Source organism: Parabacteroides sp. AM17-47, from assembly GCF_003434625.1.
GTDB lineage: Bacteria > Bacteroidota > Bacteroidia > Bacteroidales > Tannerellaceae > Parabacteroides > Parabacteroides distasonis.
Map to the genome: position 1 here is coordinate 229,687 of NZ_QTLI01000001.1, position 57,671 is coordinate 287,357.

48 protein-coding genes and 1 tRNA gene (2 of these 49 only partly in view) are annotated in these 57,671 nt (G+C 45.0%); 18 read left to right on the forward strand and 31 right to left on the reverse strand.

Annotation, left to right across the window (positions count from 1 at the left end):
* The 5 genes from DW205_RS01120 to DW205_RS01140 all read left to right on the forward strand — a co-directional run.
* A protein-coding gene (locus DW205_RS01120; RefSeq protein WP_005868120.1) for a sialidase family protein crosses the window boundary here: on the forward strand, positions 1–594 show its 3' portion. It extends 462 nt beyond the left edge of the window; 594 of the gene's 1,056 nt are visible here — the last part of the coding sequence; its start codon lies off the left edge, out of view; it ends in the stop codon at positions 592–594.
* A gap of 1 nt (position 595) precedes the next feature.
* Complete coding sequence (locus DW205_RS01125) at positions 596–1,381, forward strand: acyltransferase family protein (protein WP_233523135.1); 786 nt, start codon at positions 596–598, stop codon at positions 1,379–1,381.
* 200 nt (positions 1,382–1,581) lie between these two features.
* The gene (locus tag DW205_RS01130) at positions 1,582–2,745 is read left to right on the forward strand and encodes an SGNH/GDSL hydrolase family protein (RefSeq protein ID WP_227793757.1); all 1,164 of its coding nucleotides are present in this window, start codon (positions 1,582–1,584) and stop codon (positions 2,743–2,745) included.
* Between the two features lie 243 nt (positions 2,746–2,988).
* Positions 2,989–3,396 (forward strand): transposase, encoded by a 408-nt coding sequence (locus DW205_RS01135; protein WP_005868123.1) that lies wholly within the window; start codon positions 2,989–2,991, stop codon positions 3,394–3,396.
* 32 nt (positions 3,397–3,428) lie between these two features.
* Positions 3,429–4,256, forward strand: a complete 828-nt coding sequence (locus tag DW205_RS01140) for an IS3 family transposase (protein WP_232299935.1) — start codon at positions 3,429–3,431, stop codon at positions 4,254–4,256.
* 696 nt (positions 4,257–4,952) lie between these two features.
* Here the strand turns inward: DW205_RS01140 and DW205_RS01145 are convergent.
* The 6 genes from DW205_RS01145 to DW205_RS01170 all read right to left on the reverse strand — a co-directional run bounded on the left by DW205_RS01145 (position 4,953) and on the right by DW205_RS01170 (position 10,825).
* Complete coding sequence (locus tag DW205_RS01145) at positions 4,953–5,858, reverse strand: glycosyltransferase family 8 protein (protein ID WP_005868129.1); 906 nt, start codon at positions 5,856–5,858, stop codon at positions 4,953–4,955.
* Positions 5,859–5,893: 35 nt separating this feature from the next.
* Positions 5,894–7,327 (reverse strand): lipopolysaccharide biosynthesis protein, encoded by a 1,434-nt coding sequence (locus DW205_RS01150; RefSeq protein WP_005868131.1) that lies wholly within the window; start codon positions 7,325–7,327, stop codon positions 5,894–5,896.
* Between the two features lie 3 nt (positions 7,328–7,330).
* A complete protein-coding gene (locus DW205_RS01155; RefSeq protein ID WP_224202488.1) occupies positions 7,331–8,185 on the reverse strand; it encodes an O-antigen ligase in 855 nt (284 codons plus the stop codon).
* Between the two features lie 389 nt (positions 8,186–8,574).
* Positions 8,575–9,438: a glycosyltransferase family 2 protein gene (locus tag DW205_RS01160; protein ID WP_008778269.1), complete on the reverse strand. Its 864-nt coding sequence runs from the start codon at positions 9,436–9,438 to the stop codon at positions 8,575–8,577.
* Between the two features lie 83 nt (positions 9,439–9,521).
* On the reverse strand, positions 9,522–9,731 hold the full coding sequence (locus DW205_RS01165) for a glycosyltransferase family 2 protein (RefSeq protein WP_005856144.1): 210 nt from the start codon (positions 9,729–9,731) through the stop codon (positions 9,522–9,524).
* Positions 9,728–10,825 (reverse strand): glycosyltransferase, encoded by a 1,098-nt coding sequence (locus DW205_RS01170; RefSeq protein WP_005856146.1) that lies wholly within the window; start codon positions 10,823–10,825, stop codon positions 9,728–9,730. The genes DW205_RS01165 and DW205_RS01170 overlap by 4 nt, the downstream gene beginning before the upstream one ends.
* A gap of 266 nt (positions 10,826–11,091) precedes the next feature.
* Between DW205_RS01170 and DW205_RS01175 the strand changes: the two genes are divergently transcribed.
* Complete coding sequence (locus DW205_RS01175) at positions 11,092–12,408, forward strand: UDP-glucose/GDP-mannose dehydrogenase family protein (RefSeq protein ID WP_005868133.1); 1,317 nt, start codon at positions 11,092–11,094, stop codon at positions 12,406–12,408.
* A gap of 67 nt (positions 12,409–12,475) precedes the next feature.
* Here the strand turns inward: DW205_RS01175 and DW205_RS22720 are convergent, their stop codons facing one another.
* Together DW205_RS22720 and feoB are read right to left on the reverse strand one after the other, a co-directional pair.
* The gene (locus DW205_RS22720; protein ID WP_085931208.1) at positions 12,476–12,625 is read right to left on the reverse strand and encodes a FeoB-associated Cys-rich membrane protein; all 150 of its coding nucleotides are present in this window, start codon (positions 12,623–12,625) and stop codon (positions 12,476–12,478) included.
* 50 nt (positions 12,626–12,675) lie between these two features.
* Positions 12,676–15,165 carry a ferrous iron transport protein B gene (gene feoB, locus DW205_RS01185; RefSeq protein ID WP_005868134.1) on the reverse strand — a complete coding sequence of 830 codons (2,490 nt, stop codon included), beginning with the start codon at positions 15,163–15,165 and terminating at the stop codon, positions 12,676–12,678.
* Between the two features lie 137 nt (positions 15,166–15,302).
* Here feoB and DW205_RS01190 point away from each other — a divergent pair, with 137 nt between their 5' ends.
* Both DW205_RS01190 and DW205_RS01195 read left to right on the forward strand, forming a co-directional pair.
* On the forward strand, positions 15,303–15,788 hold the full coding sequence (locus DW205_RS01190) for a hypothetical protein (RefSeq protein WP_005868135.1): 486 nt from the start codon (positions 15,303–15,305) through the stop codon (positions 15,786–15,788).
* A gap of 16 nt (positions 15,789–15,804) precedes the next feature.
* Complete coding sequence (locus tag DW205_RS01195; protein ID WP_005856158.1) at positions 15,805–16,215, forward strand: 2-amino-4-hydroxy-6-hydroxymethyldihydropteridine diphosphokinase; 411 nt, start codon at positions 15,805–15,807, stop codon at positions 16,213–16,215.
* Here the strand turns inward: DW205_RS01195 and DW205_RS01200 are convergent.
* Genes DW205_RS01200 through DW205_RS01240 form a run of 9 tightly spaced genes read right to left on the reverse strand, consistent with a single transcriptional unit; the run spans position 16,159 to position 25,226 of the window.
* Positions 16,159–17,172: a class I SAM-dependent methyltransferase gene (locus DW205_RS01200; protein ID WP_005868136.1), complete on the reverse strand. Its 1,014-nt coding sequence runs from the start codon at positions 17,170–17,172 to the stop codon at positions 16,159–16,161. The two genes, DW205_RS01195 and DW205_RS01200, sit on opposite strands and share 57 nt — an antisense overlap.
* Positions 17,156–18,289, reverse strand: coding sequence for a hypothetical protein (locus DW205_RS01205; protein WP_005868137.1), 1,134 nt, complete (start codon positions 18,287–18,289; stop codon positions 17,156–17,158). Before DW205_RS01205 ends, DW205_RS01200 begins: the two co-directional genes overlap by 17 nt.
* 4 nt (positions 18,290–18,293) lie before the next feature.
* A complete protein-coding gene (locus DW205_RS01210) occupies positions 18,294–19,529 on the reverse strand; it encodes a glycosyltransferase (RefSeq protein WP_005868138.1) in 1,236 nt (411 codons plus the stop codon).
* A 14-nt stretch (positions 19,530–19,543) separates the two neighbouring features.
* Positions 19,544–20,179: a PIG-L deacetylase family protein gene (locus DW205_RS01215; RefSeq protein WP_005868139.1), complete on the reverse strand. Its 636-nt coding sequence runs from the start codon at positions 20,177–20,179 to the stop codon at positions 19,544–19,546.
* Positions 20,180–20,217: 38 nt separating this feature from the next.
* Positions 20,218–21,525, reverse strand: coding sequence for a polysaccharide deacetylase family protein (locus DW205_RS01220; protein ID WP_008771839.1), 1,308 nt, complete (start codon positions 21,523–21,525; stop codon positions 20,218–20,220).
* On the reverse strand, positions 21,516–22,469 hold the full coding sequence (locus DW205_RS01225; RefSeq protein WP_005868142.1) for a GNAT family N-acetyltransferase: 954 nt from the start codon (positions 22,467–22,469) through the stop codon (positions 21,516–21,518). The genes DW205_RS01220 and DW205_RS01225 overlap by 10 nt, the downstream gene beginning before the upstream one ends.
* A 41-nt stretch (positions 22,470–22,510) precedes the next feature.
* A complete protein-coding gene (recA, locus tag DW205_RS01230) occupies positions 22,511–23,563 on the reverse strand; it encodes a recombinase RecA (protein ID WP_005868144.1) in 1,053 nt (350 codons plus the stop codon).
* A gap of 9 nt (positions 23,564–23,572) precedes the next feature.
* Positions 23,573–24,031, reverse strand: coding sequence for a thioredoxin-dependent thiol peroxidase (gene bcp / locus DW205_RS01235; protein ID WP_005868146.1), 459 nt, complete (start codon positions 24,029–24,031; stop codon positions 23,573–23,575).
* Between the two features lies 1 nt (position 24,032).
* Positions 24,033–25,226, reverse strand: a complete 1,194-nt coding sequence (locus DW205_RS01240; protein WP_005856184.1) for a saccharopine dehydrogenase family protein — start codon at positions 25,224–25,226, stop codon at positions 24,033–24,035.
* A 195-nt stretch (positions 25,227–25,421) separates the two neighbouring features.
* Between DW205_RS01240 and DW205_RS01245 the strand changes: the two genes are divergently transcribed.
* Positions 25,422–27,707: a HAMP domain-containing sensor histidine kinase gene (locus tag DW205_RS01245; protein ID WP_005868149.1), complete on the forward strand. Its 2,286-nt coding sequence runs from the start codon at positions 25,422–25,424 to the stop codon at positions 27,705–27,707.
* A 6-nt stretch (positions 27,708–27,713) separates the two neighbouring features.
* Entirely contained in the window at positions 27,714–28,901 is a 1,188-nt protein-coding gene (locus DW205_RS01250; protein ID WP_005868151.1) for a class I SAM-dependent methyltransferase, read from the forward strand.
* A gap of 159 nt (positions 28,902–29,060) precedes the next feature.
* Here the strand turns inward: DW205_RS01250 and DW205_RS01255 are convergent, their stop codons facing one another.
* The 3 genes from DW205_RS01255 to DW205_RS01265 form a co-directional block, all read right to left on the reverse strand.
* Positions 29,061–29,891, reverse strand: coding sequence for a hypothetical protein (locus DW205_RS01255; protein ID WP_005868153.1), 831 nt, complete (start codon positions 29,889–29,891; stop codon positions 29,061–29,063).
* 34 nt (positions 29,892–29,925) lie between these two features.
* Complete coding sequence (locus DW205_RS01260) at positions 29,926–32,847, reverse strand: ATP-binding cassette domain-containing protein (RefSeq protein WP_005868155.1); 2,922 nt, start codon at positions 32,845–32,847, stop codon at positions 29,926–29,928.
* 83 nt (positions 32,848–32,930) lie between these two features.
* On the reverse strand, positions 32,931–34,598 hold the full coding sequence (locus tag DW205_RS01265) for a putative transporter (RefSeq protein ID WP_005868157.1): 1,668 nt from the start codon (positions 34,596–34,598) through the stop codon (positions 32,931–32,933).
* A 97-nt stretch (positions 34,599–34,695) separates the two neighbouring features.
* Here DW205_RS01265 and DW205_RS01270 point away from each other — a divergent pair, with 97 nt between their 5' ends.
* Positions 34,696–35,049: a hypothetical protein gene (locus DW205_RS01270; protein ID WP_005868159.1), complete on the forward strand. Its 354-nt coding sequence runs from the start codon at positions 34,696–34,698 to the stop codon at positions 35,047–35,049.
* Between the two features lie 100 nt (positions 35,050–35,149).
* Positions 35,150–37,456 carry a TonB-dependent receptor gene (locus DW205_RS01275; protein WP_005868161.1) on the forward strand — a complete coding sequence of 769 codons (2,307 nt, stop codon included), beginning with the start codon at positions 35,150–35,152 and terminating at the stop codon, positions 37,454–37,456.
* Positions 37,457–37,479: 23 nt separating this feature from the next.
* Here DW205_RS01275 and DW205_RS01280 read toward each other — a convergent pair whose 3' ends face one another.
* From DW205_RS01280 to DW205_RS01310, 7 genes are all read right to left on the reverse strand, one after another.
* A complete protein-coding gene (locus DW205_RS01280; protein ID WP_005868163.1) occupies positions 37,480–39,360 on the reverse strand; it encodes a radical SAM protein in 1,881 nt (626 codons plus the stop codon).
* A 17-nt stretch (positions 39,361–39,377) separates the two neighbouring features.
* On the reverse strand, positions 39,378–39,980 hold the full coding sequence (gene yihA / locus DW205_RS01285) for a ribosome biogenesis GTP-binding protein YihA/YsxC (protein ID WP_005868165.1): 603 nt from the start codon (positions 39,978–39,980) through the stop codon (positions 39,378–39,380).
* Positions 39,981–40,038: 58 nt separating this feature from the next.
* Positions 40,039–41,502: a sodium:solute symporter gene (locus tag DW205_RS01290; RefSeq protein ID WP_005868167.1), complete on the reverse strand. Its 1,464-nt coding sequence runs from the start codon at positions 41,500–41,502 to the stop codon at positions 40,039–40,041.
* Positions 41,503–41,543: 41 nt separating this feature from the next.
* Positions 41,544–43,127, reverse strand: a complete 1,584-nt coding sequence (locus DW205_RS01295) for a bifunctional UDP-sugar hydrolase/5'-nucleotidase (protein ID WP_005868170.1) — start codon at positions 43,125–43,127, stop codon at positions 41,544–41,546.
* Positions 43,128–43,352: 225 nt separating this feature from the next.
* The gene (locus DW205_RS01300) at positions 43,353–45,731 is read right to left on the reverse strand and encodes an FtsX-like permease family protein (RefSeq protein WP_005868172.1); all 2,379 of its coding nucleotides are present in this window, start codon (positions 45,729–45,731) and stop codon (positions 43,353–43,355) included.
* Positions 45,732–45,879: 148 nt separating this feature from the next.
* Positions 45,880–47,193, reverse strand: coding sequence for a SpoIID/LytB domain-containing protein (locus tag DW205_RS01305; protein WP_005868173.1), 1,314 nt, complete (start codon positions 47,191–47,193; stop codon positions 45,880–45,882).
* Between the two features lie 17 nt (positions 47,194–47,210).
* Positions 47,211–49,208: an OPT family oligopeptide transporter gene (locus DW205_RS01310; RefSeq protein WP_005868174.1), complete on the reverse strand. Its 1,998-nt coding sequence runs from the start codon at positions 49,206–49,208 to the stop codon at positions 47,211–47,213.
* Between the two features lie 484 nt (positions 49,209–49,692).
* Between DW205_RS01310 and recR the strand changes: the two genes are divergently transcribed.
* The 3 genes from recR to DW205_RS01325 are packed head-to-tail and all read left to right on the forward strand — an operon-like array spanning position 49,693 to position 52,045.
* Positions 49,693–50,319 carry a recombination mediator RecR gene (gene recR / locus DW205_RS01315; RefSeq protein WP_005868175.1) on the forward strand — a complete coding sequence of 209 codons (627 nt, stop codon included), beginning with the start codon at positions 49,693–49,695 and terminating at the stop codon, positions 50,317–50,319.
* A 26-nt stretch (positions 50,320–50,345) separates the two neighbouring features.
* The gene (locus DW205_RS01320) at positions 50,346–51,512 is read left to right on the forward strand and encodes a glycosyltransferase family 2 protein (RefSeq protein ID WP_005868176.1); all 1,167 of its coding nucleotides are present in this window, start codon (positions 50,346–50,348) and stop codon (positions 51,510–51,512) included.
* A gap of 17 nt (positions 51,513–51,529) precedes the next feature.
* Positions 51,530–52,045 carry a GNAT family N-acetyltransferase gene (locus DW205_RS01325; RefSeq protein ID WP_005868177.1) on the forward strand — a complete coding sequence of 172 codons (516 nt, stop codon included), beginning with the start codon at positions 51,530–51,532 and terminating at the stop codon, positions 52,043–52,045.
* Here DW205_RS01325 and DW205_RS01330 read toward each other — a convergent pair.
* Both DW205_RS01330 and DW205_RS01335 read right to left on the reverse strand, forming a co-directional pair.
* Entirely contained in the window at positions 52,037–52,633 is a 597-nt protein-coding gene (locus DW205_RS01330) for a YqgE/AlgH family protein (RefSeq protein WP_005856219.1), read from the reverse strand. The genes DW205_RS01325 and DW205_RS01330 overlap by 9 nt on opposite strands.
* A 120-nt stretch (positions 52,634–52,753) precedes the next feature.
* Complete coding sequence (locus DW205_RS01335; protein WP_005868178.1) at positions 52,754–54,067, reverse strand: pyridoxal phosphate-dependent aminotransferase; 1,314 nt, start codon at positions 54,065–54,067, stop codon at positions 52,754–52,756.
* A 144-nt stretch (positions 54,068–54,211) separates the two neighbouring features.
* Here DW205_RS01335 and DW205_RS01340 point away from each other — a divergent pair.
* Positions 54,212–54,285, forward strand: a tRNA-Asp gene (locus DW205_RS01340).
* 145 nt (positions 54,286–54,430) lie between these two features.
* On the forward strand, positions 54,431–55,333 hold the full coding sequence (locus DW205_RS01345; protein WP_005868179.1) for an AraC family transcriptional regulator: 903 nt from the start codon (positions 54,431–54,433) through the stop codon (positions 55,331–55,333).
* 13 nt (positions 55,334–55,346) lie between these two features.
* Here the strand turns inward: DW205_RS01345 and DW205_RS01350 are convergent, their stop codons facing one another.
* Positions 55,347–55,910, reverse strand: a complete 564-nt coding sequence (locus DW205_RS01350; RefSeq protein ID WP_005868180.1) for a sugar O-acetyltransferase — start codon at positions 55,908–55,910, stop codon at positions 55,347–55,349.
* Positions 55,911–56,035: 125 nt separating this feature from the next.
* Positions 56,036–57,280 carry a family 20 glycosylhydrolase gene (locus tag DW205_RS01355; protein WP_008778274.1) on the reverse strand — a complete coding sequence of 415 codons (1,245 nt, stop codon included), beginning with the start codon at positions 57,278–57,280 and terminating at the stop codon, positions 56,036–56,038.
* 100 nt (positions 57,281–57,380) lie between these two features.
* Between DW205_RS01355 and DW205_RS01360 the strand changes: the two genes are divergently transcribed.
* On the forward strand, positions 57,381–57,671 hold the 5' portion of the coding sequence (locus DW205_RS01360) for a hypothetical protein (protein ID WP_121963039.1). It continues 207 nt past the right edge of the window; 291 of the gene's 498 nt are visible here — the first part of the coding sequence; its start codon is at positions 57,381–57,383; its stop codon lies beyond the right edge, outside the window.

The following is a 57,671-nucleotide window of genomic DNA, read 5'->3' on the forward strand; positions in this document are numbered from 1 at the left end:
GAGACATTTGCGGCAGCCCGTGGGAATATGGTTATAATAGATGATGTAATTTATGCGGTATGTTATAATCGTTGGGCTGTTACATGGTTGGAAAAATCGGAAGACTTTGGGAGGAGTTGGGAGGTTGTATCTTGGTTAGATGAGCGTCTGTGGACAAATCAAATAGAATGTGGACGTATTAATGAGGCCTCGCTGGGGTATTATGATGGGAAAATGTACGTTGTGGGTCGTCAACAGTCAGAGAATGGAGACAATCGTCTTGAGATTGGAGTTAGTGAGGATTTGGGGGTGACTTGGACATGGAGTTTTTTACCGATAGAAGGGCATGCTCCTTCTTTAACTCCTTATAAGGATGCTTTTATACTAACTTACCGGAATGTTAAGGACTCCAATCGTGGTAAATATAGTTTTGATACGGTACTTCTTAAAGATGGGAAGTTGGCTAGTAATCCTGCTAGTCTTTTTGAAAGCGATAATTTTGATGTCGGCTACGGAGATGTTCTTACTTTACCAAATAGTTTCTTGGTTTGCTGTTATCAACCGGGCTCTATCCGTTGTTATGAACTGAAATATGATGTTTTCAATTATAGATGATATGGATAAGAGAGAAAGGGATTATTCGATTGATTTTGTGAAGGGAGTTGCCATTCTCTTTGTGATATTGTTGCACAATATGCCAAATGAATCTATTTACTCAATTGCTTACATTGGGCAGGCTGTTCCTTTATTTTTATTGGTGTCATCTTATTTGACTTATGGTGGTTTTCAGCGAAAAGGTTTCAACGGTTATTTCTCTGCTAGGAATGTGAAGAAGATGTTAGATCGTGTTTTTCTCCCATTCTTTCTCTTAATTTTTTCTCAATGTGCAATCTTTTATCTTCTTAAAGGTGGAGTAGATTGGCAGCGGCTTTATATGCAAGGTGGCTTTGGTCCAGGATCCTATTATCCATGGATCTATTTACAGTGTTGGCTGATATTACCTTTTGTTATTTTTCTGGTTAATTGTCTTTCTTTTAGGAGGTCTTTTGTGTTATTTGTTGGGATTTGTGCTTTGGGTGAATGGTTTACCTGTGTATTTCATGTGCCGGATAATGTTTATAGACTTCTTTTTTATCGATATTTATTTCTTTTGTATTTAGGCTGTGTTATTTTGAAGTTTAAAATAAAGTTGAACGTTTGGGTTTGTCGATTAGCTCTTATAGCCTTGTTCTTGGCTATTTTAGAGATATATACTTCTGTGGATTTGATGCCATATCTTACGAACCAATGGAAAGGATATCATTGGGTTGATTATTTTTATACTTTATTTGTGTTTTTCTTGCTGGTGAAACTATATAATTATATAATGAAGTCACGACTATCTGTTTTCTTTGTAAAATAGGGTAATTACTCATATGAAGTGTTTCTTTTCCAGATGTTGGTGTTTAGTTTGATTAGTGAGAAAAGATTTTTCTTTATCGAGAATGAGGTATTTAGAAACATAGTATATGTGTTGACAACTATTGTATTTTCTATTGTTCCTGTACTTGTTTATAAGGAGTACATAAAGAAATTGTATGTTAGATGACCAAATTGCAGAAAATGAAAATAATTATTAAAATGATGTGCTTATTCTTCTTGTTGGCATGTACTAAAGATGAAATAAATACATTTGAAGGAGCGATTCCTTTTTATAAGGAAGGTATATCCAATTTAAGATCGGATATATTAGATAAAAAGGATGGTGTTCAAAATAGTCTGTTTACTTTTAGCTCAAACGTCTATGCGGATGAACTATCCCAAGAAGTAATTATTCGTATATTATCAGATGATATAGATTTATCGGTAGGAAAAGATTTAGGATTTATGAATATTTATAAGGAACGAGTGGATATTTATAAATCCAATAAGGATTATCAAGCTGCCTTAAATGAGTCTCTTCCTTTGTCCTTTACACTTAATAAGGATATGTTATATTCGATAGGTTTTGATAAAAGGGAAGATAGTGTTTCTTTTTTTATAAGGGAGATAGAGGCTGACAAAAACGTACTAAAGGAATTTAAGCGGACTTATTCTGCGCAAAAGGATCCTTATCAACTTTTGATGTGGGGGAAACCTTTCTTTGCGGTGAGGCGTGGTGAAGTAAAGCTCTTAGATTCATGGATAACAGCTCCTTTTCATAACCCTGTATTGAGTATTTTTGGAGACTCTTTTGTAGAGGGGACAATGTTACTTATTAATGGTATAGATCGAAAATATCGTTGGAGTTCAATGCTTACTTCTGTATTGGGAAAAGAACGATGTTTGGTAGATGGTAAAGGAGGTGAGATGATGTCTGATGAATTTATTAATCGATTTAAGATAGAAAATTCTTGGTATAAAACTAAGTACGTTATTTTAGCCTTAGGTACAAATAATTACCTTGATGTTGAGAAATATAAGAAATATATGTTACAAGCTATATCTATTTTAAGAAATAATGGACAAATCCCGGTTTTACTCACAGTCACTCCTCGTAAGGATCGTGACTATGAGCCTGTTAAACTAATAAATGACTGGATTAAAAGTATGAATATTAAATATATAGATATGCATGAGGCTGTGACAAAAGAAAATGATCCAACCCAATGGAGAGATGGTTATTTATTTTATGACGGTATACATCCAACTCCGAATGGATATAAAGCAATGTATGAGCAAGTCTTGAAGGATTTACCAGAAATCTTTAAAGAAGATCATTTAAGTATGTCATACCAAAATTCATAACTCCTTATTATATTGGGGATATAACAACTTACTAAAAAAGAGCCATTCATGGTTAGTACATCTGCATATCCTATGTCCATGTCCATATTACTATATAAAGTAACAGGGGTAGAAGCTATTTGGCCATTTTTCCAAAAAGCGAGATCTAAAGAATAGCCAGAAGCTGTAACATTTGCTTTATTCTTTTTGACATGATACAGATTTACTTCACACGCAATTAACAATTAAAAGAACGTGTGTAAGATGTCAAACAAAGCAAGAGAACGTAAAAGTTACAGCCAGGATTTCAAGCTCCGTATGCTGAAGGAGTATTATGAGAGTGGCTCAACCAAGTACAGCCTATGTAAGAAATATTCGGTTGATTACGTGACATTCAGTCGCTGGGAACGTTATTTTGAGTCAAAAACGCTATCTTTACCGTCCGATCTGACAGAGTTAGAGCATCAGGTATATATGGCACGAAAGAAATCCGAATCATCCAAGGCGACCGGTCCCCAAACGGAGAGCGAGAGGCTCCGGGAGGAGAACTTGCGCCTACGCAAGGCGTTGGCCTACTCAGAGTTGCGCAATGAGGCTCTGCATGAGCTTCTTAAGATCGGTCGGGAACAATATGGCATCGACCTGCTAAAAAAAGCTGGCGCCAAGCGGTAGACAACCTTCGGCTCAGGCATCCCAAGGAATCGATCGGTAGCCTGAGCGGGCTGTTTGGCAAGACGAGAGAAGGTTATTACTCCGTGAGCAAGGAGAAACGCATGCGCAGGGAATTGTCAGAGAAAGAGATACTTGACACCGTGAGGGATATCCGGCATGAGGCTCCGGGCATCGGGGCGTACAAGCTGTACCTGATGCTCAAGGAACTCTATCCGGACGGGATGCGTGGCCGGGATTGGTTCTACGGGCTGATGCATGAGTCACACCTGATGCTGAAGCTCGGGAAGCGCCGTCACACGACAAGCTCCAACCATCCTTACAGGAAGTACAAGAACATGATCAAGGGATTGACCGTCAACAGGATCAACCAATTGTGGGTGGCCGACATCACCTATATCGACACCGATGAGGGCGTGGCCTACCTGCATCTCCTGACGGACGCGTTCACGCATGAGATCATAGGCTGGGTCCTTTCCGACAGCCTAGTCGCCTCCAACACGGTGACGGCTCTGGAGATGGGTATCTCGCACGTGTCACCCCTAGGGTTCGATGGACTGATCCACCACTCCGACCGCGGCGTTCAATATTGTTGTAATCAATATATTGATCGTCTACAGGCCATTAAAGCCACGATCAGCATGACGGAGGACTACAAGCCTACCGACAACGCGATCGCCGAGCGGGTCAACGGCATCATCAAGCAGGAATGGCTCTACAGGATGAAACGCCCCCCGGACGTGGTGGTCGCAAGGGATTTGTTGGGGAGGATCATAGGCTTCTACAACAATAGGAGACCGCAAAGGAGCAACAGGGACATGCTCCCACCTGTCAGGTTCCGAGAAGCTCTGACTTGTATGTGATCGCTCAATGGAGGCTTTGCGCCTCCAGCCGCGAGGCTTCCTCCGCAGTGGTTTTTTCATGGTTGTTTTGCATGGAAAAAGAAAAACGGTATTTTTGCCGCTGTGAACCGGTTCAGGAAACAACTTTCAACCCTGTGAAGTTTTTCAGGAGAAGGTTCTCTAAGATGTGAAGTACCTTAGAAAATAACAGTAAAATCTGTGAAGTAAATTTAGGCATAGTCATTTGGATATCCGTAGTTATAAAGTAAGTTGGCTTCATCGGCAAAGTAAGTTAACTTACTTAGGCATTCCAGCTAGTTAACTTTGTTGATGAAGCTAGCTTCACTAATTTAATCTCACCTTCGTCGTATGAAGGGGGATGTTCCCTGTATTGAGGTAAAATGTGCTTGTTGATCCTACCAATTTTATATGTTGGTGGAGCTCGGTGCTGCTCAGATGAGAGCTTTAGCAATTCGTTACCCATTATTTAGGCCGTAAGTCTAGCACTAGGTATAGCCATAAGTTTACGGCTCGACAAACCGTAAGTTATTCACTTTAATGGGGCTTGATGGATAACAATCGGGCCGATATTTTTTTAATACCGGGTGAACGAAAATAATAGTTTATTCATATATTCTCACTTCATAATAATCCACGTTTCACGGGAATCTGTTTATTTTAGGATTATCACAAACGTGAAACGTGGATAAAAGTAAGTTAGAATAGGCTATCCTTGGGAGCGATAAGCCCCAATTTTTCTAGTAACGAACGGAATCTTGCCTTAATGCGTGCCTTCATGGGGATATGCCTAATAAAGCTTTTATCTAAGCCGGATATGTTTAAATAGAAAGCGAAATCTTTTTTGAAAGGAGGCTCAAACTCAATAAACCAAGGTTTGCTTCCGCTATAATGCAAGATAACAGGGTCATTGATGGCTTGCTCTTTTTCATCCCAATAGGCTCGGCTAATCAACGGGTCCTTGAAAAAATATCCGTGTTGTACATTGTATTTCAAGGGGAGGGTTAGCTTGATCTCTTTTAATACTATATTCAATACATCTTGATCATGGTATCTAAGTCTCTCTGGGTATTTGTTGATTATCTCGAAAAAGCTTTCTGAAAGATTATTTTCTCGCCAATATCTTAGGTTGACCAACAATACCCCAGCGTTGAAATAGCCAAGAGATGGGGAATATTGGAGCCGGTTGTAAATACGTATGTCATCTATTGACATGTCGGGGATTACTCCGGCGGCATAGCTTTTTATATCCGTATCCCATAATGAGCGTAGTGAGTGGCGGACGACAACATCACAGTCGAGATAAAGGACCTTCTCAACGCTTTTGGGAAGTATATCCGTCATGATAAGTCTAAAATAGGTCGCTAACGTGATATGTCTACTTATCGGGCAGTTGGCGAAAACCTTTTTATCTACAGTATAGAACTGGATTTGCTGGCCATATTTGGCTACGACCTTTTTCAATACCTCTTGGTTTTCAGGGGATATTCCCTCTGTCAAGATATGTACCGTAATCTCCTCTTTCGGGTTATTCACACAAATAGAGGTTACTAATACACCACAGGGTATGACATAATTATTGTCTGTGCAACATACAATATCCATAGGATGTGTTTTTTATTCAAGTTAATACTGTGTTTCTACTGTCTATGTTTTTTTAGGATCAACGAGAGAATGAAATCTATCTCTTCCCATTTAAGCAAATAGGATAGAGTTAGATAATAGCAGATACCTATAATTATACCGACAATGAGTTTAAATAATAAGATAGGGATAAAACTTACGCAAATGTATATGATTAGTCCCATCGATATGGATAACAAGAGTATAGGACATAAAGCCTTAAGCTCTTTTCGCAGGTAAACATCGGGTAAAAGTCTTTTAGTGAATCTTGTCAATACATAGATGTCACATAAGGCATAAGCAGCGATACCGGCGCACATGATGGTGATCCCAAATGGAATGGTAATGACTAAGATAGTAACCGCAATGAGCTTTTTTATGATCTCGGATCGCAGGGAATAATCACTTCTCCGTTTTACGTTGAGCAGATCCCAGTTCAGGCGTGAGATCGGGTCCCACATATAAGCGATACTTAATATTTGTAAATATGGTACGGTATGTACCCACTTATCTGTCAAGATAACACGAATTAATGGATCAGCCAATACGCATAAGCCGATCATCAATGGGAATATGATGAAGGCTGTCATACGGATGAACATGAAGAACTTTCGTTGCAGTTCCTCGTTATCATGCTGTATTTGGCATTCTATCGGATAAGTGACCCGTGTGATGATGCTTGTTATATTAACGGAAACGTATTGGGCAAGAGAAGTAGCCCTGTTGAAGTTTCCCAGATCAGCGGATGAAAAATATTTACCAATTACCAATGAGTATAGATTCAGATATATCGTATGAAGCAATCCTCCGGCAAGTAATTTAGATCCGAATCCGAACAATTCCTTGAAAGACTCTTTGGAGAAACATAGGCGAGGAATCCACCGGGTACTTCCCCAAAGTAATATCAAAGCTAATAAATTCGTGAGTAAACTTTGGATGACCAGTGTCCATACACCATAACCATGATAAGCCAGCCATATACCTATTCCTCCACTTATAGCTACTGTGCTGAATGAGATGATAGCTTGCTTTTTGAAATCGAGGGAAATGGTCAGTTGTGCTCGTTGTACGGCGCAGAATGAGGTCAAGATTAAGTTTAATCCTACGAATTTTATGATGGTTTCTAGTTGAGGCTGGCTGTAGAATGAGGCTATGAATGGAGCGGTGGAGAAAAGGAGAAGGTACATGGCTATCCCGATAAATATATTGAAAAAGAAAACCGTCGAATAGTCTACATCTGTTCTTCCCTGTTTCTGGATAAGAGCGTTCGAGAAGCCACTATCAACGAACGTTTGAGCTACCGCCATGAAAATACCAAGCATGGCGACAAGCCCATAGTCGGAAGGCGACAAGATACGAGCGATGAAAAGACTTAACACGAATTGAGCTCCCTGTACCGAAATCCTTTCCATGCTACTCCAAAAAAGACCGTTTACTGTTTTGCTTGCCATGTATTATTCGGGTTGTTTTTGAGAGGTTGATTTATTAGCCAACAATTGGTGCTTTTGCTCAGACATTACAAGCCCTAACAACATCATTATAAAGAAACCCCGATGTCCGGTAAACGTGGCATCTGCGATATTCTCAATCAATAGATACCCGATGATAAGAAAAGGTATAATAAAATATTTCTCCTTTTGCGTAGAGAGAAATAGTTTGTAGGCTTTCCGTATGATATAGGCGAAAAATAGTATATATAAGAATACGCCTATTATCCCAAATTGAGCTAAACAGGGATAATAGGTGTCCGCTATATAACTATAATTGTTTTTACTGATCCCTTTTACATTCTCGATACCGTATTTTGCGTATAGAGGCGAATAATAAACGCCAGAGGAGTGGGAGGCAAAACTAGCGAAGCCCGACCCAAATGGGAAAAAGTCCTTGAAAATCTCGAAAGATGTGACGTATAGCATGGCACGGGCCATGAATTCCTCGGGAACACTGTCCAAGGATTTACCCACACCAAAGTACATGACCATTTTTTTCCAGCTAGCTAAAACCATTGCGGCAAGACTTAATACGGCTATCGCTATTGTCTTGAAATTGAGCTTCAGACGACTTATGTTCCCGAAGAATATCACGGTGACCAGAGATATGATAAAAAATCCATAGAACTTTGAACGAGCCGAGAATAATCCAATCGCTAAAATAAGGATAAAGATCATCTTATCAATTTTAGCACCTTCGCTACAATAATAATAAAGCAGGGAGGATGCGGTTATGATAGCGGCGAAATAAGCGACATGCCCAACAGTTACTCTGAAGGCGAGTGGATAGACTAGAGACGCACATCCTATAAGAAACATGAAAAAGGATATAATAAGAATGATTTTCTTTATCAAATCTTTCTGTTTCGAACTAAATACAGGACAGAGATAATAAACTGCGAAAAAAGCTAAATAGGGTTTAAATTGGATAATCATGTCTGAGATGATTCCTTTCGCAGAGTTACTATGTATATAAAACGAATAAATCGTATAAAATATGAAAACAGAGCTTACCGCTAGAAATGACTTATTTATAGCCCAATCCGGCGTCTTGAATGTTGCGAAAATAAATAAGATAAGCAAGATGCAAGCACATATCTCATCTATACTATCAAATCCGATCGTTCCATAAAGGACCAATCCAAATATGAACGTGAAAATAAATAAGTTATAAAATTGCTTGTTTATGAATTCTTGTATCATCTTTTTTATTTGCTAGGAACGACCTTTGGTTGTAACTGAAATGTTTCTTTTTCTCTTTGAGGTGCACTTGTGAGGTGCTGAGCCTCAGATTTGATCTTAAATCTGTTTTTCCTAAAGAAATAAAAGAAACTTTTCAAATGAATTAACGTTTTCTTATTAAGACGCTGACTACTTCTTTGGTGAACATGCGTCATTTTGGATAAAGGGTAATAGACTACCTTCTTATTCTTTTTCCAACAACGATAGCAAATATCCATATCTTCTACATACAAGAAGAATTTCTCGTCAAATCCTTTTAGTTCATTGTAGAATGTGTGAGAGATCAAAAACGCTGCTCCCATACACCAATCGACCTCTGTAGGAGTGTCCATAGGAAGGTTCTTCAGTAAATAGGTTTGAACATTTTTATTGCCGGACTTATCATTTCCTTTGGTAAGAGCCCGATTTAGCAAAATCTTAATTGAAGGAAATCTACGTGCAGAATATTGCAATGAGCAGTCCCGGTTTTGTAACTTGGGTGCGACAATTCCACATGAAGGATGTTTTATCGCATAGTTGTATAATTTGTCGATTGCTCCTTGCGTTAATATGATGTCTGGGTTTAATATAAGTATATAATTCCCTATAGCATGTTTTGCTCCAATATTATTATTTCGGGCAAAACCATATTTCTTTTGATTCTCAATGAGTTTTATGGTAGGATAATTGTTCCGGATATAATCGGCGGTTCCGTCAGTAGAACAATTATCAACAAAAATAACCTCGAATGAAACGGATGGACTTCCTACTGAATACAAAGACGCAAGCATCTCTTTCACGTATGAAAGGTGATTCATGCCAACTGTTATAATCGATATTTCTGGTTTCATTATCATTTTGTCCTATTATGTTTTTAATTTTATAGATGCAATTTATGTTCTATTTGTTGATGATAGATTGTATTTTTCACCTATTATAACATTATTAAGTTTGTTGGTCGGGTTATTACCTTAAACCGATTCTTCTTTAAAAAGTAAATCGTACCATCAGATGAGCAATTATCTACGATGATGACTTCGAGCGGGACTGATGGTCTTCCTGTCGTGAACAACGAATTTAGTATCTCCATGATATATTTGAAATGATTCCTTGTTATGGTTATAATAGATACATAAGGTGTCATAAACTAGTATATGCGTTTTGATAAGACAAAGACATTTTCTTCGCTGTATAATGCTTTTGGAATATGTCTTGTACTTCTCGTGCGACTTCTGTACGATCTAACAGGAGCACTTTTTCTATTTTGTCGAATAAACTATTACTGTCTTTATTGTTGAAAATATATCCTGTCGTGACGCTCATCTTCGATAGCACCTCTTGGTGTGAAGGTATATCAGAAAGTAACATAGGTAATCCTACTGTCATACTCTCCAACAGCGTGTTTGCCAATCCTTCGACATCTGAGGCTGAAATATAATAATCGGAAGCGATTAAGTAATCATAAACATTCGTTTTAAAACCGGGTAAAAGAATCCGGTCATCACCTTCTTTTTTTAAATCTTCCCATAAGGGTCCCTCACCGAGCATGATCAATCCCACTTGCTTGGCCCCTATTTGTTTAAAGGCACGTATTAATAGTTCAGGATTCTTCTCTCCTGAGAAGCGCCCGATAAAAATAAAATATCGGATATCGTCTTTTAGTCCTAAATCTTTTCTTAGCTTTTGCCGATAAATCGGATCGCAATTCCAGATGGGTAACGAAGATCCATTGGGTATGCAAGAGATGTCCCAACCTTTATTTTCTTTATAGAGTTTTCCTACACTTTCAGAGCAACCTATGGGGAGATCTACTTTTCGGGTGAAGAAATGGTTCAGTTGATTGACGATATCTCCTTTAAATTTTCCATATAATATCTGCTGCTGCAGTCCCGGATAGATATGAATCGTATAGATTCGTTTATACTTTCGAGGTAAAAAGCACATTAAATATAATGAACGCGGACAATGCGCATGAAGCATATCCGGATTGATCAATTTTACCTCTTGTTTTAGTGCCGTGAATAAAGCGAATGGATTAAGAGGCGTTTCTGGTGCCAATTGATGAATCGAAAGCGGATACTTCTGGAAATCCTTAATTCGGGTAGTTTTTTTCTCTGGTATGAAAGTAATGATAGATACCTTGAACTTGGAGAAGTCCATATATTGGATAATGTTATACATAACATTAACCGGGCCTTCGTTGCATAATGATGATACCAAGAAACAAACTTTAGTCATGCTCTCTTCCTTATTTTTCTTTACTGTCAAACTGTACCTGCAATAATAACGGACGGGTGAATCTATTATTGTTGATTTCTCCGTTTGTTTAACAATGTAAGATTTCCCTCTATTAAAGGGAAACCGAATACAAAGTTAACAGTTATTTCTTTAAAAACAGACGAACATATGATTTTTTTCAATTTGTATATTTATGATAGCGGATTTCTATGAATTATTGTACATTTGCATACGTTTTTAAGATATTTTGAGAAACAAAGGGAATTATGAAAATAGCAATAGTTGGAACAGGCTATGTAGGCTTGGTAACAGGTACGTGTTTTGCGGAAATGGGTACAGAGGTGTTTTGTGTAGATGTGGATAAAAATAAGATCGATAATCTGAAGAAAGGCATCGTTCCCATTTATGAGCCGGGTTTGGATGAATTGGTGGCTCGTAATATGCAGGCGGGGCGTTTGCATTTTACTACCGAGTTAAAAGAATGTCTGGATGAGGTGGAAGTCTTGTTTTCCGCAGTGGGGACGCCTCCAGATGAGGATGGAAGCGCGGATTTGAAATATGTGTTGGAGGTTGCTCGGACCGTGGGAAGATACATGAATAAATATATCTTGGTTGTTACTAAAAGTACGGTTCCAGTAGGTACTGCCCAGAAGGTAAAGCGAGCTATTAAGGATGAGCAAGCTAAGCGGAATGTAAATATAGAGTTCGATATTGCTTCTAACCCAGAGTTCTTGAAGGAAGGGGCTGCGGTAAAGGATTTTATGAGTCCGGACCGTGTAGTTGTAGGAGTGGAATCCGAGCGTGCCGAGAAATTGATGTCAAAGTTATATCGTCCGTTTTTACTGAATAATTTCCGGGTGATTTTTATGGATGTCCCTTCTGCTGAAATGACTAAATATGCGGCAAACGCTATGTTGGCGACTCGTATCAGTTTTATGAATGATATCGCTAATTTGTGTGAGATTGTCGGTGCTGACGTAAATATGGTGCGTAAAGGGATTGGGACGGATGCTCGTATCGGTAGTCGTTTTCTGTATGCGGGTTGTGGATACGGAGGTTCTTGTTTCCCGAAAGATGTCAAAGCGCTTGTGAAGACCGCTGCCGATAGTGGTTATCAGATGCGTATATTGGAAGCGGTAGAGGCTGTAAATGAAGAGCAGAAGTCAATATTGTTTCGTAAGTTAGTGAAGCATTTTAACGGGGATATCAAAGGTAAGCGTATCGCTTTATGGGGGTTGGCGTTTAAGCCGGAGACAGATGATATGCGAGAGGCTCCTTCATTGGTTTTGATCGAAAAGTTAAGAAACGCCGGATGTCTGGTTTCGGCTTATGATCCAGTGGCTATACCTGAGGCTCAAAGACGTTTGCCTGAAGATGTGATTTCTTATGTTAAAGATATATATGAGGCTGTGATAGATGCGGATGCACTATTGTTGGTTACTGAATGGAAAGAATTCCGTATGCCTTCTTGGTCTGTTATTAAGAAATTAATGGCTACGCCTTTAATCTTGGATGGACGTAATATCTATGATAAGGAAGAATTGGAGGAGGCCGGTTTTATTTATCATTGCATAGGTCGGTAAAGACCTTTTGGTTGGAAATAAGTTATGGGGCTGTGTTGCAATTCTTTGCTTGACACAACCCAATTGTCTATTTCATCAATTCTTTCTTTAACGAACACCCACTACACCCACAGCAAGGATCACTGGATTTCGGTTTCGTAAGCATTCGATAAACCTTATATGCGATATATCCGATAACCGAGATACCAATAACGCAAACTGCTATATCTTGCCACATACCTATAAATTTACCTCCTATATATAACTAAATAAAACATAGGAAAGTTCTTAGCTGAATAAACCCACAAAGAAATTCCCCGTTTGATAAACAATGAAAGAAACGATCCATGCTAGGACACAAGTATAAATGATAACGAATATACCCCATTTCCATGAGCCAGACTCGTTGACAATAGCCGATATAGTCGCTATGCACGGAAAATAAATCAAGACGAAAAGCATTAAGCTAATCGCTATGAGCGGTGTGAATACCAAATTACCTTCTGCGTTACGGTCTTGCTTCAAACGCTCCGACAGGGCTTGGCTGTCATCATCGGCATTCCCCGTGTATAATACGCTTAACGTGCTGACAACAACTTCTTTCGCCGCCATACCGGTAAGTAGGCTTACACTCATTTTCCAATCGAATCCTAAAGGAGCCAAGATCGGTTGAATCGTCTGGCCGATACGCCCGATATACGAATTTTGTTGGTGGTCGATTGCCTTCAAGCGTTCTAACTCCTCTATCGTATCTGTTTTTTCTTGAGAATCCAACTCCGTATTTTCGATCTCCGCTATCTGGCGATCAAACTGATCTCCGCTCTCCGAATGTCTGGGGAAATACCCAAGGAACCAGATGATGATAGAAGCGACCAAGATGATACCTCCCATCTTGTGCAAGTATTGTTTCGCTTTCTCCCACATATGGATCATGATGGATTTGCCGGTAGGCATCCGATAGGGGGGGAGTTCCATTACGAAAGGAACATCCTCCTCGTTAAACAGGAAGCGTTTGAAAAGACGGGCCATGATAACTGCCAGCAAGATTCCGGATACATATAAAGCTAATAACACAAAGCTGGCGTTCTTCGGGAAAAACGCCCCGGTCAGCAATACATAAACCGGCAGGCGGGCGCTACAGCTCATCAACGGATTTACCAACATCGTTATCATCCGGCTATTACGGCTCTCTATCGTACGGGAGGCCATGATAGCAGGAACATTACAACCGAATCCCATCACTAAAGGGATGAACGACTTTCCATGCAGTCCCATCTTATGCATGATCTTATCCATGATAAAAGCCGCACGTGCCATATATCCGGAGTCTTCCATGAACGATATGAACATATACAGAATCAAGATATTCGGCAGGAACACGATAACACCTCCCACGCCACCGATGATACCATCCACGAGAAGATCCTTCAAAGGTCCTTCCGACATATGGCTGCGCACGAAATTACCGATCACTTCGACCAATGCCTCTATCCATTCCATCGGATAGCCTCCCAAACGGAAAGTGGCCTCGAACATGATCCACATGAATAGGATAAAGATAGGGAAGCCTAAGACTTTATGCGTGACGAATAGATCGATGATCTGCGTACTCGTTGCCTCTTTGATCGTATTTTGTTCGTAAGTCTCACGCAACGCTCCGGAAATAAAGCCATAGCGTGCGTTCGTGAATGCGGTCTCACAATCCTCTTGCAATAACTTTTCTATTAGGGCTGTATTACGGTCTCTTTCTTGGAAGATCGTTTCGGCACCGGGCAGCGTTTTTATAAATGTCTCTATCTCCCGGTCTCCCTCTAATAGCTTGATAGATAGATAGCGCTTTGACAAGCTTTTGGGTATATCCACGCTATTTTTCAAGGTCTTCCTAACGTTGCTGATCCCTTTCTCTAAAGACTCTCCGTAATTAATATGGATATGACGGATGACAGGATCTTCTTCTTCGTATACCTTGATTACACGGTTAAACAAATCCTCTATGCCAAAGCCTGTTTTACTTACGGTCGGGATAATCGGTGCCCCGATCATTTTTGCTAAGGACTCATGATCGAATTTATTACCATGGCGTTCCAGCTCATCATACATGTTTAAGGCGATTACCATGCGAACGTCCATATCGATCAGTTGGGCGGTCAAATATAGGTTTCGCTCTAGATTGGATGCGTCGATAACATTGATCACCACGTCTGGTTGCTCTTCATTCAAATGCTTACGCACGTATAATTCTTCCGGCGTGTAAGCGGATAGGGAGTAAGTACCCGGTAAATCTACGATGCGGAATGTATAGCCATTCTGTTGGAAGGTTCCTTCCTTGGCATCTACGGTCACGCCGCTATAGTTACCCACATGCTCATGTGCTCCGGACGCAAAATTGAAAAGAGAGGTCTTTCCGCAGTTCGGATTACCAACCAAGGCTACGTTAATTGTTTTTCCTTTATGTAATGCGATGGCTTGCAATTCATTGCCGGAAGGCAGGATAAAAGAGTCTGCACTCCTGTTCGTATCTTGTACCGAGGTAGCTTGTTCCTTCTCGAAATCCGCCGCGCTAACGACTTCGATCAATACGGCGTCCGAGCGTCGCAATGAGACATCATATCCCATTACACGATAGTGAATAGGGTCTTTGAGCGGAGCGTTTTGTATAACGATCACTTCTTTCCCTCTGATAAATCCCATCTCGATAATGCGTTTGCGGAAAGCTCCGCGACCCATTACCTTTACTATAACACCTTTATCGCCTGTGCGAAGTTCTGATAATCTCATGTCCTATTAAATGTTACGCAAAGGTAGCTTGAAAACTTCGTACCACCAATACCAACTAATAGGTATTTTTTTATTTCCATGGGTTGTTTTTCGAGTATTTTATGTATGTTTGTGCCACAAATTTCAACTTTAGACAAATGAAACTACGAATTACTTTGTTCGCTACCTTATTGGTTCTTCTGTCTGCTTATTTTACAGGCTGTAAAAAAGAATTGAAGGATTTCTCTTTTAGTTATAGTATGGAAAGTGTAGATAACTACAAACTAATGGTTCTGTTTGATAGTGACAAGACATTCCGTATCGAGGAGTATAATTATTATATGGATAATTTCGCCAAGAAACGAGATCCTAAAATTATGGAGGGGATATTGACTGACGAGGAGTTCGCTTCTTTAAAACCGATTCTGCAAAAATGTAATTTCTTTAAGATGAAAGACTCTTATGGCTTTGAGGAGGAGACGAACCGGGATTTAGGGGATATCATGTATCAGGTTTCATTTACCACGGAAGGTAAGGAGAAATTTATCTCTATCCGTAATAGCGATACCGGACAATTTTCCGCTTCTTTCGTGAAGTTGATCGGTTTTATCAATACATTCTTGAATAATCATAAGAATGACTAAACGCTTTTAGCCGGAGATGGAGAATAAACGAAACCGGGTTCTATTGTGCTTAGGCTCTAATTGGGATAAAGAGAAAAATATGGAGCGCGCGGCGGAGATGCTGCGTGCTCATTTTGTTTTTATACAGTTTTCTCAGCCAGTTTATACGGAACCGATCGATTGTCCATTATCAACTACATTTTTGAATCGAGTGGCTGTTTTGTATAGCGAGGAGAGTCCGGCGCGAATAAAGGATGTCTTGAAAGATATAGAATGCTGCATCGGCCGTAAGCCGGAAGATAAATCTTGTGGGCGTGTGCCGATAGATATTGATTTATTGCAGTGGAACGACCAAATCTTGAAAGCTGAGGACTTGACCCGTGAATATGTTCTAGATGGCATCTGCTCGCTCCTTGCCGCAGGAGAGAATGATGAATGGTGCCAATAGAAAACCAAAGGAGCCGCTGTTGCGGATCAATGCGTTGATACCTTTGCATATCAAGGAAAGAACTGGGTTGTTTCGGTCTGCGTTATAAAATCCTTTCTCTACTTTAAGCTTGAACTGGTAGGGTGCCAATAAGTCCTCATAAGTCTGTATGGGAAGGATTCGTTCGGCCCAATTACCTGTAGCCGGGTCGCAAGTATTGTATGGGTCTTCCGGGCTTGGTAAACTCTTTTTCTCGATCGCTTTTTGAATATCGGGATAGGTCAAGCCTCTAGTCTGCCGGGCCCATGTCTCTACTTCTTTTGGGGAGAAAGCCGGGCAAAGTTTCGTTATGAATTGCTCTCGTAATGTATAATAGTTGGGGGATTCCAAAGATCCACTTTCGCATCCGACCATCATCTTATGTAACCGTTGTTGGACATACGGGTTGAATGGTGTAGAGGCTGTCGTGAATAGTAGATACATGGAATCGTTTATATGGATTAAATCCTTGAAGAACAAAGATAAATCATAGACATGCTCTATCAGGTCCGTAGCGATTAAAAGTTGGGGGTAGACTTTGTTCCTTGCGCACCAGTCCGCAAGAACATCTGAATCTCCATGGAGTATGATATCGGGGCCTATTCCTATTATTTGTTTCAATAGCTGGATCGTCTCCACGGAAGATGGGTTAAGATCAATATAAATAACTTGTCCTATTCCTATGGATTTCGCCAGAATACTAAGGAAGCCGGTTCCTCCTCCATAATCGATTAGCGTGACATCGGAGATAGGGGTTTGTATCGCTTGAAGTCCTCTTTGTAGGCAATCTGCGTATATATGCATGAAATAGCTTAACGCCGGCTTTAAGTTGCCGATGTATCGCTTATTATAATCGCTGATCGGTAATTTATTATAGTCGATCGCTTTCAAACGTTCGGTTAATGTATGTAATAAATCACTTCTATTCTCTTTCATCATATATCATCTTGTATAAACGTATCCCCTGATCTTCATTAGAAAAAGCAGGGAACAATAATTGTTTTCGTTTATCTATCACCTCTTTATCTATAGGTAGGGCCATTAATTGTTCGCAAGCCCGTATCATCTCATCCGGCGTATCGGCGATATGGCATAAAGGATCTAATCCGCTACCCGCTAGCATGAGATGATTGACAATCGTATGCCTTCCAGCGAATAAGCTGTTCAAAAGCTTTAGTTTTAGGCCGGTATCTTGAAATGTGATTAGCATATGAATTTGTGCGTTGTGGATCAATGCGTCCATACGTTCCTTACTGGGATTTGCTTCTACTTTTATATGTGGGTAAGGAGCGGCTGCCTCTCGTATCAAACGGGTCGGGTTCATGCCCGCTATTATGCAGGTATGTTTTAATTGGCTGAAAACATGCTTGGTGAGAAATAACACGGCTCGTTCATTCTCGATAACGGATAACTTGCCATGATATAAAATATAATCGGATTTTCCCGGTTCGGCCGTAATCCGGTTATTCTCGTGGAAACAAGGAACGAACTCGATCCTTTGATTGGGAAATTGTTTTCGTAAATAGTCTGCGTCTGTCGTGGATACGGCGATTATCAGATTTGCGTACCGTGCTACTTTCTGATAGGCTTGGAAGCGCATGGCCTCGATCTTGAAAAAGGCATTGCGAACCAATCCTTTGCCAGACTTTGCCAAGTGGCGATAATAATCGTGCTCGATATTGCACTCCCGGAATATCTTCATACGGTTTCTTAAACGGGGATCGTCCATATAATAGCAGGAGTGGAGGCCCTCAAATAAGATCGGGTAATCATTTTGTAAAAGATTCTCGATCAAGCGATGATCTTTACGGCTATATACATTGTAAGGGAGCCATGTTAAATTAGCGATTACCCCGGTACGGCGTTTATAATAGAAAACCTTGTCGCAAATGCTTTCTAATTCCGGTGCATGCGGACGTTCATATTCGAAACAATGTAATATGAGTTTCACGCCGCAAGCACGCAAGGCTTCCAGTTTATAATACACATCAATAACCCCTCCGTAATTGGCGGGATAAGGTATATTGAACGATACTATGTTGAGGTATTTATCCATCTGCTTAAATCTCCTCAAATATACGCGCAAATTGGCTAGCTTGTTCTTTCCGGGAATAATTCGATAGCTTATCCCGATTGACGGGCGAGGTCGTATATCCTTTTTCCTGCCATTCCTCATAGTAATGTTTCAAGAAATCGTACACCTCGTCTACCCGGGTTGCGGCCAGTCCGGAATGGGTCTCCTTGATGGCTTCGGCGAGGTAAGCCTCGTCACTCTGTACGCATAAGATGGGTTTTTCTACCGCAAGCGATTCAAAGAACTTAGTTGTCATGAAGCCTTTTGGACCAGACGTGTCAAACTTATTCGTCAAGGAAAGCAGCACCGAGCTTTTGTTCAAGATGAGGGGAATATCGGATGCCGGTACATACTCATGGTAATCCATGAAAGATTGCACCCCATGTCGTTCGGCTTCTTGGCGGATGATGGAGCGGGACTCTTGATCGGTATACCATACAACTCGAAAAGTTTCGGGGATAATGACCTTGTCCTCCGTAAGACGGGCGATGGCTGCAAATAATAACTCCGGATTTCGGATCGCTAAACTTAACAACCGTCCGGTATAGGTAATGATAAACCGGGAGGTCTTGATTTGTTGCGGATAGAACAACTCAGGATCGAATCCATTATAAATCAGTCTTACGTTGGGATTATATTGTTTGAGTACCTCCACATGCCAAGGCGATACGGTCGTGACACAATCCGCTACCTCCAAAGCGTTATTTCGCTTTCTAAGTAACCGTTTGCGAAATCGCTTTGTGATGAATGCGTCTAACCATGAAAATGTATGGAATTTATGCGATATATATTCGTTGGAGGCATATTGCTCGATAATATCTCGTAAATCCACGACGAAAGGGAGGTTGGTATGGATCGCTAACGTCTTGGCGGCGGTTAAAGGAAAGGTGCGGTATGTGCTACACAATATCCCCTTGTACTGGTTGGTCTTTATTAAGGGGATGCATGCGTTGATTATTCTCATGTCTTTATAACCAAACAAGATGTCTAGAAACATGACCCACATCCATTCGATATGCTTTGAGATCTTTCCTGATGCTTTGTAGTAGCGGACGCAATACACGTCCGCATACCCCGTAAGGAATTCGAATGTATTGTCTTCTATGTATTCTGTCACTACGGTAACTTCCCATCCCATGCGTGTCAAATATTTGCATAGATATCCCATTCTGGGGGCGAAAGCGGGTGGGAACATATCACATATGATAAGGAGTTTATTCATGGATTCAATCAGTGTTATAAGAATAGACGAACGACTTCAAACGCTTCCGCATAGGTACATCCCGCTTGGACGCCCCGTGCTCTCGCTAATGAATAGATAAAGTCCTTGGATAGATAATCTCTCGCTCCTTGCGATTTATAGGCTTTCAATGATTCTACCTTTGCGTCGATATGGCGCTCTTCCAGCCTTACAAAACATTGTGTATTGAATGTCAAGTTGTTCCAGATTAACTCATAACCTAATATATTCGTGTTTTTGAACGCTCGTAGACCCTCTTGGGCGATCGTCGTATGATCTTGGTGGATGTCGTGCAAGCTAGGGATGAAGACTAGGTCAAAATCGGATACTTTTTTCAGGCGTATTAACTCCTCTAATATCTCTTGTCTTGCGTATCCCAGTTTTCTTACTTCGTAATTGTATATGATTAGGTTTTCCGGTTCTATACCTAAGGTCTGGGTCGCTTGCTTGACCTCTGTCTTCAAGATATCTTTCGGAAAACCCTCGGGAACCGATTGCTGTGCGGTGGAGAAAGCCACATAGGTCACTTTTTTACCATCTTCTATCAGGCGTGAGATAGTTCCCCCCAACCCAAGTTCCCCATCATCCGTATGAGGGGCGAGGACTAAAATATTTTTACAATTAGTAATCATTCTTTCTGATTTATTTGAATACAGGGATTTTATTGTTTTCACTGCTTCGCTAATTCTTTTAATAGCTGGGCGTATAATTTACGTAAATAACTTCCGGACCCTTCTTGTACGGAGTCATTATGCCATAGTAAAACCAATTCACCTCCTACATTATTTACTTGTTCCACTAAATTCCGGCAATAGGTTAAAGCCCTGTCAAAATCCAGTCCCATATATTTCTCCTCCTCTAGGGTACAATCCATTATAATAAGCGGATGTAGTCGGAGAGGAGATAGCCGGCGGGTGATCGGATTGATCCAACGAACCGGGTAGCAAGTCCCTAACCGGAATCCGGAGACATCGGCGTACCCCATGGTGAAATCGTCCGTAACCCCAGCAGCCTCTATTTGGTCCATATCTTCCGGTTCCCGGATTGCCAAGAAATGATGACGGTTGAACCGAACATTTTTACCGATATGATCTTCCAGACCGGTTTTCTCTTTCCGGATAAGGCTGGGAGTCGTACCCGCTTGGTAGCTACTATGCAAACCAATAGTTACATTATGCTCTAAAGCACTTTTTATCAATTTACGAATATCTTTATTCCTCAAATCGTAATGAGGTTTGTCGTGCTTGGCTTTCCCCCCGTTCCGGATAAATAGGATAGGGTGACATTGTTCCTTCCCGATCAAGTCCTGAAGGATACTATTCTGGCGGAAAAACCAAGGGAAGGTATAAAACGGGTCTTTCTCAAGGGAACCGAATTTACCTTGAAAGGATTTATATAAACCTCTTCTATCTCTAATAGACCGTATCAAACCTTTCCACGAACGATATAGAGTCGGAGAATCTACGTCGTGCGTGAGGTAGATCTTCCGGATTTGCTTTTTTACCTCGGGTACACGTAACCGGGATTGGCGTAGCCAACGATGAAGCAGCATGCGATATTCATCCACGATCGGACGATGCAGGAAACCGGCCCGGTAGGGTAAGGACTCTTTACCGGGAAATCTTCCATGCTCATCCCGAAGTCCACGCCGTACCATCTCCTCGTATCTGGAAATGAGAAAATAAGTACTTGCGATGATATCGGCATGAACCACCCATGTATCTCTTATCCATTCCTCTTTCGGCGAGCCGAATAACAAGGGGATACCTTGAACCTCTTGCAAGGGGAGTTCCGGTAAGGAAGCGGGAGTCCCGTATGTTTGTCCATCAAAGAAGCCGGATGGAATAATAACGACGTTATATCGGTCGAATTTATTGGGATCAGCCGTGTACCCGATCGTTTCCACCAGTTCGCTAGGGACATCATCTCCTACAAGAAAACGTATTATATAATGTAAAGTGCGATTTTTCATACCCATTTGCTTAGTTTAATGCGTGCTCTGTCTAATAAACTCAATTTCCCCCTAGATATTGTGAAAAATGGGGTTTGGATAGCTCCGAACTCGCGGAAGAAACGTTCTACTCCGGGTAGCATAGACCCTTCGAAATCAAATACCGTCGTAAATTGAGAAACGAAATGAAGACATTCCCACAGGACGTAGCTTTGCGCTCCGGAACCTCTATAGGCCGGATTTCCTCCTCCTGCGAGATAGTAAGCCGATCGATCTTGCCATACGATGAAAGCGGCCGCATGTAAATGGCCTTGCTCGTCATAACCTCCCCATAAATCACCTTGTCCTCTTTGCCGGCAAGTGGCGATCAAGTCTTTCAGTACATTCGTGTCTTCCTTGATTCGTACATGCTGGCGATCAAATGTTTGGGCTTGTACAGCTAGGAACTCATTCAAAGGAATCCCTTTTTTTACGGATATATGGTATTTATTCTGCGCTTTCGCAATATTTCGCCGGATATTGGGGCTCATATTCTCCCATACCGCTTGATGATCCCGGATATTTTTTAATAAATAGGTATAACGTGTCGTTTGGTTATATCCCGCCCAATAAAACGGAAGCCAATCCGTAATGTCATAATTGAAATTTTGCAGGAAGTGCGGATAGCGTTTTAGTTCTTCCGTGAATTGTTTGCATAGTTCTTGACGTCGTCCTAACTCGGTCGTATATTTCGTGTCGGAGGAACTTGCGGCGAACCAAGGGCCCATCGTTTGGGTGTAAGAAGGCATTGAGACAATATCGGAATGGGGGACGTAAAGGGGGAGGGTTGCCTGTATCCTTCCCTTTTGTTCTATAAGCAAGACATCCCATTTTTTTTCTCCGCAAACCGTATCCAACCACCAGTCATGTGAGAAGATCGGTATATTTTTTTCAGTATTGCAAAGTAAACGATATTTGTCTTTATTACTCATTACAATTTTGTATAGGGGCGGGGTTTGCCCGCCCCCGCAAATTACTTGTTGGCTTTTAATGCCTCAAATATTAATTCGGATAATTCGTCTGCCAATTCGGGATTGTCCTCGACACATTGTTTTGCCGCATCACGACCCTGTCCCAATTTGGTATCATTGTAGCTGTACCATGAACCGCTCTTCTTGATGATATTCAGTTCAGAACCAAGATCGATGATCTCTCCGGAACGGGAGATACCTTGACCGAACATGATATCGAACTCTGCCTTGCGGAATGGAGGAGCCACCTTGTTTTTTATAACTTTCACACGCACTTGGTTTCCCTTGATCTCGTCACCATCTTTTAGCTTTCCGATGCTACGGATATCCAAACGGACTGAAGCGTAGAATTTCAACGCATTACCACCAGTCGTTGTTTCTGGGTTTCCGAACATTACACCGATCTTATCACGCAATTGGTTGATGAAGATACAGGTCGTATTCGTCTTATTGATCGCGGCCGTCAACTTACGAAGGGCTTGCGACATTAGACGAGCTTGCAGACCCATCTTGCTGTCTCCCATATCGCCCTCAATCTCGGCTTTAGGAGTCAATGCGGCTACGGAGTCGATAACAATGATATCTACGGCGGATGAACGGATCAATTGCTCGGCTATTTCCAAGGCCTGCTCACCGTTATCCGGCTGGGAGATCCATAGGTTCTCTACATCAACGCCTAGCTTCTCGGCATAGAAACGGTCAAAAGCATGCTCCGCATCGATAAATGCGGCGATACCTCCTTTTTTCTGCGCCTCGGCGATCGCATGGATCGCTATCGTTGTCTTACCGGAAGATTCCGGACCATAGATCTCGACGATACGTCCTTTCGGATATCCACCTACGCCCAGCGCTGCGTTTAAAGCGATAGAGCCTGTCGGTATCACCTCGATATCCTCGATGCTTTCATCGCCCAGTTTCATGATCGAACCTTTTCCGTAGTTCTTCTCGATTTTATCCATTGCCGCACGTAAAGCCTTTAGCTTATCCGCATTAGCGGCTGGTTTACCACCTTCTTCTTTCGCTTTTTCTTCGAACAAATTTTCTTCTTTTGCCATATGTGTCCCTTATAAATTAAGGATTTGATTTGCATGGTCTTTTGTCTTCACCTCTTTCGGTCCGATGATATTTGTAACAATACCTTCCTCGTTGATGATAAAGGTGGTCCGGAGAGTCCCCATGTATGAACGTCCGTACATTTTTTTCTCAGCCCACACACCAAACAGTTCTTGTAGGGCCGTGTCTGTGTCCGCTATTAAACGGAAAGGTAAGTTTTGCTTTTGTATAAAGCCTTGATGCGATTTGGCGCTATCTTTGCTTACTCCTATGATTTCGAAGCCTTTCGCTTGTAAGGCTTGATAGCCGTCACGTAAGCTGCATGCTTCCGCCGTGCAACCGCTTGTGTTATCTTTCGGGTAGAAATATAGCGCTACTTTCTTTCCTTGATAGTCACTCATCTTTACCTCTTTACCGTCTTGATCGGTTCCCAAAAACTCGGGAACCTTATCGCCTATTTGTATTGCCATATTACAATTCTAAGTCAATGTTAAACAATTCATGCCAAGGCAAACCTTGCTCATTCAGCTCTTTCATGAATGGGTCCGGATTGAATTCCTCCACATTCCATACACCCGGTTTCTTCCAAATGCCTTGCATAAATAATTTGGCGCCGATCATGGCGGGAACACCGGTGGTATAACTAACACCTTGCGCTCCTGTCTCTAGATAAGCGGCATGGTGGCTACAGTTGTTGTATACGTAATAAGTTAATTCCTTACCGTCCTTGATACCACGGATGCGGCAACCGATGGAAGTCTCGCCAGTATAATTCTCTCCCAGATCACCCGGGTTCGGCAGTACGGCTTTTAAGAATTGGATCGGAACGATTTCCTGCCCGTTGTAAAGGATCGGGTCGATACGAGCCATACCGATATTTTGGATGACACGTAGATGAGTCAAGTATTCCTGTCCGAAAGTCATCCAGAAACGAGCCCGTTTGAGGGTCGGGAAGTTTTTGGTCAAACTTTCCAATTCCTCGTGATACATCAAATACGATTCTTTCGGTCCTACATTCGGATAATTCAAGGCTTTATGTACGCTTAACGGATCGGTCTCCTTCCATTCCCCATCCTCGAAATATTTGCCACGTTGAGTAATCTCACGGATATTGATTTCCGGATTGAAATTGGTAGCGAATGCCTTATGGTGATCTCCTGCGTTGCAGTCTACGATATCCAGATAGTGTATCTCGTCGAAATGATGCTTTGCCGCATAGGCTGTATATACGCCGGTAACCCCCGGATCGAAACCACATCCCAAGATAGCGGTAAGACCGGCTTTCTCGAAACGATCTTTATAGGCCCATTGCCAGCTGTATTGATATTTGGCTTCATCAAGCGGTTCGTAGTTGGCCGTATCTAAATAGCTAACACCGTATTCCAGACAAGCATCCATGATATGCAAATCTTGATAAGGTAAGGCCAGATTTACCACCAAATCCGGTTTGAAGGCGTTAAACAAGGCAACAAGCTCTTGCACGTTGTCTGCGTCTACCTGTGCGGTTTGCACTTTCACGTTCTTGATATCGGCGGCGATCTTGTCGCATTTACTTTTCGTACGGCTAGCTACCATGATATCCGTGAAGACATCCGCATTCATCGCTATTTTCTTAACAGCAACGGTACTTACGCCCCCTGCACCAATAACTAATACTCTTCCCATTTACTAATAGAATTAATCTTGTTAATATACAGTTTACAAGGTTTTCAACCAATGGACAAATATACGGCTTTTCCTTGACAATCCCTATATATTTATTCATTTTAGAACGGAAGAGGGAAAAGAAAGATACAGCTAATGAATGTGAATAATGAAAATAGTCGTACTTTTGTCACATTTACTGTTTAAAGTTTGGACATGAGATTCTTAAATAATGTCGGGGGTGTTTTTATTCTGCTTTTATTAGCGTTGGGGTGTAAACCTGAGGCGAAGCGGAGCCGTGTGCTTGTGATCCAATCTTTTCGGTGGGATGATAAGAACTATCTGGAATTAAACTCAGATATCCGGAAAGAGCTGGGAAAAAATCGGGTGAATGCGGACATCCGTACGTTTTATCTCGACTGCGAGTGTTATATGGCTGAGGAGGAAGAGGAACGGATGTATAACTTTATCGATACGATCCGTCTTTGGAAGCCCGACATCATATTGGTGAATGATGATCAGGCTACCTATACGTTGATGAAATGCGGCCATCCTTTTGTAAAGAAAGTTCCGGTTGTTTTCTCTGGCGTCAATTTCCCTAATTGGGATTTGCTGGAAGAATATCCGAATGTAACAGGTAGCTGGGATAAGATTGATTATGAGGAGAACCTTCGTTTGATCGATCGGCAAATGGGAAAGTCTCGCATTTATATCAATTATGATAAGACCTCCTTAGGGCAGTTGGCTTTCCGGGAGTTGATAAAAGCGGTCGATACGAGCCGGTATGTGTTGGATTATAATCAATTGGCTTTCCAATTAAATGATCCGGACTTTAAGGTGGATTCCATGATGTTTAGAACCGAGATGAGAATGAAGGCGATACGTCCTTCGAAAAATATAATCCATTTCATGCCTTTTCGTAAAGCCAATGGGGAGTTTTTATTGAGTAATATTAATGGTACCTATCCTTATTGCGTATTTTTCAATATCCGTTATGACTATACATCCGCAGGCTTGTCTAAGATGTTCGTGACTCCTTCATTTACGGCAGTGCGGGAAATCTTTAATATAAACGTGGAAGTTCTGGGAGGCTATTTTTGCTCGAACCGCATACAAGCGGCGGAACAGGCTAGGTTGGCGGCTAAAATTCTTTCCGGTACGCCTATCTCTTCCGTTCCGATCGTAGAGAGTCCCAAAGAGTATCTGTATGATTGGGTAGAGATGCAACGTTTAGGTATTTCAAAGGAAGAGGTCCCTACTAATGTTCATGTCATAAATATGCCTATTTCCGAACGGTATAAGATAGAGGTTTTTATCGCCTCTTCCTTGGGTGTGATCTTATTGTTGGCATTGATCGGTTATTTGTTTTATCTCTATTGGCGGGAAGCAAGACGAAGGAAAGAGGTGCTCGCTAATTTAAAGCAGGAGAAAGAGCATCTTTCTTTAGCGTTGGAAGGGGGTAATATATTCGCTTGGAAATTACAGTCTGGAACTTTCCGATTTGACAATGAGTTCTTTAGTTCTGTGAATATTTCTCCCCGGGAAATTCCTTTGGATGAGCTGTACGAGATGACTCATCCGGACGACAGGCAGAGTTTGCGATCCTTAATTGATTTCATTTGTACGGGTACGATCTCTCATCATATCCTTCAATATCGTTGCGATTTTAACGGGAAAGGTTACCAATGGTGGGAATTTCGTTACGGAAGCTTAGAGGATGCGAATGATGGGTATGTAATTAATGGCTTATGTTTGAATATCCAAAATATCAAGGATACGGAGGGGGTATTGATCTCTGCGAGGGAAAAAGCCGAGGAGTCGGATCGGATGAAGTCGGCTTTCTTGGCGAATATGAGCCATGAGATCCGTACGCCGCTGAACGCGATTGTCGGTTTCTCGAATTTAATGAACTCGGAAGAGGTCTTGGAGCCGGAAGAGCGTGAGCAGTTCGTGAAGTTGATTAATACGAACTCCGACTTACTATTGAAACTGATCAATGATATTTTAGATCTTTCCCGTATGGAATCTGGAAAGATGAGTTTTGTTTTCGATCGCCATGATTTGAATGTCTTGATCAATGAAATCTATTGTACTTTCCAGTTGATGATGCCCGAGGGGGTAGAGCTACGCATGCGTGTCCCCGAGATCCCGGTGATTGTGGCGGTAGATCCTTATCGGCTGAAACAAGTATTGTCTAATTTTATCAATAATGCCATCAAGTTCACGACTTCTGGCTATATAGAAGTTGGATACTATTTCTGTACGAAAGGCGACTGCCTTCATATCTATGTAGAAGACACCGGTATCGGCATCCCTGAGGAGAAACAGAAGCAAGTCTTTGATCGTTTTTGCAAATTGGATGAGTTTGCGCAAGGCACCGGACTCGGACTGGCGATTTGCCAAGTGATAGCGCAGCGTTTCGGCGGTGAGATACAATTGAAGTCGGAATATGGTAAAGGTAGCCGTTTTACGCTAACTTTGCCTAAAGAACGTATAGGTTGACAAAGCATGGAACAAATAGAGAAACTTTCACGATTTATCAAGGAACATGCGTCGGATGATTTGAATCGTCTGTTGCTTTCCGCCTCTCGTTATCCGGGGATCGATATCCCTTTCGTGGTGGATCAATTAAAATCTCGGCGGCAGATCAAGGATAAACTACCTTCATGGTATCAAAACGATCGACTGGTTTTTCCGGCGAAGATAGCGGCGGAGCAATGTTCCTCGGAACAGACTGCCTTGTACAAACAGAGGTTGGTAGATCCACAGGCACATGTATGTGATTTGACTGGTGGATTGGGGATCGATAGCTATTTCTTCTCCCGGAAAGTACGGCAGGTTACCTATATCGAACGCTTTCCCGCTTATTGCGAGGCGGCTATCCATAATTTCAAGGTGCTAGACGTTGGTAACGTAACGGTATTGAATGGCGATTCTACGGAGTTAATAGATAAGACCGATGGAATAGATGTGTTTTATATCGATCCGGCTCGTAGGGGAGAGGGGAATAAGCGGGTTTTTGCGCTGCAAGATTGCGAGCCGGACTTGACAAAGTTGGTTCCTGTCTTGTTTGGTCATGCCCCTAAGGTGATCGCTAAATTATCTCCGATGGCGGATATTCATATGACGTTGGATTTGCTTCCGGATGTGACAGCCATACAGGTGCTTTCGGTGAAAAATGAATGTAAGGAGCTTTTGTTTGTGTTGGAGCGAGGCTCGAAAGGCGGGAGTCCTCAAATCTGTTGCGTGAATTTCACTTCGGAGGAAGAGCCGGAATTGTTTGCGTTCTCATTGGTGGAAGAACGGGAAGCTGTCGCTTCCATCCGTGGAGAAGTCAAGCGTTATTTATACGAACCGAACGCTTCCATCTTGAAGGCGGGTGCGTTTAAAGCGGTCGCCACTCGTTTTGGATTGAATAAATTGCATGTCAGCAGTCATTTATATACGTCGGATGAGGTTGTCCCTAGTTTTCCGGGACGTTCTTTTGTGGTAGACGAAGTGATCCCCTTTACGAATAAACAATGTAAGACCTTGTCGAGGCAGATTCCCCAAGCGAATATCACAGTCCGTAATTTCCCCCTCTCGGTGGATGAGTTACGTAAGCGAACTAAAATTGTGGATGGAGGAACTATCTATCTTTTCGCTACTACTCTGGAAAATGGGGATAAGGTACTTATCAAAACTCATAAGATATAGGATACTGCATGGGCGTTGCAGTGTTACTGCATAGGTGCTGCAGCATTACTGCATAAGGGTTGCAGTACTATTGCAAGGCCTGTTGCAGTGATATCCGAAGGGATATAAAAAAAGTGTATGATGTTATCACCATACACTTTTTATGATATGAGGTTTATATTACTTCAATAGATTCGCACGCATTTCCTCAATCTTAGCTTTTGACTCACGAGCCGTATTTATGGTTGCTACCATTCCGCTTAACGGAGCGATTGTAGTTCCTAATTGCTCCAAGTCTGGATAATATTTAGCTAAGTCGGCTGTGATCTGCTGGATGATACCGATACGTTTTTCCATATTCTCGCTCAAACCGGCGGAAATAGCGTCGCCTTTAACAACCAAGCCCGGGTTTGCGTATACAATGGCATATTCTACAGCCATGCCCCCTAACAACTCAAGTTCAACGTCAGCCTTATCATTTTCCATCATAGCGTCGATCAATTTGTTTTCTTGGTCTTTCATGAATTTGCTTAACTCCTCTTTGCTGGCGTTAGCGGGAGCGGACTCTTTCATGATGTCGATAGCGAATGGAATGTCCAGATCCGTAGTCAATTTAACCAATACGTTCTCGATATCTGTAGTCGGCTTTTTCATAGCCTTCAATACGTTCAAGTCTGCGAAGTAGATACCGCAAGCACGTGCTTTCTGGGCTTGTGTGTTCAATTCGGAAACCTTGCTGACCGGCAACATAAAATCAGTATTAGCGACAGAGATCGTAACCTCGCCGGTAGATACTTTGTAAGGCAACTCCGAATCCGGCATATCTTTCAAGAAACGAGTAACCTCGTCTTTCAACTCGGCAGTAAGCAGACCTTTAGATACTTCTCCTGCGATAGCTGCTTCTTCCTCTACTTTTTGCTCAGCGGCGTCTTGTTTTTTACTGCTGTTGCAAGATACCATTCCAAATGTAATCGCTGCTATGGTTAGCAGGCTAACAAAACTCTTTTTCATGTTATTCTTTATTTTTAGATTATATATTTTGTCATTAATCGCTCCCTTTGTTTAAATACTTGCCGGGAAACTCTGCGAAGATAGATATAATTACCAATAAAGCAAAGATTCCTAACATTAATAAATTAAATGTAAAAGTAGAAAATGTATAACCGGCGAATTTTTTCTCATGACTATAGAAAGGCGCACGTCCCCAATTATTGTCCGGTTCCAGATAAATCTGCCCGATTTTAGGATAGATCCGGTTGTGAGCCTCCTTATAGAATTGGGTACTGGTTGAGTTAAGTACCAGTTCCTCAATGGCCGAGTTATGGTGCTCTTTTTTCAAGGTGTTCAACCATTCGGAGCCATGTTCTTGAATGACCTCTTTCCGTTTTTTCTCTAATAACGCCGTGAAATTATCGCTACGGGTATGCAGGGCTTTTTCCACTTTATCCATATAGCTCTCGTAACTCTCTTTGGACGTATAGGGGGCGATACGGGCGGCACGGGATAGTACGGCCAGTTCGTTGTGGATCGTCCGGGTGTTTTCTTCCCGTTTATTCGGGATCAGGTTGAGGCTGTTTATGAGGCTGCGCACCTCGTCGGCATGGACATTCCGGTAATATTGCGCTAGGAACTTTTCTTTTTCGACCGTGAAAAATAGGCGGTTGTAGCTGTTGTTCCGGAATTGTTCCGTAACCAACGCCTCGAATGCCCAACGTGAGGGGATAACCTCACCGATAAGGGGCACTATGTTCCGGCTGGATGCGCTCCTGCTCAAATCGTCGAACTTGACAACTAAGCCGCAAAGTAAAATCTGCGGGATTAAAAGCAGCGGTATCGTTATATAGATCGCTACGATCGAGTTTAAAGATTGCGATAGTATCAAACCTGTCAGGTTGGCGAGGAATGAGGTTGCCCATAGCGTGATCCACCAAGTAAGGAACATCTCGCTTCCGATGCCTATCAATAAATTTCCTACCACTATGAATAACAAACTTTGGATCGCTGAGATACAAAGCAGGTAGAACATCTTTGACGAGAGATAACTGCCTCGGCTCAATCGCAAGAATCGTTCTCGCTTTAGGAGCGTCCGGTCCTTGATGATCTCTTCGGCGCTGATGCTTAATCCCGTGAAAGTAGCGACAATCACCGCCATGAAAATGTAGGATACCAGGTTTTTGTTCGCCAGCAAAGAATACCCGTCATCGGGTACGAAGCGGGTGAGCAGGGCCACGATCACCGCCAATAAAGGAGTCTCCAGTAAGGCGATGCACAAATACTGCTTATTGGTCAGCTTGGTTTTTATGTTTCTTTCCAAGAAGATACAGAATTGCTTCCAGATCGAGGGCTTCTGCTGATGATTCGGGGGCAGGGGAGTAGGCTTAACCTCTTGGAACTTCGGGCGGGAAGCTACATATAACTCATGCCATTCTTTTGAAGTTATCTTCCGGATGTTTGTCTGGTTTCCGCTATCGTCTATCTTTTTTGCGTCGATAATAGTTAGGATTAATTCTGGATTGATATTTCCACAAGTGCCGCACACGCTGATATCCTGATCGGTGTAATTGGCGATCCGTTTGAAATAAGTGATCGCCTCGATCGGGTTACCGTCGTAAATCGGGTAACCGCCGGTATCTAATAACCACAGGCGATCGAACAACTTATAGATCTCGGACGAAGGTTGATGGATATTGACAACCACGAGCCGTCCCCGGTGCGTTTGTTCCTTTAACAGCATGATGACCTTCTCGGAGTCGGTGGACGAGAGGCCGGAGGTTGGCTCGTCCAAATAAAGGATCGCCGGCTCACGGATAAGTTCCAATGCTATATTTAAACGTTTACGCTGTCCTCCGCTGATCGTTTTCCGGATTGGAGACCCGACGGCCAAATCCCGGATCTTGCTCAGATCCAAATCCTCCAGTATCGTATTGACACGACCCTCGATCTCCTTTTCGGTCAGGTTTGCGAAACAAAGGCGGGCGGTATACCATAGATTTTGGAATACGGTCAGCTCCTCGATCAGCAAGTCATCCTGAGGCACGAAACCGATCAATTGCTTGCATTCCGGATCACTCAGCGGATGTCCGTTTAGGCATACACTTCCCTCCCCGGGGATAATATTCCCATTTAAGATGCTTAACAAGGTAGACTTACCAACGCCGCTTCCTCCCATGATGGCTACCAACTGGCCGGATTCAAGGTTGAAAGAGAAATTGTGCATACCGTTCTCGCTATTTTTGAAGCTGAACTCGATATCCCTCCCGGTTAATAAAATACGTTCCTTATGCTCATTCTGATTGAATACATCGAGGACATCACTATAATAAACCGGCAAGAATAGCGGGCTTTTGATTACGCTGCTACGTTGCCAGCCATAGAAGATACCGGAAGTAAGCGGGATATCGTTCATGAATACCCGTCCGCTGCCTTGGTAGATAAAGACCATTCGGTCGAACCGGGTCAGTCTCAACACCCGTATCTCGCCCTCCAATCCCCTTCTGTAGATATGGTTGATGTCTTTATCGCTATCATCAGCGTTGATCGTAAGTATGGAGGGAGATTTTTTACCGACAACAAAGGCGTATAGATTGTCGAAGGTATCCGTGTCGATATTAAATATCGTAGCGATCTTATGGAAAATGGCTAAGTTCTCGTTCAATCCTTCATTGTTGCCATGGGCGAACTCCATGAAACGGAGAAGAAGCAATAGCTGGTCTTCCGCAATCAATTTGGGCTTGAGCTGGTTGCATACGTTGATAATAACACTCTCTCTATCGATATCGAAGTCCGGATCATCGTAAACACTTTGTATCTCATCAAATAGCTCCATATATTCTTTATGGGAGCGGATACCAAAGTGACTGGTTAAGTAAGAATTGACGGCCTGACGCGCTTGGTCACTTTCTATTTTTGCCAACGAAGCAAATATAGCGAACAAGTTCAGTAGCCCATTGAGTATAGTTTCATTCATTCATCAAAGTATTGTTTCAAATGTCTTGCAAAGATAAGGTAAGTGAAACAAAAAACAGGTCGAATGTTAGACTTTTTAAGCAGTCAAGTGAATAACATGATCAATAATTGGGCAGAAATCACCCGGATGAACATGGATAACGGGTAAACCGTAGCGTAAGATACGGAAGGCTCGTCACCCTCGACGGTCGTATTGGCATAACTCAAGGCCATCGGATTGGCCATGCTTCCGCATAGCATACCTATGTTGTGGGCGTAATCTAGCTTGAAGAATTGAGAGGCGATGAACCCGACGATCAAGACCGGTACGATCGTCAATAGGAAACCGAGGCCGATCCATAACAATCCTTCGGCACGGAAGACGGTCTCGAAGAAATGAGCTCCGGAGTCGATTCCCAGTCCCGCCAGATAGATCACTATACCAAACTGCCGCATCATCAGGTTCGCGCTCTGGGTGGTATAAGTCGTTAGGTGGAAACGGGGGCCGAACGCACCCATCAAGATTCCAACGATGATCGGTCCTCCGGCGATACCCAGCTTGATGGGGGTACTCATTCCCGGTATGGCAATTGGGATCGCCCCGATTAATACGCCCAGCGTAAGTCCTACGAATATGGCAAGCAGGTTGGGGTTATCCAGCCGTTTCAGCTCGTCTCCCAAGATCTTACCCACGTTATTCACGGAATTGGCCTCGCCTACGATCGTTAGTTTATCCCCGATCTGTAGACGGAGGTCACGGGAGGCCACCAGATCGATACCCGCGCGGTTCACCCGGGTGATGTTGATCCCGTATAGGTTGCGGAGCCGGAGCGAGCCTAGCTTTACCCCGTTTACCCGGTTGCGGGTTACGACGATACGGCGGGAGATCAATTGGCTGTCGATAGCGTTCCAGTCAATATCTTCCTTATTCCAGTCCGTAGTCTCTTGTTCTCCGAAAAGTACCTTGATGGATTCGACATCCGCCTTTACGGATATGATAAGCAAATGGTCTTTTTCCTTTAAGATGGTTTCAGAGGTAGGGATCGTCACCTTTCCGTTCCTCCAGAGGCGGGAGATCACGAAATGTTTCTCTGTCAATTTCATGACTTGCTGGATGCTCTTATTGTAAATAGAGGGGTTTAATACCTGAAATTCCGCTACGTTTGTTGTCGTGTCTTGCTCCTTATGCGTGTCCTGTGTCTTTTTAGCGAATAAGGACCTCAAGATGATAATAGCGAGAATTACGCCTACGACACCTAATGGATAAGCTACGGCACAGGCCAGAGCCATATCCGTTACGTTCCTCGTATTTTCCGGATCCATCTGTAAGAGCGCTTGCTGGGCGGCACCTAGGGCCGGGGTATTCGTTACGGCACCGGATAGCAACCCTACCATAACGGGGACGGAGATTCCTGTTATCCAATGAAACACCAACGTCAAAATCAGTCCTAAAGCGATCACCCCTAATCCCATCGTATTCATTTCCACCCCGCCTTTTTTTAGGGAAGAGAAGAAACCGGGACCTACCTGCAATCCCAAGGTATATACGAAAACGATAAGCCCGAAATTCTGGGCGAAGTTCAGCATGTCCTTATTTACGGTAATGCCCAGATGCCCTGCCATAATACCGGCGAAGAATACAAAAGTAATGCCTAATGAAATGCCGAATATCTTTAGCCGCCCTAAATACACACCAACCGCCGCCACGATAGAAATGACAGCCACGGCCTGTATCATCGAGGGTTCTGCAAGCGTCTCAAGTAACCAATTCATAAGAGTTTCTTTTTTGCTTTAGAAGCGCGAAAATACATAAAACAAAGCAATTAAAAAAATTGTAGTATCTTTGCCCACGAAATAACGATGATACAGGGTGAGGGAAACGATGGTTAAATATATAAAGTGGTTGCTGCCGGTACTTTTTATTGCGTATTATAGCAGCGTCTCGCTTTTTACGCACGTCCATGTGGAGCATGGTACGACCATCGTGCATGCGCACCCTTTCAAGAAGACGGCGGACGGTACTTGCCATCATCATGCCTCTCTGGCGGAGATACAGTTGTTTCATATGCTCTCGTCTATTCACGTGATGGACGGGGCGATTCACCCGTTACGTTTACAATTCTATTCTTTAGAAGTATCTAATCTTTCCGAGTCTCCGGTCTATCCGGATCATGTCACTTCCGTTGAGGGACTGCGATACCTGCGGGCTCCCCCAGTTGTTTGATTACATATCCAGAAATCAATATCCGTTTGTAGAGACGGGGCATGCCCCGTCTCCTCGGCAATTCGTAATCATTAATATTCAAACAACTATTAATCAAGCAATGAATAAGTTTATTACACTTATACTATGCCTGTGCTGTATCTTTACGTCAGCGTGGGCAGAGGGAGACGATCATGTTTCCCTGAATCCTTCCGACGCTAATATCGTAGGTCATATCCTCGATAAGAAAACAGGAGAGCATCTCTCTTTTATCAATGTCTATCTCCACGGTACGACAATCGGTACGACTACCGACGCGACCGGTCATTATTATATGAAAAATCTTCCTGAGGGGAAATATACCTTGGTCATGAAGTCTATCGGATATAAAACCGAGGAGAAGACGGTGAACCTTAAGAAAGGGAAGACATTGGAGATTAATTTCAATGCCGAGGAAGACGCTGTCTCCTTGGACGGTGTTGTCGTATCGGCAAACCGTAACGAGACGACCCGCCGTCTGGCTCCTTCCTTGGTAAACGTGCTCGACTCCAAGGTGTTCGAGACCACACACGCGACTTCCTTGGCCGACGGCTTGAATTTCCAGCCCGGCGTGCGTGTGGAGAATAACTGCCAGAATTGCGGTTTCCAACAAGTGCGTATCAATGGTCTGGAAGGCCCTTATACCCAGATCTTGGTGGATAGCCGGCCGATCTTCAGCGCCCTGACTGGCGTATATGGCTTGGAGCAGATCCCGGCGAATATGATCGAGCGGGTGGAGGTGATGCGCGGAGGAGGCTCGGCCTTGTTCGGTTCGTCCGCTATCGCCGGTACGATCAATATCATCACGAAGGAGCCGATGCGCAACTCTGCCCAGATCGCCCATTCGTTGACGATGATCGGGGGAAGCCGTCCGGATAACAATACCACCGTGAACGCCTCGTTGGTGACGGACGATCATAAGGCGGGTATCTACCTCTTCGGGCAGGGCCGCCACCGTGCCTCTTACGACCATGATGGCGACGGCTACTCAGAGCTTGGTAAGTTGGAGGCGAAGACCCTCGGATTCCGTTCCTACCTAAAGACCAGCAATTACTCCAAGCTCACTTTCGAGTACCATAACATCAGCGAGTTCCGCCGGGGCGGTAATTTATTGGATCTTCCGCCTCACGAGACGGATATCACCGAGCAGACCGACCACCAGATCAACGGGGGAGGCCTGAAATTCGATCTTTTCTCTCGTGACTATCATCATCGGCTGAATGTGTACACCTCCGCCCAGCATACGAAACGCCAGAGTTATTACGGCGCCGGAAAAGACCCGAACGCCTATGGTAACACGACGGACATGACCTTTATCGGTGGCGCCCAATACTCCTACGAATGGGACAAATGCCTTTTTATGCCCGCTACCTTTACGGGAGGTGCCGAGTATAGCTACGATGATTTGCAGGACGAGATGCTTGGTTATAACCGTACGATCGCCCAGACCGTGCATATCGGTAGTGCTTTTGCCCAGAACGAGTGGAAGAATGATCGTTGGAGTTTCTTGATCGGTGGCCGTTTGGATAAGCATAATATGATGGATCACGTGATCTTTAGCCCTCGTGCGAACGTGCGTTTCAATCCGACGAAGGATATCAACCTGCGTATGTCGTACTCCAGCGGTTTCCGGGCTCCTCAAGCGTTCGACGAGGATTTGCATATCACCGCCGTGGGTGGCGACGTGGCGATCATCCAGATCTCCCCGGACTTGAAGGAGGAGAATTCGCAGAGCGTGAGTGCTTCCGTAGATTTCTATCATCGCTTCGGCCCGGTTCAGGTGAATTTCTTGGTGGAAGGTTTCTATACGGATTTGCGGAACGTGTTTATCTTGGAGGAGATCGGCCGTGACGAGGATAATAACCTGCTGATGGAACGCCGTAACGGAAAGGGTGCCCGTGTGATGGGTATCAATCTGGAGGGTAAGATGGCCTATTCTTGGATGCAGATACAGGCGGGCGCTACCTTGCAACGGAGCCGTTACAAGGAGGCGGAGCAATGGAGCGAGAATCCGAATATCACTCCGCAGAAGAAGATGTTCCGCTCTCCGGACGTATATGGTTATTTCACTTCTACCTTCACGCCGGTCAAGCGTTTCTCCGCTTCCTTGACGGGTACATATACGGGAAGTATGTTGGTGCAGCACTTGGCGGGTTATATCCCGGAAGATCGTGAGGAGAAGACTCGTGATTTCTTCGACTTGAATCTCAAGCTGGCTTATGACTTCCCGATCTTCAAGTCCGTGACTTTACAGGTAAATGCTGGAGTCCAGAATATCTTCGACTCCTATCAAGATGATTTCGACAAGGGAGCGCACCGGGATGCCGGGTATATCTATGGCCCGGGGATTCCCAGAAGTTATTTCGTGGGGTGTAAGATCAGTTATTAAATACTCGGCGAGCCTCCGCGGGGCTATTCCTCCACTATTCTCTCTATATAATTTGGCGGCAGGGTGGTGCGTGGCACTTTCATGCCGCCAAACCATTTATGCAAAGGCAAATCGAAACCAGTTCCATTCATGTAATTATAGAGGGAAACGCGAAGCCCCTCGCTGAAAAGCTCCGGATCGCAGCCGGAAAGCGCCTCGAACTGTACGTCATTACGGGCGAATCCCCCAAAGGGAGACTCCGTGACACGGCAACTGTACTCGGCGGGGTGCAACCCCACAGGACTATGTGCTGTCATGGCGAAACGATGCCAAAATCCGGATTGGATCAGCCCTAGCTCAAACATTTGCCGGACTGTTTCCAAGGAATCTATGGTTTCTTGAGCGGTTTGGGTCGGGAAACCATACATCAAATAGGCATGGACCATGATACCAGCCCCGATAAAGTTGTTGGCGACCCGTGCCACCTGAGCCACTGTCACCCCTTTATTTATCAGTTTGAGGAGTCGGGGAGAGGCTACTTCCAGGCCTCCCGATACGGCGATGCAGCCACTTCGTTGAAGAAGGTCGCATAGTTCCTCAGTATAGCTTTTCTCAAAACGAATATTTCCCCACCACACGACGGTTATCCCACGGCGGATTATCTCCTGCGCCATTTCCCGTAGCAAGGCGGGTGGAGCGGCCTCGTCCACGAAATGGAAGCCGATCTCACCGGTTTGCTCGATCAAGCGCTCCATACGGTCTACCAAAGTCTTGGCTGTATTCGGCTCATATCGTTTGATGTAATCCAATGAGCCGTCGCAGAAGGCGCATTTCCCCCAGTAGCAACCGTGCGCCAAGGTCAGTTTATTCCAGCGACCATCGCTCCAAAGCTTGTGCATCGGGTTGGCCATTTCCATGACGGAGATGTATTTGTCCAGCGGCAAGCCCTCGTAATCCGGGAATCCAGTCTCGCTTTGCCGGCAAGCGGGGTAAGCGGGATTATCTTGATAAACGACCCGGCTACCGCTCTCGTCCAAGGAGAAGGTGCGTACCAGTTCCTCTTTTGGGATCGCCCCGTCTAGATAGCGTAACACTTGGAAAAGTGGGTCCTCTCCATCATCTAGCAAGAGATAATCGATGTATTTGAAGAAGCGTGTATCCGTGATGGAGCGAAGTTCCGTATTCACGAAACCACCTCCCATAAGGATCGGGATATCGGGATGTGCCTGCCGCAGCCACTGGGCGAGCCGGAGGGAACTGAATAAATTCCCCGGGAAAGGTACGCTGAATGCGATCACCTTGGACTTGCTCTCGGCTATGTGCTTTTCTAATAGCGGCTGCGTCATGCGATCGATAAAGCTGAAAGGCTTTTGGAGGGCTTCCTCGATCTCGTCGAAGGAGGAGGCGCAGCGGCCTAGATGCTCGGCATATCGGCTGAAACCGAAATCCGGGTCGATCGTTTCCCGGATCAAGTCGCAGAGATCCTCCAGATACAAGGTTGCCAGATAACGGGCTTTATCCCGTAATCCCGAAGTACCGAATGCCCATTCCAGCTCCTCCTCGTTTTGGCTCCCGCGATCGCTTTCTGGAAGGTAATCTTGATTACAGATGCGATAAGCGAGAGGATCGTTCTTTCCTTGAAGGAAAGCGACAACGGCGGTTATCGTGTCGATATACCGTTGCTTATTAGCCAGCATCCCCCGGACTTTAGCCGGATATTTACCTTTCCGTCGCTCGATCTCGGCGAATAACTCCCCGAGACCCTGCGTGGAAAACAAAGTCAAGATTGTCTCGATACCCAGATCCGCCTGCCCGGCACGTACACCCTTTGCCTCCAAATAACCTTTTAGGTAAGCCGTGGAAGGATAAGGCGTATTGATCTGCGTAAACGGAGATAAAACCAGAAGAACCGAAGCTAATCCCATATCAACTCAACTAATTTTCAATTATTCAAGCTATTGTTGATAGACTCGATATAGTCCAGAATCTCATCCCGTCCCTCTTTCTTCTCCGAGGAAGAGAGGAAGATCGGAGGAAGCTCTTCCCAAGTCTCCAGTAATTTATCCGTATAGACTTTTAGGTTCTCTTTCAAGCGTCCCTTGCTGATCTTGTCGATCTTCGTGAAGATGATAGAGAAAGGAACCCCGCTCTCACCCAGCCATTCCATAAACTCCAGATCGATCTTTTGCGCCTCGTGGCGGCAGTCCAAAAGGACAAATAGGTTGGTCAGTTGCTCGCGATCGAGGATATAGTTCTCGATGATACGTTTCAATTGCTCCCGGTTCTCCTTGCCTCGTTGGGCGAAGCCATACCCCGGAAGATCTACCAGATACCACTCGTCATTGATAAGAAAATGATTGATAAGTAAAGTCTTACCCGGTGTTTGAGAAGTCATCGCCAAGCCCTTCTTGTTGGTAAGCATATTGATCAAGGAGGATTTGCCTACATTACTTCGTCCGATGAAGGCATACTCCGGCTTATTACCCTCGGGGCATTTCCTTACGTCTGTGTTACTGATAACAAATTCTGCGCTTTTAATTTCCATAAAATATAAATTAATGAATAATGAATAGTGAATAGTGAATAATGAATAATGGCGAAGCTTAATTTTCAATTTTCAATTTTCCATTTTCAATTGCCGAAAGCCACAGCCCGGCGAACGTGATGCCTCCGTTTACCATAAGCATCTCATAGCCGAACGTATAGCCTGCGTATTGTTTCACCAAGAAATCCGTGGCGAGGCAAATCAACGGGGAGGCTATACAGATATAGGGCACGTATTTGTCACGGGGGTTCCGCTTCGTGAAAAGCCCGAAAACAAACAGCCCCAATAGAGGACCATACGTGTACGACGCTATCATGTAGATCGCGTCGATAACACTCCGGTTATTTACGGCCTTGAACGCCAAGATGATCAAGACGAACAAGACGGATATCATCACGTGTACCTTTAGGCGGGTACGTTTCGCCCTTTTCGCTTCCTCTCTCTGCACGCCGAGGATATCCACGCAAAAAGAGGTGGTGAGCGCTGTCAACGCCGAGTCGGCGCTACTGAAAGCCGCCGCTATGATACCGATCGTAAAGAAGATCAAGATACTCCCGCCCAAGATCCCCGAGGTACAAAACATCGGGAGGATATCGTCGTTGAGGGTTGGCAACTGGATGCTCCGCTGTGCCGCCAATGTCAGTAGCAGTACCCCCAGCGCGAGAAACAAAAAGTTGACCGGCGTGAAGGCGAATCCATATGTGTACATATTTTTCTGGGCATCTTTCAAGCTCTTGCAGGAGAGGTTCTTTTGCATCATGTCCTGATCCAGCCCGGTCATGACGATCGTGATAAAGATACCGCTGAAGAACTGCTTGAAGAAGTTCTGCGTACTATGCCAATCGCCGAACTCGAAGATCCGGAAATGAGGGCTTTCCACCAAGGTCTGCGCCATACCCCTGAAATCCAGTCCCATCTTGTCCTTCACCTGCCAGATGATCACGATCAACATTGCCACGAGACAAAGGGCCTGCAACGTATCTGTCCAGATGATCGTCTTGATACCGCTCCGGAACGTATATAGCCATACCAGCAGGATACTGAGGATAGCGGTCACGGCGAATGGGATGTTCCAAGCGTTGAACACGTAGGTTTGCAAGATCAAGACCACCAGATATAAGCGTGCGGCCGCCCCTACGATCTTCGAGAGCAGGAAGAATGAGGCCCCTGTCTTGTACCCCCTTCTCCCGATCCGGTCATCCAGATACGAGTAGATGGAGGTAAGTTGCAACTTATAGTATAGCGGTAGCAATACCTTGGCTATAATGATATATCCCACGAAGAAGCCTAATACAGTCTGCATATACGTCATATCGATCGCCCGCACCATGCCGGGTACCGATACGAACGTCACCCCCGATAAGGATGTCCCTACCATACCGATAGAAACGATATACCAAGGTGATTTCCTGTTCCCGAGGAAGAATGCCTCGTTGCTGTTATTACGTCCCGTGATCCATGCTATCAGCAGCAAGACGGCGAAATAGGCAGCGATAATAAAAAGGATCATATAGCTGTTCATGTATTGCTAACTTCTGTCTTCTTCTGCGCAAAGATACGGCTTTACTTTGAAATAACCGGCATATGCGTGGATTCTACCGTGATGGGTTTCTTGAAGCCCTTTAGGTAGTCCATGAAAGCGTCGGTCGATATGATACCTAATTTATCGAATTCCGGGATCTCGTAGCCCTTGAATAAAGAGGCGTCGTACCCGTCTCCGCCATCGGTGATGAAAGCGTCTAGGGTCACCACGCAAGGGGTATTGTCCTCGATCTCGGTCTTTTGCCCGTCTCTTGTATAGACTATTTTCTCGATCTTATTTCCGCTTAGGGTAAGCGTGAGGTCGGAGGATTGAAGGAAACCGTTCGGATTCTTCCGTCCATCCTCCAATAGCTTCTTCAACCGCTTGCCGTCGAAACGATAGGCAACGATAGCGGAGCCGAAAGGCAGGATGTTGCCGGCACGCAGTCGGGTGATATCCCCTTTCGGAAGGGCCGCACGGATACCTCCGTAATGGTTTACGCCGATCACCGGCTGATCCTTGTAAGCGGGCATCTCTTTTTGGAAACGCTTGGCGTAAGCGGCCGTGACCAACGCCCCGATAGGCGTATAGTCGAACTTATTGATGGTACGGTCGTGGATCAAGGCCTCTTTTGCCGTGGCAAGTTTCTCGTTCAGCCGATATTTATCCATGATCTTCTCCACGGCCTCTCGCATCTCCGGGTTCTCCTCGCAGGCTACACGCACGGTATCCCCTTGGATGAAAGAGATATCCCGGTGTCCGTTGAAATCTTGTATCTGGAACAGCAGTTTCCCGATATGGGTACCGTTTACGCCGGCTTGGATGATGGGGATGTTATTGATTTTATCGAGCACCAGCTCATGCGAGTGGGCGGATATGATGGCGTCTACCTTATCGATGAACGGCAGTCCTTGGGCGTTCTCCTCGGTGATGCGGTAAGGCATTTTCATATCCGTGCCGATGTGCATCAAGAGGATAATCATATCGATCTGGCCCTCTTTCTTTAACTGGTAGACGGTTTGTATGCAGGCCGCTCCCAGCGGATGCGTGAACTGAAGCCCTTTCAGGTTCTCCGGCTTGGTCTTGACGTAGGTGTCCGTCGTGGTCAGTCCGATGAAGGCTATGCGCAGGGAGGAGCCATCTTTCAACTTACGCTCTACGATACGATAGGGACTCAACCAGTCGGGGTGAGTATATCTCTTCTCTTCGGTGATATTGGCGGCCACATGGGGGATATTCAAAGCGGCGGTGTCCACTAGATAAGGAAGCCCCCAGTCGAACTCGTGGTTACCGATGGCGGACATCTCCACGTCCATCGCCTCGTACATCTCTTTGATAGGCTCGCCTTTCGTGATCTTGGAGAAATAGCTTCCGCTGAAATTATCTCCGCCTGAGACAACGATGGAATGCGGATAGCGTTGCTTCTCGTTTTGTGTCATTTGTACCAACCGGGCGGCTCCCGGCGTGATCCCGTCGGAGGCGAAAGCCCCATGGAAATCGTTGAATGAGAAAATGGCTAAAGTGTCTATCGAGCTAGACGGGGTGGCGATATCTTGAGCGAATAGGGGAGCGGTTAGCGCGCTGCCTAGTAAAATCGCCGATACGAATTGTTTTTTCAGTCCCATGGTTGTATGTATTAATAGGGACAAAAGTAGGAAAAATAACGGGATTCACCGAGGAAAACGCCCGATTCGTCGAATTCTTTTTGATCGTTTTAAACCTTCGGCCTACCTTTGTATCATAGTAATAGCTCGTGAGAGTGAAAGCGAACCGGTTGTTCATCATAACCGGGAAATAGGTAAACATTAAGTCAAAGGGCTGCCGTCTGGATAAGATGCGGCCCTTTTGATTTATTCGGACTTGAGGTTGTTTACGGGATTGTCGTGGGTGGTACGGAATACGTTATATCCGGAAACCGCCAGTATGACAGTGAGTACCAATACGCCTCCTCCCACGAATAGATACCAGGATAGCTGGATCTTCTCCGAAAATTGCTCTTGCCATTTCTGGGAGATATAGAAAGCGATACCGCAACCAAGTAAGATGGCCGGCAATGCCATGGTGATGATATCTTTCAAGAAAATATGGAGTATGTCTTTTACCGTGGCTCCGTTAATCTTGCGGATCGCCATTTCTTTCCGGCGACGGTTCACCTCGTCGTTCGTGTATCCGATCAATCCGATGAAGACGATCAGCAAGGTGACGATGCCACCGATCATGACGGAGTCACGGAATTTCCGGGAGGAGGTGTATCCTTCCAGCATCTCGCTCTTGAAGGAGATTACGTTGAGTTCTTTATCCGGGATGAGTTGCCCCATTAGATCCTGCGTCTTGCGTAGAGCCTCGGAAGAAAGACTATGGTACCGAATGACCATATGTTGGGCCGCCCCTTTCGTATAGAACATGATCTTGGCTCGCGGATCTTCTCCCGCTATGGAACCTAGGCGGAAGTCCTCGAATACGCCCCGGATCGTGAAGAGAGGCATCGACTCGGACTTGGTATCGTGTCCGGTTATTTGTACCGTCTTGCCCACGGCTCCATCCTTCCAGTCGGCGAAAGGTTTCATGTATTCAATGAAATTGCGGCTCACCAGTATCTCTTGCGAGGAGGTGGTATTCTCTGTGAAGTATTGTCCTTCTACGATCGGGATTTCCAATACGTTCAGGTAATCGTTTCCTACGTCGTAGAGGTCGGCGATGTTGAATAGTTCCCGGTCGTCTCCCGGAAGATAGACGTTATTGCCCGAGGCTCCCCAGAAAGGAAGGTTATAGCAAGTCGTGATGGCGTCTACCTCGGGCAATCTCTGGGTTTCCTCGATCAGTTTGGCACGCCCCGTGGAGTCTACGGCACCGATATACACATAGGCGAGGTTCTCGGGATTGTATCCCGGATGATCATTTACCATATGGTCGTATTGCTTGCCTACCACTAGCAATAAGGAGGCGAGGAAGCTGATTGCCGTGAACTGGAAGAACAAGAGTCCCAGTTTCCAAAGGCGGCGTGCTTCACGAATACTCCGGAAAACAGCCGCTACAGGAATGCGTCCTAAGAACCAGCCGGTAGCTATGCCCGTAGAGATAAGTACGACTATGACCGTGAGGCATATCGCCCGCATACCCGTGGATAGGAATAACGATCGGACTCCCGTGCCGATCAGCTCCTTTATAATTCCTTGAAATCCTAGGATCAAAAGTACGACCAGCACTAGTGCGACGGTGACGTGGGTCCCTACCTCGGACAACGCCATACCTTGGATATCCTTACCGCTCGCCCCGTAACATTTGCGTACGGCCATCTCTTTCGTGCGGTTCACGATGGAGGAGATCACGATCAATATATAGTTCATTACGGCGGTGAAGATCAATACGAAGGCGATGAACGAGAGGATCAAGGCCATACGTTTGGCCATATCGTCCTCCATATGTACGTTGAGTAGTTTGTGGAAGGTGAAGGTCAGTTCCACGCCGGCTTTCTTAAGGTCGTTTACGGGGAAATGCTTGTCGATCATCTGTCTCATTCCCGCTTCCAACTGGGCCTCTGTCGTACCCGGCGATACCTTGACATAACTTTGGTAGCGGTCGTTTCCGGTTAACATATGGGTTCCGTCCCACATGAACTTGCTGATGGAAGAAAGGGATACGATAATGTCATAACTCTGTTCGGTGTTGTCCGGTAGTTTCTTGAATACGCCGCCTATCGTGAGGGCTTGTCCCGGCGCGTCGTCAATCTCGAAGCGTTTTCCCATCACGTTACCGCCGATACGTTCGGCGATCTCGTCGGATACGAGCACGTACATGGGTTGGGAGAGAACTTGCTTAGGGTCTCCGATGAGCATGGGGCGGGGCAATACGTCGAAAAGACAACTGTCCGCTAGGATGAAGGTCGCTTTGAGCCGATGCTTGTTGTCGGACATCGTAAAAGGGGAGTTTCCCCGGAAGTACGTATAGCGTGTGGCGGCCTCGATCTCCGGTGTCTCTTGTTTCAAGAGGGGGATTACTCCGGCGGGCGTTTGCCCGTGGTCGCCCACTTCCCCGTTCATGAAAAATTTCTCATATACTCGATAGATCCGGTCTCCGTCCGGATAGAAGTTATCGTAGGTGTTCTCGAAGTGGACTTTAGCGATCAGCACCAAGCCGATGGTCAGTCCTATACCCAAGGAGATAATCTTCATTACATTGTGTTGCCCTCTCTTAAAAAGGGAGCGAATTGCGATCCCGATGTTTTTCATATTGTTATTGTATTATTTTCCGGTAAGATAAAATCAAATACCGTGCCATTGTGTTTATGTGGTTGAAAAACAGAGGGGTGAGTAGCGTATGATTATTTATGAGTGTCCAATAATTGGACAAGGGTGTCCAGATTTTGGACACCTTTGTTTAATACATTTTCTCAATAGAGGCTCCGGGGAAATAATGCGTGAGGATTTTCCGGTACGAATACCCTTTGGCTCCCATCACGGCGGCTCCGATCTGGCAAAGCCCTACGCCATGTCCCCATCCGGCTCCCGTCAAGATGAAGCGGGAGGGGATATCGAGGCGGATATCCTTCTTATCGACAACAAAGGCCGAGCTGTATAGATGCGTCTCGGATAATGTCCGGCGTATCTCAAGCTCTTTGCCGATGGTGAACGAACGGCGTACCCCTACGATCTTGAGTTTCGTGATACGTCCGGACGAACCTCTTTCCAACGGTACAAGATCGATGATCGGCCCGAAATCCATACCCGTTTTCCGGTGGATCAACCCCGATAGTTCCTCTTGCGTGTATTCTACTTTCCAACGGTAGAAATCCGTGGTCTCTTGATCGTAGTTGTTTAGCACTTGGCTAAGGATCTCCTTGTCCGTTGTATTACAGAAGGCTTCGGGTGAGGTACGTATCCATTGTTCCGCTTCCCGCTCGTCCGTCAAGTCGGGATAGGCGGGAGTCTCGCCGTCCCTCAATGCGGTAAGATAGGAGTGGGGAACCGGTTCCCAGCAATTCTCGAATTTCTCGGTCACGCCTCCGCAGCATTTCGAGAACCGGGCGTCGCAGATCGTATCGTTATCCATCAATACCTCTCCACGGGTCTCTTTGATCACCTCCCTGACTATCGGGTTCGATGCCCGGGTAATACCTTGGTAACGCTGGCAATGGTCGTCGGCACAGACATCGAACAACTCATGGTCCTCCCGGTCGTACCAGCGGATCAAGGTCTCGTTGTCGCGGTAACAACTTTTATAGGGCGTAACCGATCCGTTCAAGTTGAAATTCTTCTCGACCTGCGCCAAGAGCCAGCTTCGCGAGATCACGGCATGGGCTTTCAGCAACTCTTTGGAGGCGTTGGCGCTCATCTCCGAGGAGATTACGCTGGTAAGGTATTCCTCCACGTCCACTTGGTTGATCGTGACGATTCCTTTATCGGTCGCCACGAGGTTCAACGCTCCCTTGAAGCGTTGATCCTCCTGTCGTTGCCAGTGAAAATCCACGCCGATCGTGACCGCCTTCAAGTCGAAAGAGGATTGCGGGCTGGTCGGCTCGAAGAATAGCTCCTGATAAAGCTTCCCATTGTACACGATCTTGCCGTTTACCCAGAGGGCACGTTGCTCGCCTATGGTGAACGTGCCGGTTTCCGTATGTACATACTCTTCGTTAAAAACAAATGAGACCGCTTTGTGGGTCATGATTCCCACATTGATTACAGGTGCTTCCATATCCTTATTCCTTTATTCTATTCTTTTTTCGCGTTCAGGGAATTAAATGTGAGGTAAGCGATCATGACAAGGTACATGACAACCGCCAGTATCTCGGCGGCATTGCTAGATGCCCATTCCTCGTTCATCAAGTTGATTCCGCCGAAGCGTAAGGCCGCACTGACCACCCCCATCAAGGCACCGCCGGCGATAAAGCCGGAAGCCAGTAACGTACCTTTCTCCAAGCGGGCCGAGTTCAAGCTTTGGTCTTTGCTACGGCTTCCTACGTACCAACTGATCGCTCCACCGATCAAAAGCGGCGTATTCAGGTCCAAAGGAATAAACATACCCAAAGCGAATGCCAACGCCGGTATCTTGCAGAAGTTCAATACGACAGCGAGGACGGCTCCGATCGCGTATAAAGCCCAAGGTGCCCCCGAACCACTCATCAACGGCTCGATAACGGCGGCCATAGCGTTCGCTTGCGGAGCGGCCAATTGCCCGGTCGTGAAACCGTACGTCTGGTTCAATATCAAGATCACGCCTCCTACCGTAGCGGCAGAAACTAGTGTGCCTAAGAATTTCCAAGTCTCTTGCTTGGCGGGTGTGCTCCCCAGCCAATAGCCGATCTTTAAGTCGGTAATGAAACCTCCCGCCATGGAAAGCGCCGTACAAACCACGCCTCCGATAATCAGGGCGGATACCATGCCGGCCGGCCCTTTCAACCCTACGGCGACCAAGATGATGGAGGCGAGGATCAACGTCATGAGCGTCATGCCCGATACCGGGTTCGTCCCTACGATAGCGATAGCGTTTGCCGCTACGGTCGTAAACAGGAAAGCGATCACCCCGACCAGCAATAAGCCGATGGCGGCATGGAACCAATTATGAAGTACGCCGAACTGGAAGAACAGGAAGGTGACGATCAGCGATACGATGATACCGATCGTTATCACTTTCATCGACAAATCCTTTTGCGTACGTATAGTATTACTCTCCACAGCGTCTCCTTTTCCTTTCAACTCGTTCGCCGCCAAGCCTACGGCTCCCTTGATGATTCCCCAAGAGTTGATGATGCCGATCACCCCGGCGGTAGCGATACCTCCGATACCGATGTGGCGGGCGTAGGTGGTGAAGATTTGCTCGGCGCTCATGCTCCCGACGGTCGCCGTGATAGCGTCATTGCCGAACGTAAGTACGTCGGCGCTGAAAATGGCGGACATGGCGGGGATGATCACCAACCATACCAAGAATGAACCGGCGCAGATGATCAAGGAGTATTTTAATCCGATGATGTAACCCAGACCTAGTACGGCAGCGCCCGTATTGACCTTCAACACGATCTTGGCTTTCTCCGCCAGCATCTCACCGGCTCCGACGATACGGGTACTGATCGTCTCGCCCCACCAACCGAAGGTGGCGATGATGAAGTCGTACAAACCACCGATTAATCCGGCGAAGATCAAGGGCTTCGCTTGGCTTCCGCCTTTCTCGCCGGAGACGAGTACTTGCGTGGTAGCCGTAGCTTCCGGGAAGGGATACTTACCGTGCATGTCGGATACGAAATATTTACGGAACGGGATTAATAGCAAGATCCCGATGATACCTCCTAACAAGGAACTCATGAAAACCTCGAAGAAATTGACCGTGATCTCCGGATATTTGTCTTGCAGGATATAAAGGGCGGGCAAGGTGAAAATGGCCCCCGCCACGATCACGCCGCTACTAGCCCCGATAGACTGGATGATGACGTTCTCTCCCAAGGCGTTCTTCCGCTTGAATCCGCTAGACAACCCTACGGCGATGATAGCGATCGGGATGGCGGCCTCGAATACTTGACCGACCTTCAGGCCCAGATAAGCGGCCGCCGCGCTGAATATCACCGCCATGACCAATCCCCAAAGGACGGACCAAGGCGTAACCTCCGGATAGTGTTTGTTGGGAGACATAAGAGGCTTGTAGCTTTCCCCTTCTTTTAATTCTCGGTAGGCGTTTTCTGGCAGCCCGGTTACCTTTTCTTCATTTTCTGGTTTCACGATATTAAAATGTTAGATTATAAGTTCGTAATAGCTCCACCAAACGGGTGTTGGGTGACAAATTTATGTTTTCTGGCTGAGACATGCAAGGATTCTTTAGAATAGTTAGGGCAACCGTACCCAAATTATCTATATGAATTCTTGCCCAGTAGCGTATGAATTCTTGTTCGCATGCTGTATAATTCTACAAACCACGGCGTGATCTGTACAGACCAAGTCGTGGAATATACAAATCACGTCGTGGTCTGTACATCCCACGGCGATCATTTGGAAATAGATCAAGTAGTAAGTATGTTTGTATATGGCAAAAAGAATGTTTATTACTTGAGGACATGAACAATTATACCTAGAGCAGTTATAGTTGTACATATCAAGCAAGAGATGTGCGACTTGAATGGGATGGGGGAGAAGCCGAGTAAATAATTTGAGGTTTATCGTTAATTCGTAAATTCTTTCTATTTTTGTAGTCAAATACAGAAAGTAGATGAATCAAAGATATCCTTCAGCCTTGTTGGAAAATGCCGTGAATGAATTGGCTTCCTTGCCGGGGGTGGGGAGGAAGACAGCGCTCCGGCTAGCGCTTTATATGTTGCGCCGGGACGTCGGCTATACGGAAAACTTCGCCGCGGCCTTGGTCGCCCTCCGTCGAGACGTGAAGTACTGCAAGGTCTGCCATAATATATGTGATGATGAGGTTTGCTCTATTTGCGCCAACCCCAGCCGTGACCATTCCTTGGTTTGCGTGGTAGAGAATATCAAGGAGGTGATGGCGATAGAGAATACCGGGCAATTCCGTGGCGTATACCATGTGTTGGGCGGGATCATCTCGCCGATGGATGGTATCGGACCGGGAGACTTGCGTATCGACAGTCTGGTGCGACGTGTGGCCGAAGGTGAGGTGAAAGAGATCATCTTAGCGTTGAGCACTACCATGGAAGGCGATACGACTAACTTTTTTATTTACCGGAAGCTATCCGGTTACGATGTGAGGATCAGTGTCATCGCACGTGGCGTATCTATCGGTGATGAGATCGAGTATGCCGACGAGATCACCTTAGGACGATCCATTATCAATCGTACCGAGTTCAATCTCACCTCTTCTAATTCATAAATCATAACTCATAATTAATATCCGGAATGACCTACGAAGAAACCAAGTTGTCCGTTATCATCGTTAACTATAACGTGAAGTATTTTCTGGAGCAATGCCTCTATTCTGTCCGTGCCGCCGTAACGGGGATGGACGCCGAGGTGTTCGTGGTGGATAATAACTCGACGGATGGATCTGTCGAATATCTCCGGCCTAAGTTCCCGGAAGTGGTTTTCATCGAGAATAAAGATAATCCCGGTTTCGCCAAGGCCAATAATCAGGCGATCCGTCAGTGCACCGGTGAATACGTGTTATTGCTGAATCCCGATACCGTGGTGGGAGAGGAGAGCCTCCGCAGCCTGTGCTTCCAGATGGATGAGGATCCGGAGATCGGGGCTATCGGCGTGAAGATGCTGAATGGGCACGGGGTATTCTTGCCGGAGAGCAAACGGGCTTTCCCTTCGCCTTGGGTGTCGTTCTGCAAGATATTCGGCCTTTCAAAGCTGTTTCCTAACTCTCCGGCATTCGCACGTTATAGCCTGCCGTATCTGGATAAAGAGCAGACGCATAAGGTGGAGGTGCTGGCGGGTGCGTTCATGTTGCTTCGCCATGAGGCGTTGGATAAGGTTGGCTTGTTGGATGAGTCGTTCTTCATGTATGGGGAGGATATCGATTTGTCTTATCGGATCGTGTTGGGAGGCTATAAGAACTTGTACGTGCCGGAACGGATCCTGCATTATAAGGGGGAGAGTACGAAGCATGGTGACTTGAGGTACATAAGGGCTTTTTACGGCGCCATGTTGATTTTCTATAAGAAATATTATCCGGGGTCCGGTTGGTTGATGCGGATACTGATCCGGTTGGCTGTCCTGCTGAAAGCTTGCTGGGCGACGATTTCAGCCCCTCTACGCAAGAAGGCTAAAGCGGTTAAGCATCGCCGCCTTTTGATCTTGTGTAGGGAGGATCATTTTGAGGAGGTAAAGGCCGTTTGCCTGAAAGCTATGCCGGATCTGGAATTCGTGAATCTCTGGGATTTGGACGTGGAGCGTGTGATGGATGCTATCTGTCGCAAGAACCAGATGAAAGGCTTTACGGACTACGCTTTCTGCTTCCCCGATGCCCGTTACGAGCAGATGCTCTTGTTTATGGACAAGCTCGTGAACAAGAAAGCGGTTTACCATATATATACGAAGAAGAGTGGTCGGCTTGTTTAAGTAATCCTTGGGTAAATATGTTATTGTCGAATGATAGAGTCCGTTTGAGGGCATTGGAACCAGAGGATCTGGAGTTGTTGTATCGTTGGGAGAATGATCCGGAGTTATGGGAAGTAGGGAATACCTTGGCTCCCTATTCCCGTTATATATTGAAGGAATATATAGCGGGTAGCGACCGGAGTATCTATGAGTCTCGCCAACTTCGCTTCATGATCGAGGATTGCGATACGGGGACTTCCGTGGGGATCGTGGACTTATTCGATTTTGAGCCGCATCCGAACCGGGCGGCTTGCGGTATTATGCTGGATCGTAAGTATCAAGGACGTGGCTTCGCTACGGAAGCGTTAAGACTATTGATGGAATACGCTTATACGTTTTTGAAGCTTCATCAACTTTATGTGCATATTCCCGTGGCGAACGAGCCTAGCAAGAAATTATTTACCCGTCTGGGATTTGTCGAGGCGGGGACGCTTAAGGACTGGATCAGGACACCGGATGGTTATTCCGATGTCTGCATAATGCAGTTAATTTAAATACGGGTCCTTCGGATATTTTGTCCAAGTTTTATAATCATTGCCTAATAATTCTACGGAATCTTTCCAATAGCCCTCCCCATCGGCAGACAGGATATTATCGGTGGTGATATGGCTTACGGCCCACGAGTTCCGTTTGATTTCATGGTTTAATTGCCCTTCGGTCCATCCGGAGTATCCCAAGAAAAACTTCACTTTCCCATCGATTGGGTGCCCGTTGAGGATGTATCGTTTCAATGCGTTGAAATCCCCGTCGAAATATAAATAATCATTGATCTTTAATGCGTCCGGAATGATATTATCCCCTAAGGAATGAATAAAGAACAAACGGTTGGGGCTGACCGGCCCCCCCAGATAAATCGGTATCTCCGGAAATTCGGCAAACTCCTTGAAAAAAGAGTTTACGATAAGATCCGTTTTTTTATTCAAGACAAATCCCATCGATCCGTGTTCCGTATGCTCTATTAATAATACGACGGAACGTTGGAAATAGGCATCTTGTAAAAAAGGCTCGGCAATCAGAATACTTCCTTGAATAGGAAGGACATCGTTATGTGTTATTTTAAATATATTTTTATAAGATGCCATGATCGTGAATGTTAGGTTGTTACTAATTCACCGACAATATAAGGCGTTTTTTAATAAGAAGCAAATGAAAAGCCCGGGATTCAAGTTAATAAACGTGAACCGACCGGGCTTATTGTTAATTTATGCTTGATGATTTTCCTCGAATAATCTCAGTCTTTCGTCCAGCAAATCATATTGGTGATCTTTTATGAAAGAGGTACAAGCCCGTAGTCCTTGTTGGTTACTGCCTGTGGTACTTAATGATATGGCGCTTACTCCGTAATAAACCAGCTCTTCCATCAATTGTCCGCCGGTCATTCCCGGGTAACCGATCGTGAAATAGAAACCGTCGGCTATCGGTTGGTCTAGATCGTGATCATAAACGATTGTGAAACCATGATCCGTAAAAATCTTCTTTAGTTTCTCCGCTCGGCGTCCGTATTCTTTCACTTGCGAGACAAAGTCGAACGTACCGTCCGCGGCGGCCTTGAACATGGCGGCTAAGGCGAATTGGGCCGAGTGGCTGGTTCCGGAAGATAGGGCGTATAAGACACGGTGGATATATACCGTACCGAACGTACCGCCTCCATAACGCTGAGTCAATCCCGGATAGGAGCGATGGTAAAGTTTATTGGAGATCGCTGTCACGCCGATACGCTGTCCGGCATAGCTGAACGCTTTGGAACCGGATATCTGCATGATATAATTATCGGTATAACGGGCTACGCTCGCTTGGTAAGGAGGCTCGAAAGGACATCCGAGGTCCTTGCGGAAATCCATGGCAAAATAGGCGAGGTCCTCTATGACGATCACGTCGTATTTGTTGGCCATCTCGCCGATGATCTTCAACTCCTCATCGGTGAGGCAGAACCAAGCCGGATTGTTCGGGTTGGAATAGATCATCGCGGCAATATTGCCTTTGGAAAGATGCGTTTCCAAGGCCTCACGCAATCGCTCGCCACGGTATTCGTATACGTCGAACGACTCATATTTATAGCCCATAACGGCTATTTGCTGTTTCTGCACGGGGAATCCGGGGTCGATAAACAAGATGGTGTCTTTTCCCGGCGTACATTGTCCGGCCGTAAGGAAAGAGGCGTATGTGCCCTGCATGGAACCGGTTACGGGTACGCAACACTCCGGGTCTATATCTATATTTATAAACGCCTTGATAAAGCGGGAAGCTTGCTTTTTCACTTCGGGAGTTCCGTTGATGTTCGGGTAGATAGACGCTATACCGCTACGAAGGGCTTCGATCTCAGCGTCTACGCCTACTTGAGCGGCTTTCAAGCCCGGTACGCCCATTTCCATATGGATGAACTCGGTTCCCGTTTCTTGTTCCAATTGCGTGGATATGGCAACTACCTCCCGGATAGTCGCTTTCCCAAAATCGGGAAGTCCAAAGCCATCGATAATCCGTCTGGCTGTCTGATAGTCTACAGGAGTATTTTTCATGCTAGTGTTAATTATATATGAGGGACAAAAGTATGAAATTTATCGATTTGTTCTAATTTTTTCATCCTAAACTATTGCTAATTCAAAAAATCCACCTATCTTTGCACCGCAATTCAACGGAATAGCGATAAAGAATAACATTTTGGTCTGGTAGTTCAGCTGGTTAGAATACATGCCTGTCACGCATGGGGTCGCGGGTTCGAGTCCCGTCCAGACCGCTTTTTATTTCTCCTTCCTCTTTTTAAATTTTCCTTTAATACATATTTTAGTACGATATCATCCGGTTCGATGGATTTTGCCTGATGGCATGAGGTTGTTATATTGGGAATGTTTATCTTTGAGACCAATAAAACAGATAGCCTTATGGAGAATCTAATAAAGATCGATACCGTTGATCAATACAACAAGATGTTTGGCTTGGAGACGTTGCACCCATTGGTGAGCGTGGTAGATTTATCCAAGTCCGAGACATGGCCTACTAATTTCCGGGTTAATTATGGTATATACGGACTTTTCCTGAAAGATACGAAATGCGGGGATATTCGGTATGGGAGGCAATATTATGATTATCAAGAAGGAACCGTAATAGGATTCGCTCCCGGGCAGGTGACGGGTATTGAGCTTAAGGATGGGACCCGGCCTTTGGCGCATGGGTTGCTTTTCCATCCGGACTTGATCCGTGGTACGGCTTTGGGACGGGACATCAAGCGTTATTCTTTCTTCTCCTATGAATCAAACGAGGCGTTACATCTCTCTGAGGAAGAGAAGGGGATCTTCGTGGATTGCCTGAGGAAAATCCAGATCGAGTTGGAGCACTCCATCGACAAGCATAGCAAACGGCTGATCGCGATGAATATCGAGTTGCTGCTCGATTATTGCCTGCGTTTTTATGACCGTCAGTTTACGACCCGTGCGGAGACGAATAAGGATGTGTTGGTGAGGTTCGAACGATTACTGGATGAATACCTGCAAAGTGATCTGTTAAGACAGGAAGGGCTACCTACTGTACGGTATTTCGCCGAGAAGATTTGTTTGTCCCCGAACTATTTCGGTGATCTGATCAAGAAAGAAACAGGGAAAACTGCCCAAGAAAATATACAAGACCGGATTATTTCCTTAGCGAAAGAATGGATATTAGGGACAAACAAGACCGTCAGCCAAATCGCTTACGACCTAGGATTCCAATATTCCCAGCACTTCAGCCGCATATTCAAGAAGACCGTGGGGTGTACCCCGAATGAATATCGGAAATCCCAGATGTCGTAATCGGTGTTACGGGTTATTGGATGTATTTTATGACCTTGGCGGGAACACCTCCCACGATGGCATTGTCCGGTACATCTTTAGTAACTACCGAGCCGGCTCCGACTATAGCGTTCTCGCCAATGGTTACGCCGGATAGGATCGTTGCGTTCGAGCCTACCCAGACATTCTTTTTCAAAACGATCGGGGCAGGGTAGGTAGTGCTCCGGTCTTCGGGGGCGAAGCCGTGGTTGAGGGTGGCAAAGACCACGTTATGCCCGATCTGGCAACCGTCGTCCAGTGTCACCCCGCCATGATCTTGAAAATGACAGCAAGCGTTGATGAAAACGTTCTTGCCTACCGTGATATTCTTCCCAAAATCCGTATAGAACGGGGGGAATACACGAAAAGACGGATCGACCGGCTTATTAAACAAGCGGGATAACAGCTCACGGATTTCCTCGGGATCGTGATATGAGCCGTTTAACTCGAATGTCATGCGCCTGGCCTCATCGCTCATCTCGTTCATAAACTGATGGATCTCGTCTCCTTTAAGAGGCTTTCCTGTTTCTACGTACTTCAAGAATTCGTTTAGTGTCATAATTGCTATTTTAATAAGTTCTACTTCTTGGTTTGTTTATCCCTTTTCGATTGCAACGGCAAAGATCGATGAAATCCAGAGAAACTTTTGTAGATGGATTACAGGAATTATGACCTAAATTACATTCACCGATTCTCCAAGGCCTTATATTTCTCAATCAGTTTCTTGACCGTGACAGCGTCCGAGACCTCTTGCTTATAGGTAGTCGGGTTATAATAGGCCTCGAGGAAACTGTCTGCACCGGACCAGACTGTCTCGATAATTCCTTGGAAATGGCGAGACATTTCCGGATTTGAATGCTGGCGGAAATGGATCATATCATCTACCTGTTGAAGCGCTATCTGAGGTTTACGCCAAGGGCATGTAGCAACGTCGAAGCCTTTCATGGCAAAGTAAACAGCGGTTTGCTCGGCACGCTCATAATGCCAGTCGCAGATAAAAACATCTTTCGGGATCAAGTCGATCGCACGGTAGGTATTGTTCATGCTAGCTTCCCAAGCGCCGATCCCGGTAGTCTTGCCATCGATCAGGCGGTCTCCCCATATCATCAATCGTTTGCCTTGTGAGGCTAAGTGGTTTTGTATTTTAGTGACCTCACCGGCATATAACTCAGCCTTGTCATGTCCGCCACAACGGGCGCAACTATCATGTCCGATATAAAAGACCTCGTCCATCCCTGCATGGAATAATTGAGTCTCGAAAACATCCGTCAACTCGTCTACTAAAGCGAATACGATTTTATGTACTTCCGGATGAAGTGGGCAGTAACTTTTACAATAAAGCCCGTCTGAGTTGGGCCAACCCGTATAGTTCTTGGTATCCACGTGTGGCGTCTCGTCGAACTCCGGATACTCACGTAATAAAGCGTAGGTAGTCTCAGCCCATGATTGATGCCCCAAGAGATTGATCTGGGGAGCGATACGTATTCCGTTATCCCGGCAAACCTTTACGATCTTTTTCACATCCTCTCGTGTGAGTGGGGTCGGATCCCTCAGTTCTGGATGGGACTCATAGGCATAATTCCAGTCTACCCGTAGAATCAACAAGTTGAAATGACTGGGAGCCAGTTCCTCTTGGACGAACTTCAAGAATAGATCCAACTTCTGTGCGGATGGAGCGGCGATGGCCAAGCCTCGTACGGGCATGATACTATCTAAACGGTTTGTCTCTGATTGGGCGGAAACTTGGGCCGAACCTATAGCCCATATAAGCAAGAATAGTCCGATAATCTTTTTCATATAGTGATATGTTTTAATGTTTAAATTTTTAATTTGATGTACGCTTTCGAAGATCATCACGCACATCGTGACAGCCCGGAGGATGTCGATGGCTATGTTACGTTGCGTAAAATCTATTGGTTGATCGCTCATAATATATTTAGATTAAAGGTGAATTTAATACAAGACAAATATAATCAATAAGAGACATATCATTACATTTGTGCCTTATAAATATGAATAATAATTAAAAATGATAGACATGATAAGACAATTGATTTATTGGGTTCTCCTGCTTTTTGTTTGTATGGGTGCCCATGCCCAATTCCGGGTGACAGCCCATCAAGAGGGTTGGGACCGGATTCCTCCGCAAGCGCAAAAAGACGGCTTTTTGTTTCAACAATCCGTTTTAGCGAATATGGATGATGACACCGCTATGGAGGAGGTCATGCTTTTCGGGCGGGATAATGGGCATTACCCTACTTTCGACCTGTTTAAGTTTTATTACGTGATCGTGGATAATTATACGAGAGAGATCCAATAT

Coding starts and splice junctions, on each gene's coding strand:
- DW205_RS01125 (WP_233523135.1), top strand. CDS start 596: ATGGATAAGAGAGAAAGGGATTATTCGATTGATTTTGTGAAGGGAGTT.
- DW205_RS01130 (WP_227793757.1), top strand. CDS start 1,582: ATGAAAATAATTATTAAAATGATGTGCTTATTCTTCTTGTTGGCATGT.
- DW205_RS01135 (WP_005868123.1), top strand. CDS start 2,989: ATGTCAAACAAAGCAAGAGAACGTAAAAGTTACAGCCAGGATTTCAAG.
- DW205_RS01145 (WP_005868129.1), bottom strand. CDS start 5,858: ATGGATATTGTATGTTGCACAGACAATAATTATGTCATACCCTGTGGT.
- DW205_RS01150 (WP_005868131.1), bottom strand. CDS start 7,327: ATGGCAAGCAAAACAGTAAACGGTCTTTTTTGGAGTAGCATGGAAAGG.
- DW205_RS01155 (WP_224202488.1), bottom strand. CDS start 8,185: ATGTTTCTTATAGGATGTGCGTCTCTAGTCTATCCACTCGCCTTCAGA.
- DW205_RS01160 (WP_008778269.1), bottom strand. CDS start 9,438: ATGAAACCAGAAATATCGATTATAACAGTTGGCATGAATCACCTTTCA.
- DW205_RS01165 (WP_005856144.1), bottom strand. CDS start 9,731: ATGACACCTTATGTATCTATTATAACCATAACAAGGAATCATTTCAAA.
- DW205_RS01170 (WP_005856146.1), bottom strand. CDS start 10,825: ATGACTAAAGTTTGTTTCTTGGTATCATCATTATGCAACGAAGGCCCG.
- DW205_RS01175 (WP_005868133.1), top strand. CDS start 11,092: ATGAAAATAGCAATAGTTGGAACAGGCTATGTAGGCTTGGTAACAGGT.
- DW205_RS22720 (WP_085931208.1), bottom strand. CDS start 12,625: ATGTGGCAAGATATAGCAGTTTGCGTTATTGGTATCTCGGTTATCGGA.
- feoB (WP_005868134.1), bottom strand. CDS start 15,165: ATGAGATTATCAGAACTTCGCACAGGCGATAAAGGTGTTATAGTAAAG.
- DW205_RS01190 (WP_005868135.1), top strand. CDS start 15,303: ATGAAACTACGAATTACTTTGTTCGCTACCTTATTGGTTCTTCTGTCT.
- DW205_RS01195 (WP_005856158.1), top strand. CDS start 15,805: ATGGAGAATAAACGAAACCGGGTTCTATTGTGCTTAGGCTCTAATTGG.
- DW205_RS01200 (WP_005868136.1), bottom strand. CDS start 17,172: ATGATGAAAGAGAATAGAAGTGATTTATTACATACATTAACCGAACGT.
- DW205_RS01205 (WP_005868137.1), bottom strand. CDS start 18,289: ATGGATAAATACCTCAACATAGTATCGTTCAATATACCTTATCCCGCC.
- DW205_RS01210 (WP_005868138.1), bottom strand. CDS start 19,529: ATGAATAAACTCCTTATCATATGTGATATGTTCCCACCCGCTTTCGCC.
- DW205_RS01215 (WP_005868139.1), bottom strand. CDS start 20,179: ATGATTACTAATTGTAAAAATATTTTAGTCCTCGCCCCTCATACGGAT.
- DW205_RS01220 (WP_008771839.1), bottom strand. CDS start 21,525: ATGGGTATGAAAAATCGCACTTTACATTATATAATACGTTTTCTTGTA.
- DW205_RS01225 (WP_005868142.1), bottom strand. CDS start 22,469: ATGAGTAATAAAGACAAATATCGTTTACTTTGCAATACTGAAAAAAAT.
- recA (WP_005868144.1), bottom strand. CDS start 23,563: ATGGCAAAAGAAGAAAATTTGTTCGAAGAAAAAGCGAAAGAAGAAGGT.
- bcp (WP_005868146.1), bottom strand. CDS start 24,031: ATGGCAATACAAATAGGCGATAAGGTTCCCGAGTTTTTGGGAACCGAT.
- DW205_RS01240 (WP_005856184.1), bottom strand. CDS start 25,226: ATGGGAAGAGTATTAGTTATTGGTGCAGGGGGCGTAAGTACCGTTGCT.
- DW205_RS01245 (WP_005868149.1), top strand. CDS start 25,422: ATGAGATTCTTAAATAATGTCGGGGGTGTTTTTATTCTGCTTTTATTA.
- DW205_RS01250 (WP_005868151.1), top strand. CDS start 27,714: ATGGAACAAATAGAGAAACTTTCACGATTTATCAAGGAACATGCGTCG.
- DW205_RS01255 (WP_005868153.1), bottom strand. CDS start 29,891: ATGAAAAAGAGTTTTGTTAGCCTGCTAACCATAGCAGCGATTACATTT.
- DW205_RS01260 (WP_005868155.1), bottom strand. CDS start 32,847: ATGAATGAAACTATACTCAATGGGCTACTGAACTTGTTCGCTATATTT.
- DW205_RS01265 (WP_005868157.1), bottom strand. CDS start 34,598: ATGAATTGGTTACTTGAGACGCTTGCAGAACCCTCGATGATACAGGCC.
- DW205_RS01275 (WP_005868161.1), top strand. CDS start 35,150: ATGAATAAGTTTATTACACTTATACTATGCCTGTGCTGTATCTTTACG.
- DW205_RS01280 (WP_005868163.1), bottom strand. CDS start 39,360: ATGGGATTAGCTTCGGTTCTTCTGGTTTTATCTCCGTTTACGCAGATC.
- yihA (WP_005868165.1), bottom strand. CDS start 39,980: ATGGAAATTAAAAGCGCAGAATTTGTTATCAGTAACACAGACGTAAGG.
- DW205_RS01290 (WP_005868167.1), bottom strand. CDS start 41,502: ATGAACAGCTATATGATCCTTTTTATTATCGCTGCCTATTTCGCCGTC.
- DW205_RS01295 (WP_005868170.1), bottom strand. CDS start 43,127: ATGGGACTGAAAAAACAATTCGTATCGGCGATTTTACTAGGCAGCGCG.
- DW205_RS01300 (WP_005868172.1), bottom strand. CDS start 45,731: ATGAAAAACATCGGGATCGCAATTCGCTCCCTTTTTAAGAGAGGGCAA.
- DW205_RS01305 (WP_005868173.1), bottom strand. CDS start 47,193: ATGGAAGCACCTGTAATCAATGTGGGAATCATGACCCACAAAGCGGTC.
- recR (WP_005868175.1), top strand. CDS start 49,693: ATGAATCAAAGATATCCTTCAGCCTTGTTGGAAAATGCCGTGAATGAA.
- DW205_RS01320 (WP_005868176.1), top strand. CDS start 50,346: ATGACCTACGAAGAAACCAAGTTGTCCGTTATCATCGTTAACTATAAC.
- DW205_RS01325 (WP_005868177.1), top strand. CDS start 51,530: ATGTTATTGTCGAATGATAGAGTCCGTTTGAGGGCATTGGAACCAGAG.
- DW205_RS01330 (WP_005856219.1), bottom strand. CDS start 52,633: ATGGCATCTTATAAAAATATATTTAAAATAACACATAACGATGTCCTT.
- DW205_RS01335 (WP_005868178.1), bottom strand. CDS start 54,067: ATGAAAAATACTCCTGTAGACTATCAGACAGCCAGACGGATTATCGAT.
- DW205_RS01345 (WP_005868179.1), top strand. CDS start 54,431: ATGGAGAATCTAATAAAGATCGATACCGTTGATCAATACAACAAGATG.
- DW205_RS01350 (WP_005868180.1), bottom strand. CDS start 55,910: ATGACACTAAACGAATTCTTGAAGTACGTAGAAACAGGAAAGCCTCTT.
- DW205_RS01355 (WP_008778274.1), bottom strand. CDS start 57,280: ATGAGCGATCAACCAATAGATTTTACGCAACGTAACATAGCCATCGAC.